49 protein-coding genes and 1 tRNA gene (1 of these 50 cut by a window edge) are annotated in these 56479 nt (G+C 72.1%); 18 read left to right on the forward strand and 32 right to left on the reverse strand.

Annotation, left to right across the window (positions count from 1 at the left end; genetic code table 11):
* The first annotated feature begins 99 nt into the window (after positions 1-99).
* Both ABT381_RS10875 and ABT381_RS10880 read left to right on the forward strand, forming a co-directional pair.
* The gene (locus tag ABT381_RS10875) at positions 100-468 is read left to right on the forward strand and encodes a hypothetical protein (RefSeq protein ID WP_030251770.1); all 369 of its coding nucleotides are present in this window, start codon (positions 100-102) and stop codon (positions 466-468) included.
* The gene (locus tag ABT381_RS10880) at positions 461-910 is read left to right on the forward strand and encodes a hypothetical protein (RefSeq protein ID WP_351590979.1); all 450 of its coding nucleotides are present in this window, start codon (positions 461-463) and stop codon (positions 908-910) included. Before ABT381_RS10875 ends, ABT381_RS10880 begins: the two co-directional genes overlap by 8 nt.
* 73 nt (positions 911-983) lie before the next feature.
* Here ABT381_RS10880 and ABT381_RS10885 read toward each other — a convergent pair whose 3' ends face one another.
* The 3 genes from ABT381_RS10885 to ABT381_RS10895 form a co-directional block, all read right to left on the reverse strand.
* Positions 984-1487, reverse strand: coding sequence for a GNAT family N-acetyltransferase (locus ABT381_RS10885; RefSeq protein WP_351590982.1), 504 nt, complete (start codon positions 1485-1487; stop codon positions 984-986).
* Positions 1488-1609: 122 nt separating this feature from the next.
* Positions 1610-2137, reverse strand: a complete 528-nt coding sequence (locus tag ABT381_RS10890) for a sigma-70 RNA polymerase sigma factor region 4 domain-containing protein (RefSeq protein ID WP_351590985.1) — start codon at positions 2135-2137, stop codon at positions 1610-1612.
* 147 nt (positions 2138-2284) lie between these two features.
* Positions 2285-3433: a glycerophosphodiester phosphodiesterase gene (locus ABT381_RS10895; protein WP_351590988.1), complete on the reverse strand. Its 1149-nt coding sequence runs from the start codon at positions 3431-3433 to the stop codon at positions 2285-2287.
* A gap of 438 nt (positions 3434-3871) precedes the next feature.
* On the opposite strand from ABT381_RS10895, the gene ABT381_RS10900 reads away from it, so the two are divergent.
* Positions 3872-4552 carry a lysophospholipid acyltransferase family protein gene (locus ABT381_RS10900; RefSeq protein ID WP_351590991.1) on the forward strand — a complete coding sequence of 227 codons (681 nt, stop codon included), beginning with the start codon at positions 3872-3874 and terminating at the stop codon, positions 4550-4552.
* Between the two features lie 112 nt (positions 4553-4664).
* On the opposite strand, the gene ABT381_RS10905 is transcribed toward ABT381_RS10900, so the two are convergent.
* From ABT381_RS10905 to ABT381_RS10930, 6 genes are all read right to left on the reverse strand, one after another.
* Positions 4665-5072: a nuclear transport factor 2 family protein gene (locus ABT381_RS10905; RefSeq protein ID WP_351590993.1), complete on the reverse strand. Its 408-nt coding sequence runs from the start codon at positions 5070-5072 to the stop codon at positions 4665-4667.
* A 114-nt stretch (positions 5073-5186) separates the two neighbouring features.
* A complete protein-coding gene (locus tag ABT381_RS10910; RefSeq protein ID WP_351590996.1) occupies positions 5187-6731 on the reverse strand; it encodes an MFS transporter in 1545 nt (514 codons plus the stop codon).
* Complete coding sequence (locus tag ABT381_RS10915) at positions 6728-7279, reverse strand: TetR/AcrR family transcriptional regulator (RefSeq protein WP_351590999.1); 552 nt, start codon at positions 7277-7279, stop codon at positions 6728-6730. Before ABT381_RS10915 ends, ABT381_RS10910 begins: the two co-directional genes overlap by 4 nt.
* A gap of 163 nt (positions 7280-7442) precedes the next feature.
* On the reverse strand, positions 7443-8882 hold the full coding sequence (argH, locus tag ABT381_RS10920; RefSeq protein WP_351591002.1) for an argininosuccinate lyase: 1440 nt from the start codon (positions 8880-8882) through the stop codon (positions 7443-7445).
* A gap of 43 nt (positions 8883-8925) precedes the next feature.
* Positions 8926-10119, reverse strand: a complete 1194-nt coding sequence (locus tag ABT381_RS10925) for an argininosuccinate synthase (RefSeq protein WP_351591005.1) — start codon at positions 10117-10119, stop codon at positions 8926-8928.
* A 92-nt stretch (positions 10120-10211) separates the two neighbouring features.
* Positions 10212-10580 (reverse strand): DUF488 domain-containing protein, encoded by a 369-nt coding sequence (locus ABT381_RS10930; protein WP_351591008.1) that lies wholly within the window; start codon positions 10578-10580, stop codon positions 10212-10214.
* A 144-nt stretch (positions 10581-10724) separates the two neighbouring features.
* On the opposite strand from ABT381_RS10930, the gene ABT381_RS10935 reads away from it, so the two are divergent.
* A tRNA-Pro gene (locus ABT381_RS10935) sits at positions 10725-10798 on the forward strand.
* 61 nt (positions 10799-10859) lie between these two features.
* Here ABT381_RS10935 and ABT381_RS10940 read toward each other — a convergent pair.
* The 4 genes from ABT381_RS10940 to ABT381_RS10955 all read right to left on the reverse strand — a co-directional run bounded on the left by ABT381_RS10940 (position 10860) and on the right by ABT381_RS10955 (position 18143).
* Positions 10860-13853, reverse strand: a complete 2994-nt coding sequence (locus ABT381_RS10940; RefSeq protein WP_351591011.1) for a SpoIIE family protein phosphatase — start codon at positions 13851-13853, stop codon at positions 10860-10862.
* A gap of 220 nt (positions 13854-14073) precedes the next feature.
* The gene (locus tag ABT381_RS10945) at positions 14074-15411 is read right to left on the reverse strand and encodes an ammonium transporter (RefSeq protein WP_351591014.1); all 1338 of its coding nucleotides are present in this window, start codon (positions 15409-15411) and stop codon (positions 14074-14076) included.
* Positions 15412-15525: 114 nt separating this feature from the next.
* Positions 15526-17190, reverse strand: a complete 1665-nt coding sequence (locus tag ABT381_RS10950; protein ID WP_351591017.1) for a class I adenylate-forming enzyme family protein — start codon at positions 17188-17190, stop codon at positions 15526-15528.
* Positions 17187-18143, reverse strand: a complete 957-nt coding sequence (locus ABT381_RS10955) for a cyclase family protein (RefSeq protein ID WP_351591020.1) — start codon at positions 18141-18143, stop codon at positions 17187-17189. Before ABT381_RS10955 ends, ABT381_RS10950 begins: the two co-directional genes overlap by 4 nt.
* A 259-nt stretch (positions 18144-18402) precedes the next feature.
* On the opposite strand from ABT381_RS10955, the gene ABT381_RS10960 reads away from it, so the two are divergent.
* A complete protein-coding gene (locus ABT381_RS10960; RefSeq protein ID WP_351591023.1) occupies positions 18403-19224 on the forward strand; it encodes a helix-turn-helix domain-containing protein in 822 nt (273 codons plus the stop codon).
* On the forward strand, positions 19221-19415 hold the full coding sequence (locus ABT381_RS10965) for a DUF397 domain-containing protein (protein WP_351591026.1): 195 nt from the start codon (positions 19221-19223) through the stop codon (positions 19413-19415). Before ABT381_RS10960 ends, ABT381_RS10965 begins: the two co-directional genes overlap by 4 nt.
* Here ABT381_RS10965 and ABT381_RS10970 read toward each other — a convergent pair.
* Both ABT381_RS10970 and xsc read right to left on the reverse strand, forming a co-directional pair.
* Positions 19384-20460 (reverse strand): phosphotransacetylase, encoded by a 1077-nt coding sequence (locus ABT381_RS10970; RefSeq protein WP_351591029.1) that lies wholly within the window; start codon positions 20458-20460, stop codon positions 19384-19386. The genes ABT381_RS10965 and ABT381_RS10970 overlap by 32 nt on opposite strands.
* A 345-nt stretch (positions 20461-20805) precedes the next feature.
* Entirely contained in the window at positions 20806-22614 is a 1809-nt protein-coding gene (xsc, locus tag ABT381_RS10975; protein ID WP_351591032.1) for a sulfoacetaldehyde acetyltransferase, read from the reverse strand.
* 175 nt (positions 22615-22789) lie between these two features.
* On the opposite strand from xsc, the gene ABT381_RS10980 reads away from it, so the two are divergent.
* From ABT381_RS10980 to ABT381_RS10990, 3 genes are all read left to right on the forward strand, one after another.
* The gene (locus ABT381_RS10980) at positions 22790-23686 is read left to right on the forward strand and encodes an IclR family transcriptional regulator (RefSeq protein ID WP_351591035.1); all 897 of its coding nucleotides are present in this window, start codon (positions 22790-22792) and stop codon (positions 23684-23686) included.
* Between the two features lie 75 nt (positions 23687-23761).
* A complete protein-coding gene (locus ABT381_RS10985) occupies positions 23762-24751 on the forward strand; it encodes an AAA family ATPase (protein ID WP_351591038.1) in 990 nt (329 codons plus the stop codon).
* Positions 24748-26475 carry a cobaltochelatase CobT-related protein gene (locus ABT381_RS10990; protein WP_351591041.1) on the forward strand — a complete coding sequence of 576 codons (1728 nt, stop codon included), beginning with the start codon at positions 24748-24750 and terminating at the stop codon, positions 26473-26475. The genes ABT381_RS10985 and ABT381_RS10990 overlap by 4 nt, the downstream gene beginning before the upstream one ends.
* A 4-nt stretch (positions 26476-26479) precedes the next feature.
* Here ABT381_RS10990 and pdxR read toward each other — a convergent pair whose 3' ends face one another.
* Positions 26480-27982 carry a MocR-like pyridoxine biosynthesis transcription factor PdxR gene (gene pdxR, locus ABT381_RS10995; RefSeq protein ID WP_351591044.1) on the reverse strand — a complete coding sequence of 501 codons (1503 nt, stop codon included), beginning with the start codon at positions 27980-27982 and terminating at the stop codon, positions 26480-26482.
* Between the two features lie 337 nt (positions 27983-28319).
* On the opposite strand from pdxR, the gene ald reads away from it, so the two are divergent.
* The 3 genes from ald to ABT381_RS11010 all read left to right on the forward strand — a co-directional run bounded on the left by ald (position 28320) and on the right by ABT381_RS11010 (position 32678).
* Positions 28320-29435, forward strand: coding sequence for an alanine dehydrogenase (ald, locus tag ABT381_RS11000; protein ID WP_351591047.1), 1116 nt, complete (start codon positions 28320-28322; stop codon positions 29433-29435).
* 83 nt (positions 29436-29518) lie between these two features.
* A complete protein-coding gene (locus tag ABT381_RS11005) occupies positions 29519-30889 on the forward strand; it encodes an aspartate aminotransferase family protein (protein WP_351591050.1) in 1371 nt (456 codons plus the stop codon).
* 283 nt (positions 30890-31172) lie between these two features.
* Complete coding sequence (locus tag ABT381_RS11010) at positions 31173-32678, forward strand: amino acid permease (protein ID WP_351591052.1); 1506 nt, start codon at positions 31173-31175, stop codon at positions 32676-32678.
* Between the two features lie 55 nt (positions 32679-32733).
* Here the strand turns inward: ABT381_RS11010 and secD are convergent, their stop codons facing one another.
* The 3 genes from secD to ABT381_RS11025 all read right to left on the reverse strand — a co-directional run bounded on the left by secD (position 32734) and on the right by ABT381_RS11025 (position 36171).
* A complete protein-coding gene (gene secD / locus ABT381_RS11015) occupies positions 32734-35094 on the reverse strand; it encodes a protein translocase subunit SecD (protein ID WP_351591055.1) in 2361 nt (786 codons plus the stop codon).
* A gap of 116 nt (positions 35095-35210) precedes the next feature.
* A complete protein-coding gene (locus ABT381_RS11020) occupies positions 35211-35630 on the reverse strand; it encodes a hypothetical protein (protein ID WP_351591058.1) in 420 nt (139 codons plus the stop codon).
* 118 nt (positions 35631-35748) lie between these two features.
* Positions 35749-36171, reverse strand: a complete 423-nt coding sequence (locus ABT381_RS11025) for a globin domain-containing protein (RefSeq protein ID WP_351591061.1) — start codon at positions 36169-36171, stop codon at positions 35749-35751.
* Positions 36172-36323: 152 nt separating this feature from the next.
* Here ABT381_RS11025 and ABT381_RS11030 point away from each other — a divergent pair, with 152 nt between their 5' ends.
* A complete protein-coding gene (locus tag ABT381_RS11030) occupies positions 36324-36908 on the forward strand; it encodes a pyridoxamine 5'-phosphate oxidase family protein (RefSeq protein ID WP_351591064.1) in 585 nt (194 codons plus the stop codon).
* 88 nt (positions 36909-36996) lie between these two features.
* Here ABT381_RS11030 and ABT381_RS11035 read toward each other — a convergent pair whose 3' ends face one another.
* Genes ABT381_RS11035 through argC form a run of 5 tightly spaced genes read right to left on the reverse strand, consistent with a single transcriptional unit; the run spans position 36997 to position 41855 of the window.
* A complete protein-coding gene (locus ABT381_RS11035; protein WP_351591067.1) occupies positions 36997-37536 on the reverse strand; it encodes an arginine repressor in 540 nt (179 codons plus the stop codon).
* A gap of 8 nt (positions 37537-37544) precedes the next feature.
* On the reverse strand, positions 37545-38765 hold the full coding sequence (locus ABT381_RS11040; RefSeq protein WP_351591070.1) for an acetylornithine transaminase: 1221 nt from the start codon (positions 38763-38765) through the stop codon (positions 37545-37547).
* Positions 38762-39682 carry an acetylglutamate kinase gene (argB, locus tag ABT381_RS11045; RefSeq protein WP_351591072.1) on the reverse strand — a complete coding sequence of 307 codons (921 nt, stop codon included), beginning with the start codon at positions 39680-39682 and terminating at the stop codon, positions 38762-38764. Before argB ends, ABT381_RS11040 begins: the two co-directional genes overlap by 4 nt.
* Positions 39679-40830, reverse strand: a complete 1152-nt coding sequence (argJ, locus tag ABT381_RS11050; RefSeq protein ID WP_351591074.1) for a bifunctional glutamate N-acetyltransferase/amino-acid acetyltransferase ArgJ — start codon at positions 40828-40830, stop codon at positions 39679-39681. Before argJ ends, argB begins: the two co-directional genes overlap by 4 nt.
* The gene (argC, locus tag ABT381_RS11055) at positions 40827-41855 is read right to left on the reverse strand and encodes an N-acetyl-gamma-glutamyl-phosphate reductase (RefSeq protein ID WP_351591077.1); all 1029 of its coding nucleotides are present in this window, start codon (positions 41853-41855) and stop codon (positions 40827-40829) included. Before argC ends, argJ begins: the two co-directional genes overlap by 4 nt.
* Positions 41856-42012: 157 nt before the next feature.
* Between argC and ABT381_RS11060 the strand changes: the two genes are divergently transcribed.
* Positions 42013-42936 carry a TIGR03564 family F420-dependent LLM class oxidoreductase gene (locus ABT381_RS11060; protein WP_351591080.1) on the forward strand — a complete coding sequence of 308 codons (924 nt, stop codon included), beginning with the start codon at positions 42013-42015 and terminating at the stop codon, positions 42934-42936.
* A gap of 71 nt (positions 42937-43007) precedes the next feature.
* On the opposite strand, the gene ABT381_RS11065 is transcribed toward ABT381_RS11060, so the two are convergent.
* Positions 43008-44231 (reverse strand): beta-ketoacyl-[acyl-carrier-protein] synthase family protein, encoded by a 1224-nt coding sequence (locus ABT381_RS11065; protein ID WP_351591082.1) that lies wholly within the window; start codon positions 44229-44231, stop codon positions 43008-43010.
* A gap of 228 nt (positions 44232-44459) precedes the next feature.
* On the opposite strand from ABT381_RS11065, the gene ABT381_RS11070 reads away from it, so the two are divergent.
* Complete coding sequence (locus ABT381_RS11070) at positions 44460-45419, forward strand: D-2-hydroxyacid dehydrogenase family protein (protein ID WP_351591085.1); 960 nt, start codon at positions 44460-44462, stop codon at positions 45417-45419.
* 81 nt (positions 45420-45500) lie between these two features.
* On the forward strand, positions 45501-48080 hold the full coding sequence (gene valS, locus ABT381_RS11075) for a valine--tRNA ligase (RefSeq protein WP_351591088.1): 2580 nt from the start codon (positions 45501-45503) through the stop codon (positions 48078-48080).
* Between the two features lie 3 nt (positions 48081-48083).
* Here the strand turns inward: valS and ABT381_RS11080 are convergent, their stop codons facing one another.
* The 3 genes from ABT381_RS11080 to ABT381_RS11090 all read right to left on the reverse strand — a co-directional run bounded on the left by ABT381_RS11080 (position 48084) and on the right by ABT381_RS11090 (position 50558).
* A complete protein-coding gene (locus ABT381_RS11080) occupies positions 48084-48653 on the reverse strand; it encodes a histidine phosphatase family protein (protein WP_351591091.1) in 570 nt (189 codons plus the stop codon).
* Positions 48654-48868: 215 nt separating this feature from the next.
* The gene (locus ABT381_RS11085; protein ID WP_351591094.1) at positions 48869-49066 is read right to left on the reverse strand and encodes a DUF1918 domain-containing protein; all 198 of its coding nucleotides are present in this window, start codon (positions 49064-49066) and stop codon (positions 48869-48871) included.
* Between the two features lie 190 nt (positions 49067-49256).
* Positions 49257-50558 carry a glycoside hydrolase family 10-like protein gene (locus ABT381_RS11090; RefSeq protein WP_467754499.1) on the reverse strand — a complete coding sequence of 434 codons (1302 nt, stop codon included), beginning with the start codon at positions 50556-50558 and terminating at the stop codon, positions 49257-49259.
* Between the two features lie 166 nt (positions 50559-50724).
* Here ABT381_RS11090 and ABT381_RS11095 point away from each other — a divergent pair, with 166 nt between their 5' ends.
* The gene (locus ABT381_RS11095) at positions 50725-51582 is read left to right on the forward strand and encodes a 3-hydroxybutyryl-CoA dehydrogenase (RefSeq protein WP_351591100.1); all 858 of its coding nucleotides are present in this window, start codon (positions 50725-50727) and stop codon (positions 51580-51582) included.
* A gap of 465 nt (positions 51583-52047) precedes the next feature.
* Positions 52048-52305, forward strand: a complete 258-nt coding sequence (locus tag ABT381_RS11100; RefSeq protein WP_351591103.1) for a hypothetical protein — start codon at positions 52048-52050, stop codon at positions 52303-52305.
* Positions 52306-52351: 46 nt separating this feature from the next.
* Here the strand turns inward: ABT381_RS11100 and ABT381_RS11105 are convergent, their stop codons facing one another.
* From ABT381_RS11105 to pheT, 4 genes are all read right to left on the reverse strand, one after another.
* Entirely contained in the window at positions 52352-52882 is a 531-nt protein-coding gene (locus tag ABT381_RS11105; protein ID WP_351591106.1) for an NUDIX hydrolase, read from the reverse strand.
* 50 nt (positions 52883-52932) lie between these two features.
* Positions 52933-54270, reverse strand: coding sequence for an NsdA family TPR-like regulatory protein (locus tag ABT381_RS11110; RefSeq protein WP_351591109.1), 1338 nt, complete (start codon positions 54268-54270; stop codon positions 52933-52935).
* A gap of 73 nt (positions 54271-54343) precedes the next feature.
* Complete coding sequence (locus tag ABT381_RS11115) at positions 54344-55573, reverse strand: PP2C family protein-serine/threonine phosphatase (protein ID WP_351591112.1); 1230 nt, start codon at positions 55571-55573, stop codon at positions 54344-54346.
* A 264-nt stretch (positions 55574-55837) separates the two neighbouring features.
* Positions 55838-56479, reverse strand: the end of a protein-coding gene (pheT, locus tag ABT381_RS11120) for a phenylalanine--tRNA ligase subunit beta (RefSeq protein ID WP_351591115.1). Its footprint extends 1884 nt past the window's final position; the window shows 642 of its 2526 coding nt (coding positions 1885-2526); its start codon lies beyond the right edge, outside the window — the gene reads right to left on this strand; the stop codon is at positions 55838-55840.

Below are 56479 nucleotides of genomic sequence, written 5' to 3' on the forward strand. Positions count from 1 at the left end.
GCCGGGGCCGCGCGCCGGCGGGCGGCGGGCGCCGATTAAAGTCGGGGGCATGCCCCACAGCCCCACTGCGCGCAGCCGCGCCGCCGCGCGGAGGTCCCGGTGATCGACGCGCTGACGGTCGCGGTCGGCGTGACCGCCCTCGTACTGGCCGCCTGGTGCGGCTTCGCCGCGTACCGCGACGAACCGACCAAGGACTGGCACTTCATCGGGATGGCCGTCGTCTCGCTGCTCGCGCTCGTGCAGCTGGTGACCGGCATCGTGAAGCTGGCGGGCGGCGAGAAGCCGGACGACGGTACGGCGATCTTCCTGGCGTATCTGATCGGTGCCGCCGCGTGCGTGCCCGCCGCCGGGTTCCTGTCGCTGTCGGAGCGGACCCGCTGGGGTTCGGTGACCGTCGCGGCGGGCGCCGTGGTGCTGGCCGTGCTGGAAGTACGGCTGTACGACATCTGGGGAGGCGGCCATGGCTGAGCCCGCGACGACCACCACTGAGAGCGCCGGGACGCCCGCCGAGGGGGGCCGCCGCTCGCTGGGCACGGGCCCCGGCCGGCTGCTGGTCTGGCTGTACGGCGTCTTCACCGTCGGCGCCGGCTCGCGGGCCGTGTACCAGCTGATCGCCCAGTACGACCGGGCGCCGCTGTCGTACGTCCTGTCGGCCGGCTCCGCCGTGGTGTACGCGGTCATCCTGTTCTCGCTGGTACGCGGCGGGGAGACGGCGCGCAGGGTGGGCCTGGCCTGCTGCTGCCTGGAGCTGCTGGGCGTGCTCGGCGTCGGCACCTGGACGCTGCTGGAGCCGTCCGCCTTCCCCGACACCACGGTCTGGTCGGGGTACGGCTACGGCTACCTCTTCATTCCGGTCTTCCTGCCGGTCACCGGGCTGCTCTGGCTGCGCCGCGGCCGCCGCGCCGGCTGACCACTCGCTCGTACCGCCGCGGGCCCGCACGTGCGACTGCACGTACGGGCCCGCGGCGTCGGTACGGGGAGGCTCAGGCGCTCGCCACGTAGGCCTGCGCCGACGCGTCCTTCTCCAGCGTGATCAGGCTGAGCCGGCGGCTGACCTCTTCGGTGCCGACCTGGGCGTAGCCCCGGCTGCGGTACAGCCGGAGGTTGCCCTCGCTGCGGTGGCCGGTCAGCAGCCGGAAGCGGGTGACCGCGTGCTCGGTGGCCAGCCGCTCCTCGACGGCGGCCAGCAGCCGGCTGCCGAGTCCGTGCCGCTGCATCCGCGGATGCACGATCAGCTTGTCGATGGCGCCCACGCCGTCGGCGTCGACCGCACCGCGCACCGATCCGACGACCTCGTCGCCGAGGCGGGCGACCACCACGCACCCGTCGCGCATCTCCGCACGCAACTCATCGAACGTCTGCGTGAGCGGCTCGATCGAGTAGTCGTCGTACAGCGCGGCTTCGGACTGGTAGCACAGGTACTGCAGCTTGAGGATCTGCTCGGCGTCCTTGTCGGTCGCCGCAGAGATGGTCACGCTCATGCCCATGCGTGCTGGCCTCCCCTTTTCGGTTCGGTGAGCCCGGGCGCCATGAGGGTGTGGTGCGGCGCCCGGACGGATCTGCCCTGACTTGATGGCACCACGGGATGCGCGGCGCCGCCATGGCGGGGTCAACGCTCCTTTCCCCGGAGTTCAGGAACCCCAACCTCCGCCGTCAGCATTCTGCGCAGACATGCCAGACAACGGGAACGGAGCGGCCCCATGCTCCCCTGTGACATTCCCAACTCAGATGAGATCTCACGGTAGGTCGGATCGCTGCCCGACAACAGGGCGCGTACCAACTCCGGGCAGCGGCCCGGCAGTTGTCCGGCGACGGCGAGCAGTGCGCGGCGTCGCTCGGCATCCAGGGCCAGCGGCTCGGCGACCGCGCCGACGCTCGGCTGGGCGCTGATCGGGTCGTACGGGATCTCGCGGCGGGCGCGCCGCCGGGCGCCGCGCGCCTCGGCCCGTACCGCCCGGCGCAGCCAGCGCGCGGGCTCGGCCGGCGGACCGGCCATTCGGGTGTACCGCAGCAGGCGCGCCCACACGTCCTGCTCGATGTCCTCGGCCTCGGCCCCGGCGCCCGGCGCCTCGGCCGCCACCTCCGCGGCGAGGAGCGGGCGCAGCGCGGCGATCAGTTCACGGTCGCGGTCCGTCATGTCCGGGCGGACAGCGCCGGACGGCCCCGCGGTTGCCCCGCGTCAACGCTGTCCCGTCACGCGTGGGAGTACTGCGCCGGCCGGGCGACGCGCGGGCCGGGGTCACCACCCCGCGCCCGCCGTCGCCACCACACGCGCGGTCGGCGGTCAGCCCTTGCGGAACTCCGCGGCCACCAGCAGCGCCGTGTCCGGGTTGTCGGAGAACAGCCCGTCGATGCCGGTCGCGAAGAGCGCCTTGAAGTAGGCGAGGGAGTTGCCGTAGGCGTTCGGGTCGCTGCCCTTGCGCAGGTCCACGGGCAGGAAGGTGTTCTCGTTGCGGACCGTGTACGGGTGCAGGACCAGGCCCGCGTCGTGCGCGTCCTTGACCACCGAGGAGGGCGTGCCGAGCTTGCCGTCGGCGGTGCGCGGGATGATCACGGTGAGGTCCGGGCCGATGCCCTGCGCGAAGGAGGCGATCCAGCGCAGCCCTTCCGGCTTGACCAGGTCGGCGACGGTGCGCTTGTCACCGGCCTGCTTGAGGTCCCACGGCTGGTCCTTGAGCGTGCCGAGCAGCACGACCTTGGGACAGTCGACCAGCTTGTCCAGCCGCTGGATGCTGGTGGGCTCGAAGGACTGCAGGAAGTTCGGGGAGTCCTTCTTGTGGCGGCCGTACTGGCGCAGCAGCTTGGCCACCCGCTCCTCCAGGCCGAGCCCGATCCCCCGGAAGTACGTGGGGTGCTTGGTCTCGATGTGCAGCCAGATGCGGCGGCCGCGCTTGCGGCCCTCGCGCTCGGCCCACTGCAGTACTTCCTCGAACTCCGGCACCTGCCAGCGGCCGTCGTAGAGGGTGTTGTGCTGCCGGGTCTGCGGGATGCGCTCCTTGGCGCGCAGCGTCTTCAGCTCGGCGAGCGTGAAGTCCTCGGTGAACCAGCCGGTGAGCTTCACCCCGTCCACCGTCTTCGTCGTCTTGCGGCCCGCGAACTCCGGGTGGTCGGCGACGTCGGTGGTGGCGGTGATGTCGTTCTCGTGCCGGCAGACCAGGCGGCCGTCCTTGGTGGGGACGAGGTCCTGCTCGATCACGTCGGCGCCCATGTCCAGGGCGAGCTGGTAGGAGCCGAAGGTGTGCTCGGGGCGGTAGCCGCTCGCGCCGCGGTGGCCGACGACCAGGGGGACGGGCAGTTCACCGCCGCCGTGAGCGCCGTGCCCGCGCCCGGCCGCGGCCGCCGTTCCGGCCCCGCCGCCCAGCACCGCCGCTCCGGCGCCGAGCGCCGCAACGCTCAGTACGGTCCGCCGCCCGGGTCGCTGCGCCTTGTCCATATGTCCCCGACTCCTTGTGGTTCTGTGATGTGCCGCACCTGCCGGTGCGGGGCCGATCGTAGGCCCGTACAGCTTTACGGTGGGAGACATCCGACCGAACACGCGGGTGAACCTGTGTGACGTATGGGGGATTTTGGGGTCGCCCGGACGGGGCACGGGCGCCCGTCGTGCTCTGTGCGGTGTGCGGCATTCCACAGGTCAGCGGCGATCTCTTCCGGCCACTTACGAACATTCGTACGCATCATCGGTCCCGCAGGCGGTGTAGCCGCGGCCCCTGCGTTCTTCGCATGACGGCCCGGTTAACCACCCGTGACGCAGCGAAAGGGCGTGTCAACTCTGCGTATCGGCCCCATGAACCCGATGTGCGATCGAGGTTGAGCCGCGAGTATCGTCCTCACCTGCAGACTCCTGCAATGACCAGCCAAACCGGAGGGCCCGTTGTCCCGCATTCTGCTGAAGGCGACTCTCGGATTCGTCATGCGTGTCCTGTTCCGCCCGAAGGTCGAGGGCGTGGAGGGCATCCCAGGCAGCGGACCGGTGATCCTCGCCGGTAACCACGTGACGTTCATCGACTCGCTGTTCCTGTCGCTGATCGTGGAGCGGCAGATCAAGCGCCAGGTGTACTTCATCGCCAAGGACGACTACGTCAAGGGCAAGGGCGTCAAGGGACGCCTGATGGCCTGGTTCTTCACCACCGCCGGCATGATCCCGGTCGACCGGGACGGCGGGCACGGCGGCGTCGCCGCGCTGATGACCGGCCGCCGCGTGCTGGAGGAGGGCAAGGTCTTCGGCATCTACCCGGAGGGCACCCGCTCCCCCGACGGCCGTCTGTACCGGGGCCGTACCGGCATCGCCCGACTGACGCTGATGACCGGCGCGCCGGTCGTCCCCTTCGCACTGGTCGGTACCGACAAGGTGCAGCCCGGCGGCAAGGGCATGCCCCGCGTCGCGCCGGTGACCTGCCGCTTCGGTGCGCCGCTGGACTTCAGCCGGTACGACGGCATGGACCGCGACCGCTACGTCCTGCGCGCGGTCACCGACGAGGTCATGAGCGACGTGATGCGGCTGTCCGGCCAGGAGTACGTCGACGTGTACGCCACGAAGGCCAAGGCCGCCTGACGCAGCGTCACTTTCCGGAGCCCCCTGTCGCCGTCGGCGGCAGGGGGCCCGTTGTTTCGTGCTTCGGTGTCAGCGGCCGCTTGTTCCGTTGCCAGCGGCCGCTGTTCCGGTGTCAGCGGCCGCCCAGCGGGGCGCGGCGCGCGAGGACCTTGCGGTGGCTGATGCGCCAGCCGTCGGCGGACCGTACGACGGTGTCCTCGTACGTGACCGTCCCGCACGTGCCGTCCGCGTTGACGCCGATGCCCTTGGAGCGGGCGAGCACCCCGCCGTCCGCCGGCAGCTCGGCGAGGACGATGTTCGTGACGTGGTGGCCCACCGGAATGGCCTCGCCCAGCGCGAGCGCCGCCTCGCGAATGGCCCGCACGCCCTTCAGCGGCGGCTGCCCGAAGTCGCTGACGTCGTAGACGACGTCGGCGGTGAACAGCTCGTCCAGCCGGTGCAGCTCGCCCTCGTCGAACAGGTGCCCGTGCAGCGCGAGCAGCTCGGCGATGGCGGTGCGGTCCTCGGCGGCCAGTGCCATGACGGTCCTCCTCCGGAAGCGCGAAGTCCTGGCACGGCGCAGGCTACCGGCGCGGACGCGCACCCGGCCGTGGGGCACGCGCCGCGCTCTTCCGCGGCATCCGGACGGACCGCGTCAGTCGCCGCCCTCCAGCGTCCGGCCGCGCAGCAGTACCCACGCGGCGGCCGCTGCGGCCAGCGAGATGACGCCGCCGGCCACCGCCGCGGCCTCCATGCCGTCGGTGAACGCCCGCTGCGCGGCGTGCAGCAGCGCCTCGCCCGTACGGTGCGGCAGGTCGCCCGCCGTCTCGAACGCGCCGCCCAGTGACTCGCGCGCCTCGGTCACCGCGCCGGCCGGCACCCCTTCCGGCGCCGTGAAGTTGCGGTAGACGCCGGTGACCACCGAGCCGAGCAGCGCGATGCCCAGCGCGGAGCCCAGTTCGTACGCCGTCTCCGAGACCGCCGAGGCGGCGCCCGCCTGCTCCTTGGGCACGCTGGAGAGGATCACGTCGGCGGTGACGGTGAAGGAGAAGCCCGCGCCGACACCGACCACGAAGAGGATCGCGCCCAGCACCGGCGTCGCGGTGTCGGCGCTCACCCCGGCGCACGCACCGAGTCCGAGCCCCACCAGCACCAGCCCGCCGGACACCACCATCCGCACCGACAGCCGGCGCGCGACGGGGCCGGCCGCCAGCCCCGCGCCCATCGCGCCGACGGCGGCGGGCAGTTCGACCAGCCCCGCGTTGAGCGGCGAGCGCCCCTGCACCATCTGCAGGAACTGGGAGAAGAAGAACAGCAGCCCGGCCAGGCCCAGGATGGTCAGCAGGTCGGCGAGCACGGCGCCGGAGAAGCCCCGGTTGCTGAAGAGCTTCATGTCCAGTAGCGGCGTGGGCAGCCGCAGTTGGCGGCGTACGAAGCCGACGAGCGCGAGCACACCGATGACGCCCGCGACGACGACCCCGATCCCGACGCCGTGCGCCGCGGCCTCCTTGATCGCGTAGACCACGCCGACCATGCCGATCAGCGACAGCGCGACGCTGGTCAGGTCCCACGGCCCCGGCTCCGGATTGCGGGACTCCGGCAGCACCTTGATGCCGACGGCGACCAGGATCACCATCACCGGCAGGTTGATCAGGAAGACCGAGCCCCACCAGAAGTGGCCCAGCAGGAAGCCGCCGAGCACCGGCCCTACCGCGGTGCCCGCGGAGGCCGCCGCGCCCCAGACGCCGACGGCCAGGCTGCGCTCGCGGGGGTCGTGGAAGAGGTTGCGGATCAGCGCGAGGGTGGACGGCATCAACGTCGCACCGGCCACGCCCTGCAGCGCCCGCGCCGCGATCATCATCTCCGGCGTCGTCGCGTACGCCGCCAGCGCCGACATCGCGCCGAACGCCACCGACCCGGTCAGCAGCAGCTTCTTGCGCCCGATCCGGTCGCCCAGGCTGCCCATCGAGACCAGCAGGCCGGCGATGACGAACGAGTACACATCGCCGATCCACAGCAGCTCGGTGCCCGACGGGCGCAGGTCCTCACTGAGGAACGGCGCGGCCAGGCCCAGCACCGTGGCGTCGACGCCGACCAGCAGCACCGCGAGCACCAGCACGGCGAGCGCGAGCCAGCGCCCCGGACGCGGCGCTTCCACTGTCGTCCCCCCTGCCGCTCCCGCGGCCACGGCCCCGCTCATCGTGTGCTTTCCCTTCGTACGCCGCCGAGCAGCAGCTCGGCGATGGAGTGGTTGCGGTCGGCGCGGGCCAGCCGGCCCTCGTGCACCGACCAGGCGCCCGCACAGATCAGTCCGTACAGCGCCTCGGTCAGCCAGGCCGGGGTCAGGTCGATGCGGAAGGTCCCCTCTTCCTGCCCCCGCCGGAAGAGCGCGTGTATCCGGGCGTCGAGCGCCAGCCAGCCTTCGTTGATCTCCTCGCCCTCGAAGAGCTGGTTCTCGGTGTACAGGAAGGCCAGTACCCCGGCGACCGGCTCGAGCTCGCCGATCAGCCGGCGCAGCGCGGCCTCCGCGCCGCCCTCCTCCAGCCGGGCGTCGTCCAGCGCCCGCGCGGACTCCTCGATGCCCAGCTCCTCCAGCGCCCGGATCAACGCGTCCCGCCCCGCAAAGTGCCGGTGCAGCGTCGCCCGGCTGATCCCGGCGGCCCGCGCGATGTCATCCATCGAGGCGGTACTCCTCCGGGTGAGCAGCGCTGCGGCGTCCTTCAGTACGCGTTCTCTGTCCACGGCCATGAGACAGATGGTACGCGAATGAGACATCAATGTCTCACGGAAATGAGACGTCACTGTCTCAGCGACCCCATACCCGTCTCATCACCACCCACCATAAGCACACGAAAGCGGCCGCCGCCCGGTCGAGGAGACCGGACGGCGGCCGCTGCCGCGTACCGCGTGTTTACTTCTGCTTGGCCGTGGCCCACGCCTGCTGCGCAGCCAGGTCGGCCTTGACCTCGGCGAGCTGGACGGCGACCGCCGAGGGGGCCGTGCCGCCGCGGCCGCTGCGCGAGGCGAGTGCGCCGGGGACGTTGAGGACGGTCCGCACCTCGGGCGTCAGGTGCTCGGAGATCTTCGCGAACTGCTCGTCGGTGAGCTGGTCCAGCTCGATGCCCTGCGCCTCGCACTCCTTCACGCACTCGCCCGCGACCTCGTGCGCGACGCGGAACGGCACGCCCTGCTTGACCAGCCACTCCGCGATGTCGGTGGCGAGCGAGAAGCCGGCCGGGGCCAGCTCCGCCATCCGCTCGCGGTTGACGGTCAGCGTGGCCATCATGCCGGTGAAGGCCGGGAGCAGGATCTCCAGCTGGTCGCAGGAGTCGAAGACCGGCTCCTTGTCCTCCTGCAGGTCGCGGTTGTACGCGAGCGGGAGGGCCTTGAGCGTGGCCATCAGGCCGGTCAGGTTGCCGATGAGGCGGCCGGACTTGCCGCGCGCCAGCTCCGCGATGTCCGGGTTCTTCTTCTGCGGCATGATCGAGGAGCCGGTGGAGAAGGCGTCGTGCAGGGTCACGAAGGAGAACTCCTTCGTGTTCCAGATGATGACCTCCTCGGCGATCCGCGACAGGTCCACGCCGATCATGGCCGTGATGAAGGCGAACTCGGCGACGAAGTCACGCGACGCCGTGCCGTCGATGGAGTTGCCCACGCTGCCGTGCTCGAAGCCCAGGTCCTTGGCGACCGCTTCCGGGTCCAGGCCGAGCGAGGAGCCGGCCAGCGCGCCGGAGCCGTACGGCGAGACGGCCGTGCGGTCGTCCCACTGACGCAGCCGCTCGGCGTTCCGGGACAGCGCCTGGACGTGCGCGAGCACGTGGTGCGCGAAGAGGACGGGCTGGGCGTGCTGGAGGTGGGTACGGCCGGGCATCGCGACGTCCGGGTGCGCCTCGGCCAGTCCGATCAGCGCCTCCTGGAGCTCGCCGAGCAGCCCGCCGAGGATCCGCGCGTGGTCCCGCAGATACATCCGGAAGAGGGTCGCGACCTGGTCGTTGCGGGACCGGCCGGCCCGCAGCTTGCCGCCGAGGTCCGGGCCGAGGCGCTCCAGCAGGCCGCGCTCCAGCGCGGTGTGCACGTCCTCGTCGGCGATGGTGCCGGTGAACGAGCCGTCGGCGACGTCCCCTTCGAGCTGGTCGAGGCCGGCGATCATCCGCTCCAGCTCGTCGGCCGTGAGCAGGCCCGCCTTGTGGAGCACGCGGGCGTGCGCACGGGACCCGGCGATGTCGTACGGGGCCAGCCGCCAGTCGAAGTGGACCGAAGCGGACAGCTTGGCCAGGGCCTCGGCCGGGCCGTCGGCGAAACGGCCGCCCCAGAGCCGGACGTCGCCGCTGCCGCTGTTCCCGTTGCTCACTGCTCTGCTCCTCGTGGGTGGTCGATCAAGAAGGAAGAGAAAATCACGCCAGGTCCCGCTTCGCGGCGATCTTGCTCGACATGCCGAAGAGCTCGATGAAGCCCTTCGAGAGCGACTGGTCGAACGTGTCGCCGGTGTCGTACGTCGCCAGGTTGAAGTCGTACAGCGACTGGTCGGACTTCCGGCCGGTCACGACGGCGCGGCCGCCGTGCAGGGTCATCCGGATGTCGCCGGAGACGGCCTGGTTCGCCTCGGCGATGAAGCCGTCCAGGGCGCGCTTGAGCGGCGAGAACCACAGGCCGTCGTAGACCAGCTCGCCCCAGCGCTGCTCGACCTGCCGCTTGTAGCGGGCCAGCTCGCGCTCGACGGTGACGTTCTCCAGCTCCTGGTGGGCGGTGATCAGGGCGATCGCGCCGGGGGCCTCGTAGACCTCGCGGCTCTTGATGCCGACCAGCCGGTCCTCGACCATGTCGATCCGGCCGATGCCCTGGGCGCCGGCCCGCTCGTTGAGCTGCTGGATCGCCTGGAGGACGGTGACGGGCCTGCCGTCGATCGCGACCGGCACGCCCTCCTTGAAGCTGATGACGACCTCGTCGGCCTCGCGCGGGGTGGCCGGGTTCGCGGTGTACTCGTACACGTCCTCGATCGGCGCGTTCCAGATGTCCTCCAGGAAGCCGGTCTCCACGGCCCGCCCGAAGACGTTCTGGTCGATCGAGTACGGCGACTTCTTGGTCGTCGCGATCGGGAGGTTCTTCTCCTCGCAGAAGGCGATCGCCTTGTCGCGGGTCATCGCGTAGTCGCGGACCGGGGCGATGCAGGTCAGGTCGGGGGCGAGGGAGGAGATGCCGGCCTCGAAGCGGACCTGGTCGTTGCCCTTGCCGGTGCAGCCGTGCGCGACGGTCGTGGCGCCGTGCTTCTTCGCGGCGGCGACCAGGTGCTTGACGATGGCCGGCCGGGAGAGCGCGGAGACCAGCGGGTACTTGTCCATGTACAGCGCATTGGCCTTGATCGCCGGGAGGCAGTACTCGTCGGCGAACTCGTCCTTGGCGTCGGCGACCTCGGCCTCGACCGCACCGCAGGCGAGCGCGCGCTTGCGGATGACGTCCAGGTCCTCGCCGCCCTGGCCGACGTCCACCGCGACGGCGATGACCTCGGCGCCCGTCTCCTCGGCGATCCAGCCGATGCAGACAGAGGTGTCAAGGCCGCCCGAGTAGGCGAGTACGACGCGCTCGGTCACGGGTTTCTCCTTACGGTGCATACGCTGATAGGTATAAGTATGCAGTACACCGTATGTTTCGTCAAACGTGCTGTTCAGAGGCGCGAGCCCCCTCAGGCGCCCTCGCGCAGCAGATTCAGCAGCACCGCCGCATGACTGAGCTCCAGCTCTTTGGTCGCCGTCAGCAGGGTGACCGGCCCGTCCGCCGCCAGCCCCCGCAGCCGCTCCAGCGCGCCGCGCCCCGGCTCCTCCGCCAGCTCGGCGCGGTACCGCTCGGCGAACTCCTCGTACGCCTCCGCGCGGTGTCCGTACCACTTGCGCAGCTCGCTCGACGGCGACACGTCCTTGCACCACTCGTCCAGCCGCGCCGCGTCCTTCGCGAGCCCGCGCGGCCAGAGCCGGTCGACGAGCACCCGCGCCCCGTCATCAGGGTCCACGGTGTCGTACACGCGCCGCATTCGTACCGTTACGTCCTTGCCCATGGCGGCATTGAAGCACCGCTCGCGGCGCCGCGCCCGCAGCTCGGACCGACCCTCGTCCGGGCCCCGTTTTGGATTCCGGGCCGCGGACAGGTATTTTTCTTCTGCACGCACCGACCGGGCCCGCCCGGGAACGGTGCAGAGCACCGGGACGTGGCGCAGCTTGGTAGCGCACTTGACTGGGGGTCAAGGGGTCGCAGGTTCAAATCCTGTCGTCCCGACGGTGTTTTTGCAGCTCAGGGGCCTTCTTCGGAAGGCCCCTGAGCTTTTTGGCGGCTGCCTTCAGTCCGCGTGCGCCCGCCGGGGCGGCGCGCGCAGGGTGAACCAGACGCTCTTGCCGTCCTCGGCGGGGCGGGTGCCCCAGGAATCCGCGAGCGCGTCCACGAGCGTGAGGCCGCGGCCGGACTCGTCGCCGGCCCCTGCGGTCCGCCGGCGCGGCAGGTGCGGGCTGCGGTCGGTCACCTCGACGGTGAGTCCCGACTCGGTGCGGCACAGCCGCAGCCGAACCGGGCCCCTGGCGTGCTGGACGGCGTTGGTGAGCAGCTCGGACGTCAGCAGCTGGGCGTCGTCGGTGAGAGCGGCCAGCTGCCAGGCGTCCAGGGTGGCGGCGAGGAACGCGCGGCCCGCGGGCACCGCGGCCGGTACGGCGTCCAGTTCGCGCCCCGTGGTCGGCAACGGGACGCTCGGCATGTGGGCGAGGAGCAGGGTGACGTCGTCGTCGCAGCCGTCGGGGTCGGGCAGCAGGCCGGCCAGTACTCCGTCGGCCGCCTCCTCCAGCCCGGGCGCCGTGGCGAACACGCCGCCCAGGGCCCGGGCGAGGACGTCGATCCGGGCCTCGATGTCGCAGCCGGGGGTCTCGACCAGGCCGTCGGTGTACAGCGCCAGCGTGGAGCCGGGCGGCAGCGGGACGGTGACCTGCTCGTGGCGGGTCATCCCTACCCCGAGCGGCATGTTCACCGGCACCGGCAGGGCGCTGACCTCGGTGTCGGGGGTGATCAGCAGGACGGGGAGGTGCCCGGCGGAGCAGATGTCCGCCTGCCCCGCTTCCGGGTCGATCTCCAGGTAGCAGCAGGTGACGAACTGGTCGGGCAGGTCGGCCACGACCGCCTCCAGGGTCTGCATCAGCTGCCGCGGCGCCATTCCGCTCTTGGCCAGCGCGTGCGCGGCGGCGCGCAGCTGTCCCATGACGGCGGCCGCCTCCAGCCCGCGGCCCATGACGTCGCCGATCAGGACGCCGACCCGGCCCGCGTCCTGCGGGACCAGGTCGAACCAGTCGCCGCCGACGCCCGCGCCCTGGGTGGCGGGCAGATAGCGGTGGGCGGTGTGCAGCCCTGCCACCTCGGGCGGGGTACCCATGAGGCTGCGCTGCAGGGTCAGCGCGACGTGCCGCTGCTGCTCGTACAGGGCGGTGAGTTCGGCCGTGGCCCGATTCTGCTCGGTCACGTCGCGGGCGATGGCGCAGGCGCCGGTGATCCTGCCGTCGAGGGAACGGGTCGGCCAGAGGGTGAGGTCCACGTCGATCCGCCGGCCCGCCCTGGTGACCCGCAGGGTCTCGAAGTGCTCGATCTTCTCGCCGCGGCGGAGCCGCCCGAGCAGCTCGTCGATCTCGCCGGCGCGGTCGAGCGGCGCGAGCATCGAGACGTGGGCGCCGATCGCCTCCTCGGGCGTGTAGCCGTACAGCCGCTGGGCCGCGGCGTTCCAGTACGTGATCCGGCCGTCCAGGGTCTTGGCGAGGATCGCGTCGTGCGAGGACTCGACCAGGTCGGCGAGGCTGACGATCCGCTCCTCTGCCGACTTGCGGTCGGTGACGTCCCGCACGGCGACGGACACCAGGGTGCCGTCGGCGGTCTCGATCGGGCTGAGGCTGATCTCGGCGGGGAATTCCGTGCCGTCCCTGCGCAGTCCGTACAGGTCCAGCCCGGCCCCCACCGGGCAGACCTGCCGGTTATGGGCGTAGCCGTGCCGGTGCAGGACGTGCAGGCTGTGGAAGCGCTCCGGTACCAGGATCTCCACCGGCCGGCCGAGGAGCTCCGCGCGCTGGTATCCGAACAGGATCTCGGCCTGGGCGTTGACCAGCTGGATGGCGCCGGTCACGTCGACGATCACCGTGGCGTCCGGCGCCGTTTTCAGCAGGGTACGGAACCAGCCGTCCCTGCCCTCGTGGGGTGCGGCGCCCGGGGGCGAGTTGGGCCGCGGCCGGGCCGCCGCGGATCCGTTCCCTCCAGCGGTGCCGGTGGGCTGGCACAGCATCAGGGACAGGCCGGCATCGGGCTGCTGTCCGGTGTGCAGGAGCAGGCGGGTGCACAGGGAGTCGAGGGCCTCCTCGGGGGACGGCACGCCCAGGGCGGCCGTCGCCTCGCTGAGCACGGGGAAGGGCGCGCCCCGCGGGTCGCGCGCCTCGGCCAGGCCGGCGCTGTAGAACAGCAGCCGCTCGCCGGTCCGCAGGCGGCAGCGGTACTGCCGGGGGTCCGGCTGCCGCCCCAAGGGGCGCGAGGCCACCGCGGGTTCCAGGGGATCGACGCCGTGCCCCGAGCGCAGCGGAGCCGGATGACCGCAGTTGACCAGCCGTACCTCGCCCGGCGCGAACTCGGCGAGCACCGCGGTGACGCAGCCCTCCGGGCCGAGCTGCGGGGAGAGCTGCGCGTCCAGCGCGGAGGCGAGTCCGGGCAGGTCCTTCGTGGTGTGGGCCAGCTCGCGGAAGCCGGCCCCCGCGGCCGCGGTCAGCCGCATCGCGTCCGGGCCGTCCCCATGGACATCGCCGACGATGATCCGCAGTCCGAACGGCGTCCGCGCGACATCGCACAGCCCGCCGCCGACTCGGGGCTGCTGTGCGAGGCAGCGGTAGCGGACGGCGCACACGTCCGTGCCGTCGAGGTGCAGCGAGACGGGGCGGAGCCCCCTCTCCCGGGCGACCCGGACGGCCTTGTGGGCCAGCGTTTTCAGTGCCCTCTCCGACGTGGTCCGGTACCAGGCCACGTACACGGTGAGGGCGCAGCCCGCCAGCAGGCCGCACCACCGGAGGACGAACGAGCCCGTCAGCAAAGCGCCGCCGGCCAGGCCCGCCGCCACGCCGAGCGGCAACGCCCAGCAGCAGACGAGCACGGTGTGCCGCACGCTGAGCCGCGTGCAGGCCAGCAGCGGGCCGATGACCAGCAGCGCGACGAGTCGCACGCCGATCACTGCGTCCAGTACGGCGATCAGCAGGCAGACGCCCGCCGATACCGGCAAGAGGGGAGGCGGTGGTTGCCGCCGCCCCGGCACACAGGTAGCCGTCATGCTCTGCTCCCCCCGAACGAGCGGTGCAGCGATCAGCCGTCCCGCCCTCGGTCGAGCGCAGGGGAACGGTCTGGTCCGATCCACCTTTGCCACGATCGAGCCGCTCGACAGCACCTTGACCGCAACACGGCGGAATCTGCCCGGATGTAATCGGAGCGATGCGGAATCTGCCACCGGGGGCCGGGCCGCGCAGGCGCCGCGGCCTTCCGGGGAGGGCGCCTCAGTCGCCCGGCTCCTCGTCCGTGCGGTGCCGGGGCGTGACGTGGGCCGCGCCCGGGATGCCGGCGGCTACGGGGTCGCGGCGGCCGACCGTGCCGTGGCCGAGTACGCCGTGGTCGTAGGCGGTTTCGGCGTGGACGGTGAGGTCGAGGCCGGCCCGTTCGTGGTCGGGGTCCGCGCGGAAGCCCATCAGCTTGTCGATGATCTTGCCGAGGGCGTAGCTGACGAGGAAGGCGTACGCGCCGGTGGCGAGGACCGCGACGAGCTGCTTGAGGAGCTGGCCCGCGCCGCCGCCGGAGAGCAGGCCGGCCGGGCCGTCCGTCATGGCCGAGGTCGCGAAGAAGCCGATGAGCAGGGTGCCGATGACGCCGGCCACGAGGTGGACGCCCACCACGTCCAGGGAGTCGTCGTAGCCGAAGCGGAACTTCCAGTTGACGGCGTAGGAGCAGACCACGCCGGCGACCAGGCCGATGGCCAGCGCGCCCCAGATGCCGACCGAACCGCAGGACGGGGTGATCGCGACCAGCCCTGCGACCGCGCCGGAGGCCGCGCCGAGCGTGGTGGCGTGCGCGTCCCGGCGCTTCTCCACCAGCAGCCAGCCGAGCAGGCCGGTGCAGCCCGCCGCCTGGGTGTTGATCAGCACCATGGCGGCGGTGCCGTCGGCGGCGACCGCGGACCCGGCGTTGAAGCCGAACCAGCCGAACCAGAGGAGACCGGCGCCGAGGATCACCAGCGGCAGGCTGTGCGGCCGCATGGCCTCCTTGCCGAAGCCGAGCCGCGGCCCCAGTACGAGCGCGAGGGCCAGCCCCGACGCGCCGCAGTTGACCTCGACGACGGTGCCACCCGCGAAGTCCAGCGCGCCCAGCTGGTCCAGGATCCAGCCGCCGGGCGCGAAGACCCAGTGCGCGATCGGTACGTAGACCAGGAGCGTCCAGGCGGCGGTGAAGGCCACCCATGCGCCGAAGCGGGCGCGGTCCGCGATGGCGCCGCTGATCAGCGAGACGGTGAGGATCGCGAAGGTGAGCTGGAAGGCGGCGAAGAGGGCGGTCGGGATGTGCCCGGTGACGCTCTTCGGGCCGATGCCGTGCATTCCGAGGTGGTCCAGGCCGCCGATCAGGCCGAGGCCGGTGTCCGGGGCGAAGACCAGGCTGTATCCGATCGCGAGCCAGACAACGGTGACGACGGCGATCGCCACGAAGCTCATCATGAGCATGTTCAGCACGCTCTTGGAACGCACCATGCCGCCGTAGAAGAGCGCCAGGCCCGGCGTCATCAGCAGGACCAGGGCGGTGGCGGCCAGCAGCCAGGCGGTGTCCCCGGAGTCGATTCCGGCAGGCATGTGTGTCAACCTTCCCGCCCGGCGGGGGTGACAGGGGGCGACGCCGGGCCAGGGAAGAGAGTGACCCGTCGCAATTTCCGGTGTCGAACATCGACGTTTCGGCGACGTTTCGCGTTACCCCGGCGTTTCCCGCAGTTCCCGGCGCAGGATCTTCCCCGTGGCCGTTTTCGGCAGATCATCCAGGAAGGATATGGAACGCGGGTATTTGTAGGCCGCCATCTGCTCCTTGCAGTACCCGATCAGCTCCTCCTCCGTGACGGACGCACCCCGTTTGACGGACACGAACGCCTTCACCGTCTCGCCCCGGTACGCGTCCGGCACGCCGACCACCGCCGCCTCGCGCACCGCCGGATGGCCGTACAGCACGTCCTCCACCTCGCGCGGCCACACCTTGTACCCGGCCGCGTTGATCATGTCCTTCTTACGGTCCACCAGGTAGAACCAGCCCTCGGCGTCCATGAAGCCGACGTCGCCGGTGCGCAGCTCACCGCCAGGCAGCGCCGCGGCGCTGGCCTCGGGCTTGTTCCAGTACCCGGGCACGACCTGCGGCCCCGACGTGGCGATCTCGCCGGTCTCCCCGACCGGCACCTCCGCCCCGTCCTCGTCGAGGATGCGCACGACCGTGTTGAACACCGGCACGCCCACGGACAGCGCGCCGGAGACCGGGTCGACGGGCGCCTGCGCGCCGAGCGGAACGGCGTGCGAGGGCGAGTTCGTCTCCGTCAGCCCGTAGATGTTGTGGATGTACCGCCCGGTCGCCTTCTCGAACCGCTCGTTGACGGCCGGGGCGATGGGCGCGCCGCCGGAGTAGACGACGCGCAGCGAGGAGAAGTCGTCCCGGCTCGCCTCCGGGGCGCCGGCCAGGCTGATGAAGACGGTGATGGCGCCGACCGTGAAGGTCGGCCGGTGCTCGCGCAGCGCGTCCAGGACGACGCCCGGGTGGAAGCGGTGCGCGAGGACCAGCGGGCAGGGCAGCAGCAGGGCGAGCGCGAGATGTCCGATGAGCCCGGTGATGTGAAAGAGCGGCGCGACGCCGAGAATGCTGTCCGCGTCCGTCAGCCGCATCCAGTCCCGATACGTACAGGCGTTGAACAGCATCGTGCCGTGCGTGTTCAGCGCGCCCTTGGGCTCTCCGGTGGTGCCGGAGGTGTAAGTGAGGACGGCGATGTCGGCCGGGGCGGGCGACGCGGGGGCCGGGGTGCGGCCCGCGTAACGGTCGACGAGGGTACGGAGGTCGAGCGTGCCCCGGGGGCGGGCCCGCCGCGCACCGTCGAACAACCGCGGGTCGTCCCGGGTCTGCCAGTCCAGCGGCGAACAGGTGACGACGGTGGCGACCTGCGTGGCACCGCCGCCGATGACGTCCCTGGCCACGCCCTCGTACAGCTCGTCCAGGCACAGCAGCGCGCTCGCGCCGGAGTCGACGAGCAGGTACCGCAGCTCGCGCGTCTTGTTCATCGGGTTGACGGCGACCGCGGCGCCGCCGGCCTTCCAGGCGGCGAGCAGCCCGATGACGAAGGCCGGGCCGTTCTGGAGGTACAGCGCGAGCCGGTCGCCGGGCGCGAAACCGTGCTCGGCCAGGGCGACGGCGAGCGCGTCGGAGGCGGCGTCGAGGTCCGCGAGAGTGAGCACGCCGTCGAAGTACCGGATCGCCTCGGCACCGGGGGCACGGGCGACGGAGGCCCGGAAGGCGTGCAGGAGGGTGGGGTGTTCGGGAGTGATGTCGGCCGGGGTCCCCTCGGCGTACCGCGCCAGCCACGGGCGCTCCCTGTACCCACTCACTTGATCACCACGGGGTTGACGGGGGCGCCGGTGGCACGGTGCACCTTCAGCGGCGCCGCGGTGTAGAGGAAGGTGTACCGGCCGTCCTCCGCACAGCTCGCGGCGAGTTTCTCCAGGTCGCAGATCTCGGTGAGGGTGATACCGAGGTTGCGCATCAGGGCGCAGTGCAGGGGCAGCGCGAAGCCGGTCTCGGGCTCGACGGTCCGCTCGTTCGCGATGGTGTCCGTGACGAGGTTGGGGATTTCCTTCTCCTGGAACCACCGCACCAGCTCGGGGCTGTACGTCAGCCCCGGCTCGCAGAAGTCCTCGTAGAACGCATCCCCCTGCTCATGGAACAGCTCCAGGAAGTTCGTACGGATCAGGAGGATGTCGCGCGGCTCGATGGCGGCGCCTTGCGCCTCGGCGCAGGCTTCCAGGTCCTCATGGGTGAAGGACTCGCCCTTCTCCAGGTTCTTCTTGCCGCGGAAGCGCGCCATGTCCAGGAGGATGCCGCGACCGGCCACACCGCGCTCGGCGATCGGCTCGACGCTGGCCTTGTCCAACCCGCCGACCGTCGTCCGGGCGTCGTAGCCGTTCCAGATCTGGCCGCCGTACCAGACATGACCGAGCGCGTCGTACTGCGTGGACCCCTGCAGAAAGGCGTCGATCTTGTCGTCGGCGTAGTGCAGGCCGCCGGGGGCGGCGGGGGCGTCGGCGCCGTCCCAGCTCGACTCGTCCATGATCATGGTGCGCTCGGCGGGCGACCGGCCCGGCCACACGGGGTCGCCCTTCGGGTCCCCGATCAGCCGCTGCAGGGTGAAGACCTGCCCGGAGCGGATGTGCGCCGCACCGCGCAGCACCTCGGCCGCGTCGAGGTAGTTCAGCGCGCCCACTTCGTCGTCCGGGCCCCACTTGCCCCAGTTGGTGGGGGCGTCGCGGAGGAGTTCTTCCATGGTCGTGATGTCGGTCGTCATCGCTCACGCCTTCCTCAGGCACACAGGTACCGACCAACCGCCCGGTTTGACAGTGTGCTGGATACTGTGGATCAGCTTTCAACTACCCGTCAACGGGTCCTGACTATACGAAAACCGATCAAGGTGAGCGGCGACATGTTCGACTCCGAACTTGCCAGTGACAATTGACGACTTCGGAGAGTAAGCGTCACGCTGCGTGTCTAGCCTGGTCAGGTCGGCGCACTTCCGTGTTGCGCCAGTCCACCGGGGGTGCGTGGGAATGGGAAATGACAACGGCGAGCGGCCCGCCATCTGGGTCGGCTACGGAAAGTTGCTGAAGCTCTTCCGCGAGCGGGCCTGTCTGACTCAGCAGCAACTCGCCGAAGCGGTGGACTACTCGCACGAGCACGTGGCATCCGTGGAGCAGGGCAGACGTCCGGCGAAAGCCGTATTCACGGAGGCGTTGGAGGGCGTGCTGGACGCGGGCGGAACGCTGTGGGCGTTGCAGGAGCAGGTGGAGCTGGCGAAATTCCCCGCGTTCTTCCAGAACTTCGCCCGGCTGGAGGCGGAGGCGGTGAGCCGGTTCTCGTACGACCCGATCGTTGTGCCCGGCCTGCTCCAGACCGAGGCGTACGCACAGAGCCTGCTCTACGCGCAGTATCCGCCGCTGGACGACGAGACTGTGGAGCAGCGCGCTTCCGCCCGCCTCGCCCGGCAGTCCCTGCTCACGCGCAAGAAGCCGCCGCTGGCGCTGTCGTTCATCATCGAGGAGGCCGTGCTGCGCCGCACGGTGGGAGGCGCGGCGGTCATGAAAGCCCAGCTCGAAAAGTTGCTGGAGTGCGGGCAGCTTCGCAACGTCGACATCCAGATCCTGCTGACGTCCGTCACCGAGCACAGCGGGCTCAACGGAGGGCCCATGGTCCTCGTCGAGACCTCGGACCACAGGCAGGCCGTCTACCTGGAATCCCATGGCGTCAGCACGACGGTTTTCGACCGCGCGCGGGTCAGTGAACTGTGGATGAGCTATGGCATGCTGCGCTCGCAGGCTCTGGATCCTGAAAAGTCTGCGCGACTCATCGAACGCGTGGCAGGGGAACTATGAACACCAACCTCGTTTGGTTCAAGAGCAGTTACAGCGGCCCCAACGGGGGCGACTGCGTCGAGGTCGCGGGGGCGCCCGGCACGGATATCGTTCACGTACGCGACTCGAAGGCTATACCGGGGCCCGAGCTGCGCGTTACGCACGCGTCGTGGGCCGCGTTCATCGCGTACGCGAAGGAAGCTTCCGGCTGACGGTCGCCTGGACGCCCGTGGCCAGGGCGAGCGCGGCGATGTCCGGGCCCGTGCAGCCGCGTGAGAGGTCGTGCAGGGGGGCCGCCAGGCCCTGGAGGAGCGGGCCGATGGCGGTCGCGCCGCCGAGCCGTTGGGCGATCTTGTACCCGATGTTGCCGGCGGCCAGCCCCGGGAAGATGAAGGTGTTGGCCTGCCCCGCGACCGGTGAGGCGGGGGCCTTGGCGCGGCCGATCGCGGGCACGGCGGCGGCGTCGTACTGCAGGTCGCCGTCCACCTCCAGCTCCGGATCGGCGGTGCGGAGCTGGAGTACCGCCTCGCGTACCCGGTCGACCTGCGGGTGCTGGGCGCTGCCCTTAGTACTGAAGGAGAGCAGCGCCAACCGCGGCCGGTCGCCGGTCAGTTCCTGGTACGTGGTGGCCGTGGCCCGGGCGATGTCGGCGAGCTCTCTGGCGGTGGGATCCACCACGACGGCGCAGTCGCCGTACCCGAGGGTGCGGCCGTCGGGCAGCACCATCAGGAAGCTGCTGGAGAGGGTGCGGATGCCGGGGGCGAGGCCGACGACGTAGAGGCCGGCGCGCAGCACATCGGCGGTGGGCCGGTCGCTGCCCGCCACGCAGCCGTCCACGTCGCCGAGGCGGAGCGCGGTGGCGGCGAGGAAGAGGGGGTCGGCGGCCAGTTCGCGGCGGTCGCGCGAGGAGAGGCGGCGGCGTGCGTTCAGCGCCTCGGCGAGCGCGTCGGCGCAGCGGGGGTCGGCGGCGAGTCGGGCCGGGTCGAGGATGTCGAGCCGGTCGGGGTCCTCGGGGAGCTTGAGGTCGAGGTCGGCGGCGAGTTCGCGGATGCGGGCGGGGTCGCCGGTGAGGACCGGGGTGACGGCTCGTTGTTCCGCGAGGCGGGCGGCGGCCCAGAGGACGCGGGGGTCGGTGGCTTCGGGGAGGGCGATGCGAGGTTTGTTGGTCGCGGCCGTGCGGAGGCGGTCGGCCCAGGAGTCGATCAGTGCCTGGGCGGGGCCGCGCTCCTCCGCTGGGGCGAGGGGGTCGATGAGCATGTGCGGCTCCTTCGGTGGCTGGGGGGAGGTAGAGGCGGGGCTGCCCACGGCGGGCCAGGGGCGCGGGGAACTGCGCGAACGGCCACGACGGTGGCGCACCCGCCAACGGCGAACCCGGGGCACCCCGGACGGCGATCGCCGGAACCCCCGGGCCGCAGGCCCACCCGGCGCCGCGCGCGTTGAGGGTCACGCGCGGCACCGGAGCGATAGAGGTACGGCCACCGCCGCCCGATCAGGGCAGCCGGGCGGCGGCAGCCGCACCCGGTGGACGCCGTCCGCACGGCGTCCACCAGCACGTACCGGCGGAGGCGGGCCGTCGCAAACCCGGCCCCTCACCGGCCCCCGTCAGACGTAGTCCTGGTACTTCTCCAGGTACCGGACCGGCTTCTGCAGCGCGTCGCGGCGGAACGGGTCGCCGAGTTCACGCGTGCACATGATCTCGATGACCGTGGTCTTACCCTCGTTCATCTGCGCGTCGATGGCCTGCTTCAGGGCCGGGCCGACGTCGTCCAGCTTCTCCACGACGATGCCCTCGGCGCCCATCGCCTGCGCGATGCCGGCGAAGGACTCGCTCTCCAGCTCGCCCGCGACGAACCGGCGGTTGTAGAAGTCGACCTGGTTCTTCTTCTCGGCGCCCCACTGGCGGTTGTGGAAGACCACCGCGGTGACCGGGATGTCATGGCGTACGGCGGTCATGATCTCGACCATGCTCATGCCCCAGGCGCCGTCACCCGCGTACGCGATGGCGGGCCGGTCCATCGCGGCGGCCTTGGCGCCGATGATGGTGGGCAGCGCGTAACCGCAGTTGCCGAAGGACATCGGCGCGAAGAAGGAGCGCGGCTCCTCGAAGCGCAGGTAGCTGTGGGCGACGGAGTTGATGTTGCCGATGTCGGTGGAGACCATCACCCGCGGCGGCATGGCCTTCTCCAGCTCGCGCAGGACCTGGCGCGGGTGCAGCCACTCGCCGTCCTCCTGCTCCTGCTCGGCGATCATGTCGAGGCTGTACTGGTCGGTCTCGTGGGTCCAGTCGGAGAGCTCCTGCTCCCACTCGTCCTTCTCCGCCTTGGTCTTCGCGGCACGCTCCTCGCGGGTGGCGTCGCAGGCGAGGGTGCGGTCCGCCAGCCGGTCGGTCAGCGCCGCGGCAGCGGCCTTCGCGTCGCCGCAGATGCCGACGGTGATCTTCTTGACCAGGCCGAGCATCTTGTGGTCGGCGTCGATCTGGATGATCTTCGCGTTCTTGGGCCAGTAGTCCATGCCGTGCTGCGGCAGGGTGCCGAAGGGGCCGAGGCGGGTGCCGAGCGCGACCACCACGTCCGCCTGCGAGATCAGCTTCATCGCGGCCTTGGAGCCCTGGTAACCGAGCGGGCCGCACCACTGCGGGTGGCTCGCGGGGAAGCTGTCGTTGTGCTGGTAGCTGTTGACGACCGGCGCGCCGAGCCGCTCGGCGAGCGCCTTGCACTCCTCCACGCCGTCGGCCATGACCACGCCGCCGCCGGAGATGATCACCGGGAATTCGGCGGTGGCGAGCAGCTCGGCGGCCTCGGCCAGGCTCTTCTCGCCGCCGGGGCCGCGGTCCAGCTTCTGCGGTTCGGGGATCTCGGTCTCGATCTCGCCGTAGAAGTGGTCGCGCGGGATGTTCAGCTGGGTCGGGCCGATCTCGGAGTGGGCCCGGTCGAAGGCGCGCGCGGTGTACTCCGCCATCCGCTTGGGGTTGTTCACGTGCGCCTGGTACTTGGTGAACTCCTGGAACATCGGGAGCTGGTTGGCTTCCTGGAAGCCGCCCAGGCCGGTGCCCATGGTCCCCGCCTCGGGGGTGATCATCACGACCGGGCTGTGCGCCCAGTACGCGGCGGCGATCGCGGTGACGCAGTTGCTGATGCCGGGGCCGTTCTGGCCGATGACGACGCCGTGCCGGCCGCTGACCCGGGCGTAGCCGTCGGCCATGTGGGCCGCGCCCTGCTCGTGGACCACCGGGACCAGGCGGATGCCGGCCGGCGCGAAGATGTCCATGGCGTCCATGAAGGCCGAGCCCATGATGCCGAAGATGTCGGTCACCCCGTTGGACACGAGGGTCTCGACGAAAGCCTCCGAGGGCGTCATCTTCTGCTGCCCGCTGACGACGGTACGGCCGTCACCCGTCTGCTTCTCGCTCATCGTTCCACTCCTTCGACACGCCGGGAGGCAGGGGAGGCGCGACGTGCAACCCCGCATGGGGCCACCTGCGCCAATAATCGGTACGTGGCGTTCCTGAAATCAGGATCTGGCTGGACCATAAGCGGGCTCGTCGCGGCCGTCAACGATCCGTTCAGGAAAACGAGACGGTGGTAGCTTGTTTCTGGAATCCGACCCGGATTACGACTGGTACACGTACAGCCCTGGAGGTACCGTGGTCCCGCCACGCGAGTCCGATCCCGGCGCGGTGAACGGCGACACGCCGACCATGCGCCTCTTCTCCCTGCTCGAACTGATCGCCGCCAAGGACCAGTTGGTCTCGTTGCAGGGGCTGGTCGAGGAGACCGGGCTGCCCAAGCCCACGCTGCACCGGATGCTCCAGCAGCTGGAGAGCGCGGGCCTGCTGATCCGGCAGAGCGACGGGCGGCACTACGGCACCGGCCACCGGCTGCGCCGGCTCGCCGAGAACCTCCTCCTCAACGCCACCCACCACGGCGCGCGCCACACCGTCCTGCGCCGCCTGGTCGAGGAGCTGGGCGAGAGCTGCAACATCACCACGCTCTCCGGCAACGAGGTGGTCTACCTCGACCGCGTGGAGACCCCGGAGCCGCTCCGCTTCTACCTCCGGCCCGGCTCCCGGGTGCCCACGCACTGCTCGGCCAGCGGCAAGATGATCATGTCCCAGATGAGCCCGGCACAGCGCCGCAAGCTGCTCGCACACGCCCCGCTCAAGCCGTACACGGCGAAGACGATCACCGACCTGGACGCCATGGAGGAGGAGTTCAAGCGCATCCGGCGGGACGGCTTCGCGCTGGACGACGAGGAGTTCCTGCCGGGTCTGGTGTGTGTGGCGGTGCTGGTACCGGCGGTGGGCGGCGGGCGCTCCAACATGTGCGTCGCGGTCCAGGCGCCGGTCATGCGGCTGACCGCCGACAAGGCGCTGTCACTGCTGCCCGCGCTGCAGCGCGCCGCGGACGCGATCGGCCGCATCGAGGCGGAGGGCACACCGGAGGACGCCGCCGAGGACTTCTCCGAGGGGAGTGCCGCCTCCTGACACCGGCCGCTGACACCGGCCGCCTCCTGAAAGGGGGCTCACCGCCCCACCCGTCACGCAAAGGAGCCCCCGCACATGACGACCGGTCCTGGTACTCCCCCGGCCCCGGACGGGCCCGACACCACCGTCGCCGTCAAGGACGTCTTCGGCATCGACTCCCCGCTCACCGTCCCCGCGTACCGCGAGCCCACCGCGTACGTGCCCGAGGTGGACACCGCGTACCGCTTCCAGCCCGATGTCACCCTGGCGCTGCTCGCCGGGTTCGCACGCAACCGCCGCGTGCTGGTCCAGGGCCTGCACGGGACCGGTAAGTCCAGCCACATCGAGCAGGTGGCCGCGCGGCTCAACTGGCCCTGCGTACGCGTCAACCTCGACGGCCACCTCAGCCGCCCGGACCTGATCGGCAGGGACGCGGTGGTGCTGCGCGACGGGCAGCAGGTGACGGAGTTCCAGGAGGGCATCGTGCCCTGGGCGCTGCAGCGGCCGATGGCGCTGATCCTGGACGAGTACGACGCGGGGCGCCCGGACGTGATGTTCGTTCTGCAGCGGATGCTGGAGAGCGACGGGAAGCTGACCCTGCTGGACCGGAACAGCGTCCTCGCGCCGCACCCCGCCTTCCGGCTCTTCGCCACCGCCAACACGGTCGGCCTCGGCAACCTCAACGGCCTCTACCACGGCGCCCAGCGGCTGAACCACGCGCAGATCGACCGCTGGCACGTCGTCGCCGCGCTCGACCACCTCCCCGCCGAGGAGGAGGCCGCGATCGTCCGCTCCCGCGTCCCCTCCCTCGCCGACGAGAACGGCCGCGCGCTGGTCGCGGCCATGGTGGCCGTCGCGGGCCTGACCCGCCATGGCTTCCGGGCCGGCGACCTGTCCACGCTGATGTCCCCCCGTACGGTCATCACCTGGGCCGAGAACACCGAGATATTCGGCGACCCGGCGCCCGCCTTCCGGCTGTCCTTCCTCAACAAGTGCGACGAGGCCGAACGCCCGCTGGTGGCCGAGTACTTCCAGCGCTGCTTCGACCGCGAGCTGCCCGAGTCCTACGCGTTGGCGGCGACATGACGGGGACGGGACCGCAGGCCGCGGTGCGCCGCCGGCAGCAGGCGGAGGAGCTGTGCGCGGCAGCCGTACGGGCGCTGAGCGCGGACCCCGAGGTGCACTACCGCGGCGGGCGGCCCTACCGCGGCCTGCGCCCGGTCCCGGTCCACGCGCCACACGCCCGGCCCTCCCCCGACGACCCCGACTTCGCCTCCCGGCGCGGCGCCGCCGACGGCCTGGCGCTGCGGCTGCGCGGCTCCGACCCCCGCCTGCACGCCGAACTGTGCCCGGCGGACCCGGCCGCGCGCCTGGTCTTCGAGCTGCTGGAACAGTTCCGTACGGAGTCGATGGCGCCGCCCCCGCTGTCCGGCGTACGCACCAACCTCCGCCACCGCTTCACCCGCTGGTCCCGCGCGTGCGAGGAGTCCGGCCTCACCGAGACCGCCCGCGGCCTGCTGCTCTTCACGGTCGCGCACGTCGCGCGCTCCCGGATCACCGGCGAGCCGGTCCCGGCGCACGCGGAGGACCCCATCGAGGCCACCCGCGCCGCGCTCGCCCCGCTGACCGGCCACGACCTGGCCGCGCTGCGCCGGTACCGCGCCGACCAGCCCGCCTTCGCACCGCACGCGCTGTCCCTGGCCCGCACGATCGCCGACCTGCTGGCGACAACCGACGGCCCGGGCCCCAAGGACGACGCGGAGGACGCTCCCGAGGAGGAGGACGACCTCTCCCCCTTCACCGCCCTCCTCGACCTCGACTCCGACGCCGAATCCGGCGAGGAGACCGCCACCGCCGCGTCAGGACGCAGCCGGGTCCTGGCCGACGACCCCGGCGGCTACCGCGTCTTCACCACCGCCTACGACCGCGAGGCACCCGCCGCCACGCTCGTCCGCCCCGAACTGCTGCGCGAGTACCGGGACCGCCTGGACCGCCGCATCGCCGCTCAGGGCGTCAACGTCCCCCGCCTCGCCCGCGCGCTGCAACTGCTGCTCGCCACCCGCGCGCCGGACGGCTGGGACGGCGGCCAGGAGTCCGGCCACATCGACGGCGGCCGCCTCACTCAGCTGATCACTTCCCCCACCGAGCGCCGGCTCTTCCGTACCGAACGCACGGCCCCGGTGGCCGACGCGCTGGTCACCTTCCTCATCGACTGCTCGGGCTCGATGAAGGAGCACGCCGAGTCCGTGGCGATGCTGGTGGACGTGTTCGCCCGGGCCCTGGACCAGGCCGGCGCGGCCTGCGAGATCCTCGGCTTCACGACCGGCGCCTGGAACGGCGGCCGGGCCCGCCGCGACTGGCTGCGGGCCGGCCGCCCGCCCCACCCCGGCCGCCTCAACGAACGCTCCCACCTGGTCTTCAAGGACGCCGCCACCCCCTGGCGCCGCGCCCGCCGCGACATCGCGGCCCTCCTCAAGCCCGACCTCTTCCGCGAGGGCATCGACGGCGAGGCGGTCGCCTGGGCCTGCGACCGCGCCCTGGCCGCCCGCCCCGACAGCCGCCGCCTGCTCCTCGTCCTCTCCGACGGCAGCCCCATGGACACCGCCACGAACCTCGCCAACGACCGTCACTACCTCGACCATCACCTCCGCGACACCGTGGCCGCCCTGGACCACTCCGCCGCCGCGGAAATCGCCGGCATAGGCGTCGGCCTCGACCTCAGCCCGTACTACCGCCACTCCCGCGTCCTCGACCTCGCCACGGACACGGGCAACGGCGCCTTCCACGAGGTCCTGAGCCTGATCGGCTGAGCCGTCAGCTCCCCATCGCCCGGTCCACCAACTCCCCCAATATCCGAATCCCCGGGTCGATGGCGCTCAGCTGAGGGGCCGCGAAGCCGATGCGGAAGTGGTGGAGGGGTGGGGTGTCGGAGAGGAAGTAGATGTCGCCCGGTTCGATGAGGACGCCGTGGCGTTGGGCGAGGTCGACCAGGCGGCGGCAGTCGAGGTGTTCGGGGCCGGTCATCCAGAGGCTGACGCCGCCCTGGGAGGGGGTGGTGTGCCAGGGCAGGTGGGTGTTGACGGCCGTGCAGGCGGCTTCCCACTTGCGCATGAGCTGGCCGCGGTAGCGGCGGACCGCGCGGTGGTACTCGCCGGACTGGATCAGGAGGGCCAGCGCACGCTGGGTGTGGCCCGAGGGGTGGCGGACCGAGTAGCGGCGCAGGTCGCGGAGTTCGCGGACGAGTTCCTTGGCGCCGACGAGGTAGCCCATGCGCAGGCCCGGGGCCAGAAACTTGGAGAAGGTGCCCAGGTAGACGACCTGGTCGGTGGTGTCCAGGCCCTTCAGGGCCGGCGTCGGGCTGCCCTGGTAGCGGAACTCGCTGTCGTAGTCGTCCTCGACGATGACCGTGCCGCTCTCGCGGACGAGGGAGAGCAGGTCGCGCCGGCGGCCGATGCCGAGCGTGACGTTGGTGGGGTGATGGTGACTGGGCGTGACGTGCAGCAGGTCGACGCCGGCGAGGGTGGGCGGCGGGGTGAGCCCGGCGGCGGTCACGGGGAGCGGCATCAGGCGGGCGCCGGCGCGCACGAAGATGTGGCGCGCGTCGAGGTATCCGGGGTCCTCGACGGCGACGACGGAGCCGGTGCCGAGGAGGGCGCGGGTGAGGAGGTCCAGGCCCTGCTGGGAGCCGACGGTGACGAGGACCTCCTCGGGGGTGGCCTCGACGCCGCGGGCCGGGAGCAGGCGGCTGCAGACCATCTCGACCAGCAGCGGGTCGTCGAAGGCGATGCTGTCCTGGAGGCTGTAGCGGGCGTGCGGGTGGTAGAGCGCTTCGTTGAGCGCGCGGGACCAGTCGCGGGCGGGGAAGGCCCGCAGGTCGACCTGGCCTGCGAGGAAGGGGTACGGATACTCCGCCCAGTCGGCGCGCTTCTCGATGTGCGGGAGGGTGTCCTCGGGGTGGCCGCGCAGCCGTGCGCGCCAGTCGAAGGGCTCGTGCACGGGGCGCTGCTCGGCGGCGCAGTACGGCCGCATGTCGCGGTTGACGAAGATGCCCTGCCGCACCCGGCTCTCGACGAAGCCCTCGGCGACCAGCTCCTGGTAGGCGGCGTTCACGGTGTTCCGGGAAAGGCCCAGCTCACGGGCCAGTTCGCGGGACGAGGGCAGCCGGTTGCTGGCGTCGATGGTGCCGACGGCGATGCCGTGCTCGATGGCCTTGCGGATCTGGCGGTACAGCGGCTCGGCGGAGTCCCGGTCGATCTCGATCAGTGTGCGTGGAATGCCTGCCTCCTGCGATGGCGGATGGCGGGGGACGTGCTGCACCGGCGCGTGCGGGCGGGCGGGGAGGACCGGCGTGCGGAGGCGGCACTGCCCCCATCGGATTGACCGGATTCGCCTTGTCGTGGGGTGCCAGCTGACGGGATCGTAACCGCGTCCGGGCCACCGCCCAAGGGGGCGGACGGGAGAAATTGCCCGGCCCGGCCGGTATCGGGGTTCCCGGCCCTGGACCCATCAGAAGCCGGAGAACTGGCGCTTACGCCCGGACCAGTTGGCCCCCCACGCTAGCGCCAACGGAGCGCCGCGCCACGAACGTCGCATGCCGAACGCCGAATGCCGCCGGGTGCCCTTCCGCGCCCGCACTACCCGATGGGAGTTCTTCGTGAAGATCGGAATCCCGCGCGAGATCAAGAACCACGAGTACCGGGTGGCCATCACCCCCTCGGGCGTCCACGAGCTGGTCCGCCACGGCCACTCCGTGTACATCGAGGAGGGTGCCGGCACCGGCTCCTCGATCCCGGACGCCGAGTACGCCGCCGCCGGTGCCACCCTCCTGCGGGACGCCGACCAGGTCTGGGCCACCGCCGACATGATCCTGAAGGTCAAGGAGCCCATCGCCGAGGAGTACCACCGGATGCGCGAGGGGCAGCTGCTCTTCACGTACCTGCACCTCGCGGCCTCCAAGGAGTGCACGCAGGCGATGCTGGAGTCCGGGATCACCGGCGTCGCGTACGAGACCGTGCAGCCCGCCGACGGCTCGCTGCCGCTGCTCTTCCCGATGTCGGAGGTGGCCGGGCGGCTCGCGCCGCAGGTCGGCGCGTACCACCTGATGCGCGCGGCGGGCGGCCGCGGCGTCCTGATGGGCGGGGTGTCCGGCACCTCCCCCGCCAAGGTCGTGGTCGTCGGCGCCGGCGTCTCCGGCATGAACGCCGTGGCCGTGGCCACCGGCATGTGGGCCGACGTCACGCTGCTCGACCTGAACATCGAGAAGCTGCGCGCCGCCGACCGGATGTACCAGGGCCGGATCAGGACCGTCGCGTCCAACGCCTTCGAGCTGGAGCGCGCCGTCCTGGAGGCCGACCTGGTGATCGGCGCGGTGCTGGTGCCCGGCGCCAAGGCCCCCAAGCTGATCAGCAACGACCTGGTCTCCCGGATGAAGGAGGGCTCGGTACTGGTCGACATCGCCATCGACCAGGGCGGCTGCTTCGAGGACTCCCACCCGACCACGCACGCCGACCCGACGTACCAGGTCCACGACTCGGTCTTCTACTGCGTCGCGAACATGCCGGGCGCGGTGCCGAACACCTCCACGTACGCGCTGACCAACGTGACCCTGCCGTACGTCCTGGCGATCGCCGACAACGGCCTGGCCGCCGCGGCCGACGCCGACCCCGCGGTCAAGCGCGGCATCAACGTGGTGGGCGGCCAGCTCACCTACCGGCCGGTGGCCGAGGCGCACGACCTGAAGTACGTCGACGTCGACGAGGTCCTCGTCTGAGGCACGCGCCGGGCCCGTCCGCCCGCGGCGCGGGCCCGGACCGTACCGCCACCCCACCCGCTCCCCTTTCCGGAAGGATCACCGTGAGCACCGACTCCTCCCTCCGCGCCAAGGCGCAGGCCCACCTCGGCCAGCACTTCACCCGTAACGACGTCTGGCAGGACGAGGGCCTGCCGGTCTTCGTCCGCAGCGAGGGCTGCTACCTCTACGACGAGCAGGGCCGCCGCTTCCTGGACGGCCTGGCCGGGCTCTTCTGCGTCAACATGGGCCACGGCCGCGGCGACATCGTGGCCGCCGCTTCCAAGCAGATGGAGACGCTGCCGTACTCCACGAACTGGGGCGCGGCGCACCCGCCGGCCGTCGAGGCGGCGAGCCTGATAGCCGACCTGGCGCCCGGCGACCTCAGCGTCACCTGGTTCGTCAACTCCGGTTCGGAGGCCGTGGAGACGGCGATCAAGTTCGCCCGGCAGTACCACCGGAGCCAGGGCGCGCCGGAACGTACGAAGATCATCAGCCGCAGCATGGCGTACCACGGCGTGACGCTCGGCGCCCTGTCGGTGACCGGGCTGCCCAAGATCCGCGACCCCTTCGGGCCGCTGCTGCCGGGCATCCGGCACGTCCCCCACACCCTCGGCTTCACCGGTGACTGCGGCCCGGCGGACCAGCTGGACTGCGTACGGGCCATCGAGCAGGCGATCGTGGAGGAGGGCCCGGAGACGGTCGCGGCGGTCTTCGCCGAGCCGGTGCAGAACGGGCGGGGTGCGCTGGTGCCGCCGGACGGTTACTGGCGCGAGCTGCGCCGGATCTGCGACAAGTACGGCGTGCTGCTGGTCGCCGACGAGGTGATCTGCTCGTTCGGGCGGCTGGGCGAGTGGTTCGGCAGCGGGTACTTCGGCGTCGTGCCCGACATGATCACCTTCGCCAAGGGGTCCACGTCCGGGTACGCGCCGCTGGGCGGCATGATCGCCCGGGAGCCGCTGGTGCGCGGCCTGTTCGAGTCGCCGAAGGGCGGCACGTTCACGCACGGCGCGACCTGGGGTGGCCACCCGGTCTCCACCGCGGTCGCGGTCGCCAACATCACCGCCATGCGGGACGAGAACGTCCTCGGCAACGTCCGCACCCTCGGCCCCGGGCTGCGCGCCGGGCTGGAGGCCCTCAAGGACCGCTACCGCGTCGTGAAGGACGTGCGCGGCATGGGCTTCTTCTACGCGGTGGAGCTGATGGCCGACAGCGAGACCGGCCGCGAGCTGACCGAGGAGGAGTCGACGAAGGTGCTGCGCGAGGTGCTGCCGAGCGCCTTCAAGCGCACCGGCGTCATCCTGCGCCCCGACGACCGGGGCGCGACGATGCTGATGATCTCGCCGCCGCTGGTGGCCGACCGCGAGGTGCTGGGCGAGCTGCTCTCCGGCGTGGACGTGATGATCGCGGACGTGCAGCGGAGCGTGCTGGGCTGAGCCGGCGGGCCGTGCGGCCCCTCCTTTGTACCGGTGCAGGCAGGCGGCGACGTCTGCCTGCACCGGCGCACCCGTTTGCGCCGCATAACGCGTCCGATATACGGCGCCGCAATCCTGGGAAATGCCGCCGCAACACGGCCGCAACAGATTGCGCAGTCATTTTCCCCTGGTACCCAGAAACGGCTACGCTCTGGCGCTTTCCCTGGCGTTCACCGGGCAGCCATGATCCCGGACACTGCTGAATTTTCCGAAGGCTGGGCTTTCCGAGAGGAATGGGGTCCCTGTGCAAGAGAGAAATACGGCCGACCACGAAGGCGGCGACGGCGCCACGGAGACCGAGGGCGCCGGACTGCGGGGCGAACTCAAACAGCGCCATATGCGGCTCATCGCCCTCGGCGGGGTCATCGGCGCGGGGCTCTTCGTCGGCAGCGGCGTGGTCATCGAGGACGCCGGACCGGCCGCCATCATCTCGTTCCTGCTGGCCGGCGGGCTGGTCATCCTGGTGATGCGGATGCTGGGCGAAATGGCGGTGGCCCGCCCCTCGGTGGGCTCCTTCTACGCGTACGCACGCCTCGCCCTGGGCAATTGGGGCGGATTCACCATCGGCTGGCTCTACTGGTATTTCTGGGTGAATGTCGTGGCACTGGAGGCGGTGGCCGGCGCGAGCCAGCTGCACGTCTGGCTGCCCGGTATTCCGCTGTGGGTCATCAGCCTCTGCCTGATGGTCATCCTCACCGCGGTCAACATGTTCTCGGTGAAGTCCTTCGGGGAGTTCGAGTACTGGTTCTCCTCCATCAAGGTCGCCGCCATCACCGTATTTCTCGTCCTCGGCCTGGTATTCGTCCTCGGGCTGTGGCCGGGGGCCCACCACGCGGACGTCTCGAACCTGACCGCGCACCACGGTTTCGCGCCGCACGGCATCGGCCCGGTGCTCGCCGCCGTCATTCCGGCCGTCGGCTTCTTCACCGGCGCCGAGATCGCCGCGCTGGCCGCCTCGGAGTCCAGCGAGCCGCGCCGCAACGTCGCCAAGGCCACCAACTCCGTCGTGCTGCGCGTGCTGCTCTTCTACGTCGGCTCGATCTTCCTGGTCATCGCGATCGTGCCGTGGAACAAGCCGGACGTGGCGGACGGCCCGTACGTCGCCGCGCTCCAGCAGATCGGCATCCCCGCCGCCGGCACCCTGATGCGGCTCCTGGTCCTGGTCGCCGTGCTCTCCTCGCTCAACGCCGGGCTCTACAGCGCCTCCCGCATCGTCTTCGCGCTGACCAGGCACGGCGACGCGCCGCGCGGCCTGACCAAGCTCAGCAAGCGGGGTGTGCCGCGCCGCGCGATCCTCCTCGCGACCACCCTCGGCTATGTCTCGGTGATCATCGCGTATGTCTCGCCGGACGCGGTCTTCTCCTTCATCGTGCACTCCTACGGCGCGGTGGCCCTCTTCGTGTACCTGCTCGTCGCCCTCTCCCAGTTGCGGCTGCGCCGCCGCCTGGAGCGTGAGGACCCGGGCTCCCTCCAGCTGAAGATGTGGTGGTACCCGTACCTGAGCTGGTTCACGGTGGCCGCGATGGGGGTCGTGATCGTCACGATGGCCGTACTGCCCTCCACCCGCAAGGACTTCGCGGCCAGCGCGGTCACGCTCGTGGTGGTGCTCGCGGCGTACGGCGTGCGCGCCTACCGGAAGCGGGGGCCGGGCGGGGCCGCCGCCGAGGCGCCGCAAGAGGCGCCCGTCGGCCTGCCGAGTACGGGAGCAACGGCGGTGTCGGCTTCGGAGGCGAAGGCTCCACGCGCCTGACCGGGGTGCGTGCGGGCCGTACCGGATACGGCCCGCACCCCCAGGTGTCCGTCCGTCAGACCACAGCCCCCGAGTCGTCGGCGCGCCGTGCGCCCGCGCGGCGGCGGGCTCCGGTCGTCGACGGTGCGGACTTGGCCCGTCCGGCCGGCCGGGGCGGCGGCGCCGTACTGCGTGCCTCCAGCGAGATCGCCAGCGGCATCGCCGTGAACAGCGACGAGTACGTGCCGACGCCGATGCCGATCAGCAGCGCCACCGCGAAGTCGGTGAGCGTGTCACCGCCCAGGAACGCCAGCGCGGCCAGGATCAGGACGGCGCCGATGCCGGTGTTCACCGTGCGCGGCAGGGTCTGCAGGATCGCGGAGTTGGCGATCCGGTCGAACGGCGCCTTGCGGTTCGCGCCCCACAGCTCGCGCACCCGGTCGAAGACGACGACGGAGTCGTTGACGGAGTACCCGATGACGGTGAGCAGCGCCGCCAGGAACACCCCGTCCACCGGCTTGCCCAGCCAGGCGAAGACGCCGACCAGGATCAGCACGTCGTGCGCCATCGCGGCGACCGCCGAGGCCCCGAAGGTCCAGCGGAAGCGGGCCGCCAGGTACGCGAGCTGGGCGAGCAGCGCCACGCCGAGGGCGATCAGCGCGTTGCGGCGCAGCTCGTCCCCCAAGCTCGGCCCGATCAGCTCGTCCCGTACCTTCTCCGTCTTCCCGCCCAGCCCGGCGACGGTCCTGCGGACCTCGCTCTCCTGGGCGGCGGTCAGCTTCTCGGTGCGTACGGTGAGGTCGCCGTCGCCGGAGGCGTTCACCACGGCGCGCGGGAACCCGGCGTCGGCGAGCGCCTTCCGGGCCGCGCCGGGGTCCACCTCGGTGGCGGTGGCGTACTCGACCATCCGCCCGCCGGTGAACTCCACGCCGAAGTCCAGGCCGCGCAGCCCGATCCCGCCGACGGCCAGCACCAGCGCGAGCGCGGAGGCGGCGAGCCAGCGGCGCCGGTGGCGCATCAGATCGGGGCCGCGGCGGGCCAGCCAGGTGCGGACCCGGCCCTCGTCGGCCAGCCCGGTGAGGCGCGGCGCCGCCCGTACGAGGTCCCGCCCGAGGGCGAATTCGGCGAGCACCCGGGTGACGACCAGGGCACTGATCATCGAGGCGAGGACGCCGATGGAGAGGGTGACGCCGAAGCCGCGTACCGGCCCGGAGGCGAAGAAGAACAGCAGTCCGGCGGCGAGCAGGGTGGTGATGTTGGAGTCCGCGACGGCGCTGAAGGCGTTGCGGAAGCCGGCGGTCAGGGCAGTGCGGATGTCCGTGCGCGCGCCGTTGTCCGCGCCGCCGCGCCGCTTCTTCCTCCGCCCCGCCGCGTACTCCTCCCTGGCGCGTTCAAACACCAGGACGTTGGCGTCCACCGCCATCCCGATGGCCAGCACGAAGCCGGCCAGGCCCGGGAGGGTGAGGGTGGCGCCGAGCGCGAGCAGCGCGGCGTAGGAGATCAGCGCGTAACAGGCCAGGGCCAGCGCGGCGAGGACGCCGAGCAGCCGGTAGACGACGGTGATGAAGAGCGCGGTGAGCCCGATGCCGATGACCGCGGCTCCGGCGCTGGCCTCGATGGCGTCGGCGCCCAGCGTCGGCCCGACGGTCCGCTGCTCGACCAGCTCGACCGGTACGGGCAGCGCGCCGCCCTTGATGAGCAGCGCGAGGTCCTGGGCCTCCTGCTGGGTGAAGCTGCCGGTGATCTGGGTGGAGCCGCCGGTGATGCCGGTGCCGCAGGCCACCGACTCGTTGACCTGCGGGGAGGAGATGACCTTGTCGTCGAGGACGATGGCGGCCCGGCGGGCCGGGTCGCCGACGGGCTTGCAGGCGGCCTCGCCGGTGAGCTTCGCCCACTGCTTCTCGCCGCTGCCGCGCAGGTCGACGGCGACGTACCAGCCGCTGCCGCGCTCGGCGTCGAAGCCGGCCTCGGCGCCGTCGACCTGCTCGCCGGTGAGCGCGGCCGGGCCGACGCGCAGCGGCTGCCCGGACTCGTCGCGCAGGGTGCGCTCGTTCCCGGGCCCGGGCCGGCCGTCGCCGGACGGGCCGGTGCCGTGTACGGGGTGGAAGGTGAGCTGGGCGGTGCGGCCGAGGACCTCGGCGGCCTCGCGGGGGTCCTGGACGCCGGGGAGTTCGACGACGATGCGGTGCTCGCCGGAGCGGGCGAGGGTCGGTTCGGAGACGCCGAGGCCGTCGACGCGGCGGCGCAGCACCTCCAGCGTGCGTTCGGTGGCAGCGCGGTCGGCCTTGGCGGTGGGCGAGTCCCGGGTCTCCAGGACGAGTTGCGTACCGCCGCGCAGGTCGAGCCCGAGGCGGGGGGACTGGGTGAGGGAGAGGTAGAGCGAGAGGGCGAGGACGGCGAGCGCGAGCAGCGCGCGCAGCCTCGAAGCGCGGTTCATGGGCAGGGGCCTCCAACAGGCGGTGCCGCGCGGCCGGTTGCGTACGGGCGCGGCGGAGAACCGGCGGACGCCCCCGGTGACCTGGTCCGGTCAGGGGGTGCCGCCGTCTGGCTCGATCACCTGTGGGAGAGGGGTGGGGCGCGGGCCGCCCAAAGGCCCGCGGCGCACTGCGGCCGGCCGTCGGCCTCCCGGCGCACGGACGGCCAGGGCAGTGCGCGCAGCCGGGGTGCGTAGTGGCTTGCGGGGTCCAGGCCCGGGGCCGGGTGCGCGGCGTGCTGTTCGGCCGGCGTCGCGCGGCCGGTGCGCGGGAGGGCGTGCAGACAGCCGGGCTGGGTGGGCCCGGAGTGCGCGTGCGGCGGGGACGTCTGGCCCGCGGAGGCGTACTGGGACGTCTGGCCCGCGGAGGCGTACGGCGCGCCGCCCTCGTACGAGGTCGTGGCAGCGGCCGCCGCCGTGGGGCTCAGCCCGCCGAGGACGAGCGCGAAGACCGCGAGCAGCGCCCGCAGGGCGGCCGTGGGCCGCATCCGCCGGTCCATGCCGCCTCCTCGTCCGGGCTCGCCGTCCGGATGCCGGCCTGATCGCCGCACCCGGACGGATGTCCGCACACTCTGCCACGGACGGGAGGTTTCCGGAGGGCCCCGGCCAGGACGCCTGCTAGGACGCCTTCGCCTCCGGCGCGGTCATGGCGTCCGTCATCACCGCGGTGACGGTCTCGTACAACGCCGCCCAGGACGCCTCGATCTCAGGGGTCCAGGCGTCCCCCGCGAAGTGCCGCAGCGCGGCGATCAGGCTGCCGCCGACGGCCGGGAAATGCTCGGGGAGGGCGCCGTACCCGGCGTGCCGGGCGCCGAGCCCCTGGAGGATGCGGACGACGGTGTCGGTGTCCTCCAGGTTGGCCACCAGCCCGCCGATCGCGTTCCAGAGGCGGTCCTCCTGCTCTTCGAGGTGCTGGGCGAACAGCGGCCGCACCCCGGGGTGATGGGCGAAGAGATGGGCGTAGAAGTACTTCGTCACGGCGGTGCCGTGGGGCTCGACGGCGGCGTAACTGCTTTTGACGAGCGCGGGGTTGAAGGTCATGACGGGACAGTAGGCAGCGCGCGTTTCCGTGGGCCGGTGCCGCCGTGACCGTACGGGAAGCGCTCCCTCAGCGAGGGCCGGGTGCCGTTGTGAGACGGGGGCAAATCCGGGCACCCGCCCAGCTCCGTTGCCACGGGCGGATACTGGGCCGCATGGGAAAGGTTCACGCACGTATAGACGGCAGGCTGCGCACGTTCATCGAGGCGCAGAAGATCTTCTTCACCGCGACCGCGCCGCTCTCGGGGGACGGCACCGTCAACCTCTCGCCCAAGGGCCTGTCCGGGTCGTTCGCGGTCCTCGACGAGCACACCGTGGCATACCTCGACTTCGCCGGCAGCAACGCCGAGACCGTCGCGCACCTGCGGGAGAACGGCCGCATCACGCTGATGTGGTGCGCCTTCGAGGGCCCGCCCAACATCGTCCGCGTGCACGGCCGCGGCGAGCCGGTCTTCCGCGACGACCCGCGGTGGGACGGCCTGCTCGCGCACTTCCCCGGCATCGACGGCGCCGCGCACGGCCTGCGCGCGGTCATCGTCGTCACCGCCGAGCTGATCCGCGACACCTGCGGCTACGGCGTGCCGTTCATGACGTACGACGAGGACCGCCCGCTGCACCGCTCGCGCTTCGAGCGGGAGACGGACGAAAGCCTGGACGCGTACTTCCAGAAGAAGGAGTGGATCGCGCAGAGCATCGACGGGCTGCCGGGGCTGCCCCTGCCGCTGCCGCCGCTGCCGTAGAAGCGCGCGGGCCCCGCAGAAGCGGACGGGCCCCGCCTCCCTCAGGGGAAGCGGGGCCCATGCGCGCCCGTGCGGAGTCAGCTGCTCGTCAGCCGTTCCGCTGCGCCAGCCGCAGCAGGTGATCGGCGAGCGCCTGGCCGCCGTCCGGGTCGCGGCTGATCAGCAGCAGCGTGTCGTCGCCGGCGATGGTGCCGAGGATGACGTGCAGCTCGGCCTGGTCGATGGCCGAGGCCAGGAACTGCGCCGCACCCGGCGGCGTACGCAGCACCACCAGGTTCGCCGACGCCTCGGCCGAGATCAGCAGCTCGCTGGAGAGGCGGCGCATCCGCTCCTCCTTGGCGGACTCGCCGAGCGGCGCCTTGGGCGTGCGGAAGCCGCCCTCGCTCGGCACCGCGTAGATCAGCTCTCCGTTGGTGTTGCGGATCTTCACCGCGCCCAGCTCGTCCAGGTCCCGGGAGAGCGTCGCCTGGGTGACGCTCAGCCCGTCGTCGGCCAGCAGCTTGGCCAGCTGGCTCTGGGACCTGACCGGCTCGCGGTTGAGAATGTCCACGATCCGGCGGTGCCGGGCGGTCCGTGTCTGCGGTACGGCGTGGCCGTGCAGCGAATCGTTGTCCTGCGCCTCGGTCATCGTTCTGCTCAGTCTCCGGATCGTCGTTCCCCGTCGGCCGCCTCCTGGGCCGCGTCGAGGACGCCGGGCAGCTTCTGGAGGAACACCTCCACCTCTGCGTCCGAGACGATCAGCGGCGGCGCGAGCCGGACCACGTCCGGCACGCAGGCGTTCACCAGGAGACCAGCGTCCTGAGCGGCCTGCTGCACCTTCGGCGCGTGCGGCCCCGTCAAGACGATACCCAGCAGCAGGCCCGCACCGCGGACCGAGCCGACCAGCGGGTGTCCGAGAGCCTCGATCCCGCCGCGCAGCCGCTCCCCGGCCCGCTTCACGTGATCGAGCAGCCCGTCCGCCTCGATGGTGTCCAGGACGGCCAGCGCGGCGGCGCAGACGACGGGGTTTCCGCTGAAGGTGGAGCCGTGCGCGCCGGGCGTGAGCAGCTCGGCGGCCTTCCCGTACGCGAGGGTCGCGCCGATCGGCAGCCCGCCGCCCAGCCCCTTGGCGAGCGTGACGACGTCCGCCTCGACGCCCTGGGCCTGCGCCTCCAGCCAGTTCCCGGTCCGGCCGATGCCGGTCTGGATCTCGTCCAGGACGAGCAGGGTGCCGGTGGCGGCGGTGATCTCGCGGGCGGCCCGGAGGTACCCGGCCGGGGGCACGATGACGCCGTTCTCGCCCTGCACCGGCTCCAGAATCACGAAGGCGGTGTCGGTGGTGACGGCCTCCCGCAGCGCCTCGGTGTCGCCGTACGGTACGTACGTCACGTCACCGGGCAGCGGGCGGAACGGGTCCTGCTTGGCGGGCTGGCCCGTCAGCGCGAGGGAGCCCATGGTCCGGCCGTGGAAGCCGCCGACGGTGGAGACGATGTGGGTCCGCCCGGTCAGCCGGCCGATCTTGAAGGCGGCCTCGTTGGCCTCGGCGCCCGAGTTGGAGAAGTACACCCGCCCTGGACGGCCGCCGGCGATCTGCAGCAGCCGCTCGGCGAGCGCGACGGTCGGCTCGGTGATGAAGAAGTTCGAGACGTGCCCGAGGGTGGCGACCTGGTCGGAGACGGCGCGGACGACGGCCGGGTGCGCGTGGCCGAGCGCGTTGACCGCGATGCCGCCGAGGAAGTCGAGGTACTCGGCCCCGTCGGCGTCCCAGACCTTGGCGCCCTCGCCGCGCACCAGTGGGATCCGGGGCGTGCCGAAGTTGTCCATCATGGCGCCCTGCCAGCGCCGGGTGAGCCCCGTGTTGCTCAGTCCGTTCGTCATGCCGCCCCCTCGTCCTCGTGTGCGTCGGGCACGACCATCGTGCCGATGCCCTCGTCGGTGAAGATCTCCAGCAGGATCGAGTGCTGGACCCGCCCGTCGATCACCCGGGCGGTGTGCACGCCGTTGCGTACCGCGTGCAGGCAGCCGCGCATCTTGGGCACCATGCCGCTGGCCAGGTCCGGCAGCAGCTTCTCCAGCTCGGTCGCGGTGAGCCGGGAGATGACCTCGTCGCTGTTCGGCCAGTCCTCGTACAGGCCCTCGACGTCGGTGAGGACCATCAGCGTCTCGGCGTTCAGCGCGGCGGCGAGCGCCGCGGCCGCCGTGTCGGCGTTCACGTTGTACACGTGGCCGTCGTCCGCGCTCCGGGCGATGGACGAGATCACCGGGATCCGGCCGTCGTCCAGCAGCGCCTCGACCGCACCCGCGTCGATGGCGGAGATCTCGCCGACCCGGCCGATGTCCACCCGCTCGCCGTCGATGTCCGCGTAGTGCTTGGTCGCGGACATCAGGTGGGCGTCCTCGCCGGTCATGCCGACGGCGAGCGGCCCGTGCTGGTTGAGCAGCCCGACCAGCTCCCGCTGGACCTGCCCGGCCAGCACCATCCGTACGACGTCCATGGCCTCGGGCGTGGTGACCCGCAGCCCGGCCTTGAACTCCGACTCGATGCCCAGCGTGGCCAGCTGCTTGCTGATCTGCGGGCCGCCGCCGTGCACGACGACCGGGCGGAGCCCGGCGTGCCGCAGGAACACCACGTCCTGCGCGAAGGCGGCCTTCAGCTCCTCGTCGATCATGGCGTTGCCGCCGAACTTGATGACGACGGTCTTGCCGTGGTGGCGGGTGAGCCAGGGCAGCGCCTCGATGAGGATGCGGGCCTTGGGCAGCGCCGTGTGTTTGCGTGCGGTGGTCGGCTCGCTCATGAGGAATACGCGCTGTTCTCGTGGACGTAATCGGCGGTGAGGTCGTTGGCCCAGATGATCGCGGACTCGGCACCGGCGGCGAGGTCGGCGGTGATCCGGACCTCCCGGTACCGCATGTCGACCAGGTCGCGGTCCTCCCCCACCGAGCCGTTCTTGCAGACCCACACGCCGTTGATCGCGACGTTCAGCTGGTCGGGCTCGAAGGCGGCGGAGGTGGTGCCGATGGCGGACAGCACCCGTCCCCAGTTCGGGTCCTCACCATGGATGGCGCACTTGAGCAGGTTGTTCCGCGCGATGGACCGCCCGACCTCCACGGCGTCGTCCTCGCTCGCCGCGTTGATCACCTCGATGCGGATGTCCTTGCTGGCGCCCTCGGCGTCGCCGATGAGCTGCCGCGCGAGGTCGTCGCAGACCTCGGTTACGGCGGCCGCGAATTCCGCGGCCTCCGGGGTCACGCCGGACGCGCCCGAGGCGAGCAGCAGCACGGTGTCGTTGGTCGACATGCAGCCGTCGGAGTCGACCCGGTCGAAGGTCGTACGGGTCGCGCCGCGCAGCGCCGTGTCCAGCTGCTCCGCCGGCACATCGGCATCCGTCGTCAGCACGACGAGCATGGTGGCCAGCCCCGGCGCGAGCATCCCCGCGCCCTTGGCCATGCCGCCGACGACCCAGCCGTCGCGCTCCGCGAATGCCGTCTTGTGCACGCTGTCGGTGGTCTTGATCGCGATGGCGGCCTTCTCGCCGCCGTGCGCGCTCAGCTCACCGGCCGCCTTCTCGATGCCCGGCAGCACCTTGTCCATCGGCAGCAGCTCGCCGATCAGCCCGGTCGAGCAGACCGCGACCTCCCCGGCGTTCTGGCCCAGCACCTCGGCGACCTTCTCGGCGGTCGCGTGGGTGTCCTGGAACCCCTTCGGCCCGGTGCAGGCATTCGCCCCGCCGGAGTTCAGTACGACGGCACTGACCTGCCCGGCCTTGAGCACCTGCTGGGACCAGAGGACCGGCGCCGCCTTGACGCGGTTGGCGGTGAAGACGCCGGCGGCGGCCAGTCGCGGACCGGTGTTCACCACGAGGGCGAGGTCCGCGTTCCCGTTCTCCTTGATCCCGGCGGCGATGCCCGCCGCCGTGAATCCCTTGGCTGCCGTAACCGTCACGGCGCGACTCCGATCGTGGAAAGTCCCGTGTCCTCGGGGAGCCCGAGGGCGATGTTCATGCTCTGTACGGCGCCACCGGCCGTACCCTTCGCGAGGTTGTCGATCGCGCAGATCACGATGATCCGCCCGGCGGCCGCGTCGTACGCGACCTGGAGCTGCGCCGCGTTCGACCCGTACACGGCCGCGGTGGCCGGCCACTGCCCCTCAGGCAGCAGCTGTACGAAGGGCTCGTCGCCGAACGCCTTCTCGTACGCGGCCCGCAGGTCCTCCCCCGTCAGCCCCGGCTTCGCCTTGGCCGTGCAGGTCGCGAGGATGCCGCGCGGCATGGGCGCGAGCGTCGGCGTGAAGGACACACTGACCGGCTCGCCCGCGGCAGCACTCAGGTTCTGGATCATCTCGGGGGTGTGCCGGTGCACGCCCCCCACGCCGTACGGGCTCATCGACCCCATGACCTCGGAGCCGAGCAGGTGCGGCTTGGCCGCCTTGCCCGCGCCCGACGTGCCGGACGCGGCGACGATCACGGCCTCCGGCTCGGCCAGCCCCGCCGCGTATGCGGGGAACAGCGCGAGCGAGACGGCGGTCGGGTAACACCCCGGGACGGCGATGCGCTTGGACCCCTCCAGCGCGGCGCGCGCCCCGGGAAGCTCGGGGAGCCCGTACGGCCAGGTACCGGCGTGCGGGGACCCGTAGTACTTCTCCCAGTCCCCCGCGTCCTTCAGCCGGAAGTCCGCGCCGCAGTCCACGACCAGCACGTCCGGCCCGAGCTCCTCGGCCACGGCGGCGGACTGCCCGTGCGGCAGCGCGAGAAAGACGACGTCGTGCCCGGCCAGCACCTCGGTGGTGGTCGGCTCCAGCACCCGGTCCGCCAGCGGCAGCAGGTGCGGCTGGAGCGCGCCGAGTCGCTGCCCCGCGTTGGAGTTCCCGGTCAGCGCCCCGATCTCCACCTCGGGGTGCGCCAGCAGCAGCCGCAGGACTTCCCCGCCCGCATACCCACTGGCCCCGGCCACCGCCGCTCGTACAGTCATCGAACCCTCCTCGTCGATGGCATGACTATACGGACTACGACACTTTTATGCAACGCCGCATAGCGCCCCTTGATCAAAGCGGCCGAGTTCACGCGACCGACAAGAAGCTGTCACGTACGGACGGAATGAGGGGGCGGCGGTGGGGGGTTTCAGGGGCATGACAGTGGGAGTAGCACTCAACGCGACCGGTGACGTCAATCAGATCGACGCCTCTGTGCGGCTGGCCGAGGAGGCCGCGGCGGCGGGGCTGCGGTCCGCCTGGTTCGGGCAGACCTTCGGCGCCGACTCGCCGCAGCTCGCGGCGATCGTCGGGCGTGCGGTACCGGGCCTGCAGGTGGGCACGTCCGCGATCCCCGTCTTCGGACGCCATCCGCTGGCCGTCGCCGGCCAGGCCCTGACCGCGCAGGCCGCCACGCACGGCCGCTACCACCTCGGCCTCGCGCTCGGCACCCAGCTCCTGACCGAGACGGGCTTCGGCATCCCCTTCGCACGGCCCATCGCCCGCCTGCGGGAATTCCTCACCGCGTTGCGGCAGTTGACCGAGACCGGCACCGCCGACTTCCACGGCGAGCTGCTCACCGCGACCACGCCGGTCCCCGCGCGCGTACCGGGCGCCGACGACGGCGTACCGCTGCTCGTCGCCGCGATGGGCCCGCAGGCGCTGCGGGCCAGCGGGGAGCTGGCGGACGGCATCCTGCCGAACCTCGCCGGCCCCCGCGCCCTGGCCGAGCACATCGTCCCGGCCGTCACCGCGGCGGCGGAGGCCGCCGGGCGTGCCGCGCCCCGCATCGTGGCGTTCGTGCACGGCGTGGTCACCGACGACGTCGACGCCGTGCGCGAGACGGTCACCGGACAGCTCGCGTTCTACGAGCAGATCCCGTCCTACGCCCGGGCCATCGAGCTCTCCGGCGGCAAGCGGGCCGTCGATGTGGCGGTGATCGGCGACGAGCGGACGGTCGCCGCCGAGGTGCGGCGCTACCGCGACGCCGGGGCGACGGAGGTGGTCTTCGTGGGGACGGAGGCCGCCGGGGACGCCGACCGCCGCCGCACCTGGGACCTCCTGGGAGAGCTGGCGGGCTGACCGAGGCGCCCCGCGGCCGGGGGTCCGCCCGCCACAGCGCGCCTCGGCGCCGGTGCGCGGGCGGCGTTCCGTCAGGGCGCCGGCGTGAAGACCAGCGACGCATTGTGGCCGCCGAAGCCGAAGGAGTTGGTGAGGGCGGCCGGGAGGGCGATCCGGCGCGGGGCGCCGGTGACGACGTCGAGCTTCACCTCCGGGTCGAGCGTCTCGACGTTCAGGGTGGCGGGCACGACGCCGTCGCGTACCGCGAGGATCGTCGCGAGCGCGCCGAGGGAGCCCGCCGCGCCGAAGAGGTGGCCGGTCATCGACTTGGTCGCGGTGACGGCCGGGTGGGTGCCGATCGCCTCGGTGACCGACTGCGCCTCGGCGAGGTCACCCTTGGGCGTGGAGGTCGCGTGGGCGTGCACCAGCCCGATGTCCTGCGGCGTGAGCCCGGCGGCGGCCAGCGCCCGGCGCATGGCCCGGACCTGGCCCTCCGGGTGCGCGGCCGTGATGTGGAAGGCGTCCGAGGTGACGCCGGCGCCCGCGAGGGTGGCGTGGGCACGGGCCGCCCGGGCGGCGGCGAACCCTGCGCTTTCCAGTACGACCACGGCCGCGCCCTCGCCGATGACGAAGCCGTCCCGGTCCACGTCGAAGGGGCGGGACGCCCGCTGCGGCTCGTCGTTGCGCGTCGAGTGGGCCTTGGCCTGCGCGAAGCCCGCCATCGTCAGCGCGCAGACGCACGCCTCGGCGCCGCCCGCCACGACCACGTCGGCGCGGCCGAGCCGGATCAGGTCCAGGCCCATGGCGATCGCCTCGGCCCCGGACGCGCAGGCGCTGACGGGGGTGTGGGCGCCGCCGCGGGCGCCGAGTTCGATGCTGACCCAGGCGGCCGGGCCGTTCGCCATCAGCATGGGGACGGTGTGCGGCGACACCCGGCGCACGCCGGACGCCTCCAGCACGTCGTCCTGGCCCAGCATGGTGAGCGCGCCGCCGGTGCCCGTGCCGATCACCACGGCCAGCCGCTCCGGGTCGACCTCGGGCGCGCCCGCGTCGGCCCATGCCTCGCGCGCCGCGACGAGCGCGACCTGCTCGCAGCGGTCCATGCGGCGGGCCTGTACCCGGTCCAGTACCTCGGTCGGTTCGACCGCGAGCCGGCCCGCGATCCGGCCGGGCAGTGCGGCCGCCCACTCCTCGTCGAGCGGGCCGATGCCGGACTGTCCGGCCAGCATCGCGCTCCAGGTCGACGCGGCGTCCCCGCCGAGCGGCGTGGTGGCGCCCAGGCCGGTGACCACGACGTTGTCGGTGTTCATGCTCATGAGCGAGCTCCGTTTGTAGTAGAGATACAACGCCCCGCGTGGCCGAGGGACCCATTCACGGGGCGAGTCGTCGACTCACCGGCCACTCTGCCAAGGAGATTGGGGAGAGGCAGGTAGCGTGATCAACGGAGTCCGGCCTTGGGATATTGTGGAGTCTCCACACAACCAGGAGCAAGATCGACAACGGTACGACCGGCCGGGGCCGGGTCCGGACAGGAGGGGCTGAGAATGAAGCTGCGGTGTGCGGTGCTCGACGACTACCAGGGCGTCGCGCTGTCCATGGCGGACTGGAGCGCGGTGGCCGGGGACGTCGACGTGCGCGTCGTACGGGAGTACATCGGGGACCGGGAGCGGCTGGTCGAAGCGGTCGGGGACTGCGAGATCCTCGTCGTGATGCGCGAACGGACGCCGTTCCCCGCGGAGTTGTTCGCCCGGCTCCCCCGGCTGCGACTGCTGATCACCTCCGGTATGCGCAACGCCGCGATCGACCTGGAAGCGGCGGCCCGGCACGGCGTGACCGTGTGCGGTACGGCCAGCAATACGGAGCCGCCGGTCGAGCTGACCTGGGCGCTGCTGCTGGGCCTGGCCCGCGGCCTCGTCCGGGAGAACACCGCGCTGCGGGAGGGTGGGCCGTGGCAGAGCACGGTGGGCGCCGACCTGCACGGGCGGCGGCTCGGGCTGCTGGGGCTGGGGAAGATCGGTACGAGGGTGGCAGCCGTCGGCCAGGCGTTCGGGATGGACGTCGTGGCGTGGAGCCGTAACCTCACGGACGAGCGGGCCGCGGCGGCAGGCGTCCGGCGGCTGCACACGAAGGAGGAGCTGCTGGAGAGCAGCGACTTCGTCTCCGTGCACCTGGTGCTCGGGGAGCGGACGCGGGGGCTGCTCGGCGCGGCGGAGCTGAAGCGGATGCGGCCGACGGCGTATCTCGTCAACACCTCGCGGGCCGCGATCATCGACCAGGACGCGCTCGCGGAGGCGCTGCGCGGCGGGTGGATCGCGGGCGCGGGGGTCGACGTGTTCGACGAGGAGCCGCTGTCCGCGGGGCATCCGTACAGGTCGCTGCCGAATCTGCTGGCCACGCCGCACCTGGGCTATGTGACGCGGCGCAATTACGAGGGGTACTTCCAGCAGGCGGTGGAGGACATCGCGGCGTTCGTGGCGGGGGCGCCGGTGCGGCAGCTGGGCTGAGGACCGCGGAAAGGCGGCCGGGTGGCGACGCGCGGAAAACGGGAGGCCGCGGGCGCGGGGGCGTGACTAGCATGGCCCCGCATGACGTCCCCTCAGCGCCCGCGCGGCGTTCCCGAGCGGCCCGTTCTCGACGGGCTGGAAGAGAAGTGGTCCCGGCAGTGGGAAGAGTCGGGCGTCCATGTATTCGACCGGTCCGCCGAGCGCGGCCGGGTCTTCTCGATCGACACCCCGCCGCCCACGGTCAGCGGCTCCCTCCACATCGGCCACGTCTTCTCGTACACGCACACCGACGCGGTCGCCCGCTACCAGCGGATGCGCGGCCGGGAGGTCTTCTACCCGATGGGGTGGGACGACAACGGGCTGCCGACCGAGCGGCGCGTCCAGCACCACTTCGGGGTGCGCTGCGACCCGTCGCTGCCGTACGACCCGGACTTCCGCCCGCCGGAGCGGCCAGGAAAGCGTCAACTGCCCGTCTCCCGGCGGAATTTCATCGAGCTGTGCGAGCGGCTGACCGCCGTCGACGAGGAGGCGTTCGAGGAGCTGTGGCGGCGCCTCGGCCTGTCGGTCGACTGGACGCTGACGTACCGCACGATCGGGGACACGGCCCGGACGGTCTCCCAGTACGCCTTCCTGCGGAACCTCGCGCGCGGCGAGGCGTACTCGGCCGAGGCGCCCACGCTGTGGGACGTCACGTTCCGTACGGCGGTCGCCCAGGCCGAGCTGGAGGACCGGGACCGCCCCGCCGCGTACCACCGGCTGGCGTTCGCGCGGACGGACGCCGCCTCCGGCCCCTCGCCCGTCCCGCCGCTCCTCGTCGAGACGACGCGTCCCGAGCTGCTGCCCGCGTGCGTCGCGGTCGTCGCGCATCCGGACGACGCGCGCTATCAGGAACTGTTCGGGAAGACCGTGCGCACCCCGCTCTTCGGGGTCGAGGTGCCCGTCCTCGCGCACCGGCTCGCCGACCCGGAGAAGGGCACCGGCGCCGCCATGATCTGCACCTTCGGCGACACGACGGACGTGACGTGGTGGCGTGAGCTGGCGCTGCCGACCCGCCCGGTCATCGGCTGGGACGGCCGCTTCGCCGCCGGGCCGCCCGCCTGGCTGGAGAGCGAGCGGGCCCGGGCGGCGTACGGAGAGCTGGCCGGGGCCACCGCGTTCACCGCCCGCGAGCGCGTCGTCGCCATGCTGCGGGAGAGCGGCGAGCTGACCGGCGAGCCCCGCCCCGTCACCCACCCGGTGAAGTTCTACGAGAAGGGCGACAAGCCGCTGGAGATCGTCACCACCCGCCAGTGGTACCTCCGCAACGGCGGCCGGGACCGGCCGCTGCGGGACGAACTGCTGCGGCGTGGCGCCGAGTTGCACTGGCACCCGGACCGGATGCGCGTCCGGTACGAGAACTGGGTCGGCGGCCTGAACGGTGACTGGCTGATCAGCCGGCAGCGGTTCTTCGGCGTGCCGATCCCCGTCTGGTACCCGCTGGACGCCACGGGCGCCCCCGATTACGGCACGCCGATCGTCCCGGACACGGCGGCGCTGCCCGTCGACCCGAGCGCCGAGGCACCGCCCGGGTACACGGAGGCGCAGCGCGGTGCCCCGGACGGCTTCATCGGGGATCCGGACGTCATGGACACCTGGGCGACCTCCTCCCTCACCCCGCAGATCGCGGCCGGCTGGCCGGCCGACCCCGACCTCTTCGAGCGGGTCTTCCCGATGGACGTCCGGCCGCAGGCTCACGAGATCATCCGTACCTGGCTGTTCTCCACGGTCGTCCGCGCGCACGCCGAGCACGGCACACTGCCGTGGCGGCACGCCACGATCTCCGGCTGGATCCTCGACCCGGACCGCAAGAAGATGTCGAAGTCGAAGGGGAACACCGTCACGCCGCTGGACCTGCTGGCGCACCACGGGTCCGACGCGGTGCGGTACTGGGCGGCGAGCGGGCGCCCCGGCACGGACACCGCGTTCGACACCGGCCAGATGAAGATCGGCCGCCGGCTGGCCACGAAGATCCTCAACGCGAGCCGGTTCGTCCTCGGCTTCGCGCCGGTCGCGGACGGCACACCGGTCACCGAACCACTCGACCGTTCCCTCCTCTCCGTCCTGGCCGCAACGGTCGAGGAAGCCACCGCCGCCTTCGAGGACTTCGACTACGCCCGCGCCCTGGACCACACCGAACGGTTCTTCTGGCGCTTCTGCGACGACTACCTGGAACTGGTCAAGGACCGGGCGTACGGAACGGCGGAGACCGACGCCGCCGGGGCGGCCTCGGCGCGGGCCACCCTCACGACCGTGCTGAGCACGCTGCTGCGCCTCTTCGCGCCGGTGCTGCCGTTCGTCACGGAGGAGGTCTGGTCGTGGTGGGCGCCCGGCTCGGTGCACCGCGCCCCCTGGCCGGAAGCGGACCCGCTGCGCGCGCTCGCGGACGGCACGGACCCCGCGCTGCTCGACACGGCGGCGGAGGTCCTCACCGCGGTCCGCCGGGCGAAGTCCGCGGCCAAGGTGTCCATGCGGACGACGGTGACGGGGGCGGTGATCACCGGACCGTCCACGGCACTGGAGGCGTTCACCCTGGTCGCCGCCGACGTCCGCGCGGCGGGGCGGATCGCCCGCACCGAAGAACGCCCCGGGCCGGCACCGCTCACGGTCGACGTCACGCTCTGAAATTCAGGACGACAGTACGAGGGTCCAGGAGCCCTGGTGGCCGTGGAGGGCGGTCACCGAGAGGGGGAGGACGTCGAGGTGCCAGTAGGCGTGCGGCGGGACCTTGAGGGCGTAGATGAGGGCGGCGCGGATCACGCCGGGTTCGGCGACGGCGAGGGCGCTGCCGCCGTCGCCGACCGGGCGGGTGTCGAGCCAGTTGCCGACCCGGATGATGAACGCGAGCAGGGACTCGCCGCCGTGCGGTGCCGTGCGCGGGTCCGCGAGCCAGGCGTCCACGGCCTGCGGCTCGGCGGCCGCCACGTCGCGCAGCGTGCGCCCGCGCCACCGGCCCATGTCGCAGTCGCGCAGCGCGGGCTGCACCAGGGGGGTGAGGCCGAGGAGCTCGCCGGTCTCGCGGCTGCGGGCCGAGGGTGAGCAGTAACGGAGCTCGGCGGCGGCCAGCGGGCTCAGGGCGGGCGCTGCCCGCTCGACCTCGTGCCACCCCATCACGTCCAGCGGCCGGTCGTCGTCGAAGCGCGCTTCGAGCAACGAGGAGCTGCGCCCGGCAGCGACCAGCGTGAGGCGAACAGTCATTCGGTGATGGTAAGAGCGCTTCCGCCGCCGAGAGCCCCGCTGTCACAGATGAAGTCACATATTTGCGGGGCATGTTCGGCATTGACGGCCGGAGTGTGATGTTCCGCCACCCCCGCCATGATCGACACCGGGCGCATGTGCACGGCAAGGGCCCGGCGGTCTCCCGCCGGGCCCTCGTCCTGTCGGTATCGCCGTCGGCCGTCTCGGTATGGCTGTCAGCCGTCCGTCGACTTCTCGTGCCGTACGACGGTGTCGGGGCCGGGCGACATGATCGCTTCATGGCCGTCCTCGAAGCGGACGCGGTACGGCGGGGTCCCGTTCATTCCGAGTACTTCGACGACCTCGGCTTCCCGGTCGTGCTGGCCGACGATCCTGCCGTGCACCAGCAACCGGTCGCCTTTGTGGGCCTCCATCAGAGCTGACCTCCATCCGGATGGTCGGGGATGCGCCCGGACCTGCCGGCACGCAGTCGTCGCGGGCGCTGAGCCGTGCCGCTGGGGAACCGCGCGCCCTCACGGTCAGTTTAGGCCCGGCGGCCGTTCCGGGCGCCGCTCGCGATCGGCCATCGGCGTGACGGGGCGGTGCCGGCCGGGTCCCGCCCGGTCAGCGCGGCGGCCGCACCCGTGACGGATAGTGGTCGGCCACCACCCGCGCCATCGCCCCCGTACGGTCCGTGGCCACCTCCTTCGCGGAGAAGTAGACGTTGCCGCGCACCTGCCGGTAGCCGCCGTCGAAGGTGAGGTGGCGGGAGAGTTCGAGCGGGTTCTGCCAGGGTGCGGGCTGGGCCGGGTCGCCGGCCTTGTAGAGGGCCTCGCCGATGTAGAGGTGCACGCGGGTGCCGTCCACGGTCCGGGCCCACCAGGGCACGAGCTTGGCGTAGTCGGCGGCGGCGAAGCCGATGTTCCAGTAGACCTGCGGGACGACGTAGTCGAGCCACTCCTCGCGGACCCACTTCCGCGTGTCGGCGTACAGATCGTCGTACGTCTGCACGCCCGCCCGGGTGTCGGAGCCCGTCGGGTCGGTGGCCTGGTTGCGCCAGACCCCGAACGGGCTGACGCCGAAGCGGGCCGTGCGCCGGGTCGTACGGACCCGTTCCCCCAGCTCGCGCACCAGCTGGTCGATGTTGTCGCGGCGCCAGCTCGCCCGGTCCGGGAAGGCGTCACCGTACTCCGCGTAGGCCGCGTCGTCGTCGAAGACCTGGCCCGCGACCGGATAGGGGTAGAAGTAGTCGTCGAAGTGGACGCCGTCCACGGGGTAGCGGCGCACCGCGTCCATGATCGCGTCGAGGACGAAGGCGCGGACCTCCGGCAGGCCGGGGTTGTAGTAGAGCTTGCCGCCGTAGGGCAGCACCCATTCCGGGTGCAGCCGGGCGGGGTGGGTGGGGACGAGTTTCGTGGGGTCGGTGTGGTTGGCGACGCGGTACGGGTTGAACCACGCGTGCAGCTCCAGATCGCGCGCGTGCGCCTCGCGGACGGCGAAGTCCAGCGGGTCCCAGCCGGGGTCGCGGCCCTGGACGCCGGTGAGGTACTGCGACCACGGCTCGTACGGGGAGGGCCACAGCGCGTCGGCGGTGGGGCGCACCTGGAAGATCACCGCGTTCAGCCGGGCGGCGGCCGCCTTGTCGAGGTACGCGACCAGTTCGGCCTGCTGCTGCGCGGCGGTCAGGCCCGGCTTGGAGGGCCAGTCGCGGTTGGCCACGGTCGCCAGCCACATCCCCCGGAACTCCGACCGACGGCTGACCTCGTCGTCCCGCCCCCGCCCGTGACCTGCGCCTTCGACGGGGTTCCCGGCCCCGCCCGGCGTGCTCGCCGCCGCACCCGGCGTCCAGAGCATCGAGGACGCCGCCCCGAGCGCCGCCACCGTGAAACCTCTGCGAGTGAAACTGTTCCGGGCGATTCTCCCTATTCGTCGCATACCGCCACCCCTTCCGTCCGGTACGTCCGGCTCTCCACGCTCAGAATGCCCGCCCCGCCCGCCCCTGCGCACCAGCGCGCGGAGTAACGTCGGGGCCGAGGCGGGCGTCGGACCCTTACGGCCCCCGCCGGTCCCGAAGATCAGCGAAAGGCACGATGTGACCGACATCGAACGCGTCGGAGTGGTCGGCTGCGGCCAGATGGGCGCCGGCATCGCCGAGGTATGTGCGCGGGCCGGCCTGGAGGTCATGGTCGCCGAGACCACCGGCGAGGCCCTGGAGCTCGGCCGCACCCGCCTGACCAATTCCCTCGGCAAGGCGGCCGAGCGCGGCAAGATCACCACCGCGGAGCGCGACGCGACGCTCGCCCGGCTCAGCTTCACCACCGACCTCGGCGAATTCTCCGACCGCGACCTCGTCATCGAGGCGGTCGTGGAGAACGAGCAGGTCAAGACCGAGATCTTCCAGGTGCTCGACCAGGTCGTCACGCGCCCCGACGCGATCCTGGCCTCCAACACCTCCTCCATCCCGCTGGTGAAGCTCGCCGTCGCGACCTCCCGCCCGGAGCAGGTCATCGGCATCCACTTCTTCAACCCCGCCCCGGTGCAGAAGCTGGTCGAGATCATCCCGGCGCTCACCACCGGCGAGGACACCATCAAGCGCGCCGAGGCGATGGTCCGCGACCACCTGGGCAAGCACGCCATCCGCGCCCAGGACCGCTCCGGCTTCGTCGTCAACGCGCTGCTGATCCCCTACCTGCTCTCCGCGATCCGGATGTTCGAGCAGGGCACCGCCAGCCGCGAGGACATCGACAACGGCATGGAGCTGGGCTGCGCCCACCCGATGGGCCCGCTGAAGCTGGCCGACCTGATCGGCCTGGACACCGTGGCCTCGGTCGCCGACTCGATGTACGAGGAGTTCAAGGAGCCGCTGTACGCCGCTCCCCCGCTGCTGCAGCGGATGGTCGACGCGGGCCGCCTGGGCCGCAAGACCAGCTCGGGCTTCTACGCGTACTGAGCCCGCTCGGCCGTTACGGAACGTAGCGGTCCGCACCTACGCGTCCGGCCCGTGCCGCTCCCTTCCTTCCGGAGCGGCACGGGCCGTCGTCGTCCCACGGGGGCGCCGGACGGCATCCGAAGGCGTGGGCCGTCCGGCCGTCCGCCGCCGCTCGGGGGAAAGACGGCGGTCGGACACCGCCGGCGGGCGCCCGTCCGCCGGCTGCTGCCCCCGTGGCCCTGTTGAGTCAACTCCTCGGCCACCATGGTCGGGACCGTGTGAAAGGGCCCGGTTGGGGTGCGCGATTCGCACCCCGTGTGAAGTCCGCGCACCCCTGCCGGGACGTCGGCGACGCCTGATTCACACGGGGTGTGCGCACTTGACTCGCATATTCCTGCCGCACACTCTCCCGCCCTGCCCCACAAAGCTGTTCACTGTCTGTAGTACGAAAAACACCGAGTATCCGAGAGGAATGAGGAGCGGACAGTGACCGCCCACCCTGAATCCGACCCAGTGGCCACCGACGTGGCGGAGCTGAGGCGCTGCTGCGATGTGCGTACCGCACGCGTCGACGGCCAGCTCGCCCTGCTGGCGCAGCGGTCCGAGCAGTACGAGCGCGAAGCGGACGAGCTGCACAGCCGGCTCACGCGCATCGAACACGGACGGTGGCCACTGCCGTCCATCGTCGCGCTCACGGGGATCGCGGCCCTGGCGGTCGCCGTGTGGCAGGTCCTGACGAACTGACCGGCGCGGGGCGCCGGTCAGCCCAGGGCCGTGGCGGACCCGCTGCTCAGCCGAGCCGGAGGTGATGCAGCATCAGCAGCGCCGCCGCCATGTTGGCGGCCGGCACCTCACCCCGCGCCACCATGTCCGGCACGAGCTTGAGCGGTACCCACTCCCGCCGGTCGGACTCGAAGTCGTCCTCGGGAGGGCCGACGTACTCCGCCCGGTCGGACCAGTAGATGTGGTGCCGGGCGTCCGTGAGGCCGTTGGACGGCTCCACGGACAGCAGATGGGTCAGGGGGCCGGGCCGCCAGCCGGTCTCCTCCTCCATCTCACGGGCGGCCGCGACGGCGACGTCCTCGCCGTCCTCGACCACCCCGGCGGCCAGCTCCCAGCCCCAGGTGTCGGTGATGAAGCGGTGCCGCCACAGCAGCAGCACCTCGTTCGCCTCGTTGACCACCGTGGCCACCGCTACGGCCCGCATACGGATCAGGTAGTGGTCCAGATGCCGCCCGTCCGGGAGTTCCACATCAGCGAGGTTGACCCGGAACCAGCGGTTCTCGTACACGGTCTGCTCCTTGAGGTTTTTCCATCGCACGTGCCTGCCACCTTCCGCCGAAGAGATGGCACGTGGACACGAGCCATCCGTCAGAGCGGAACGCGCAACGCCTCATCGATCAAGTCGGCCGCGGCGTCGGTGGCGCTGCTTCCGGTTCCGGCAAGGAGTTCGCGTACCGCCCGCAGGCGGTCACGTAACCGCTGCGACTCCATGCCCCGTGCCTGTTCCGCCATCTGCGTCGCGCTGGCAACGGCCTTTTCGGTCTCTCCCTGTCTCAGCTCGATGTGCGCGAGCATGGCGAGCCGGTGCACCCGGCCGCGGTCGTGCGCGGGGGTGTCGACGGCGGCGGTGGCCTGTTCCTGTGCGGCCCGCAGGTCGCCCAGGCTGAGCAGTGCCTCCGCCACCTGTACGTTGACCAGGCCCGGCTGGACGTAGCCGGTCTCGTCCGGCTCCAGACCCGGCCGGATGCGCTCCGCCGCGGCCTCGGCACGGCGGATGCAGGACAGCGCGCCGGCCCCGTCGCCCAGCCGCGCGTACGCCTTCGCCTGCATCGCGTACAGGTCGGCGGCCAGCGCAGCGGTGATGTGCGGGCCCGCGGCACGCAGCGCCGCCTCGGCGAAGGCGACCGCCTGGCGGTACTCGCGGGTGAACAGCGACTGGTTGACCAGCAGCGCGATGATGTACGCGCCGAGCCCGCGGTCGCCGCTCGCCTTGGCCAGCCGCAGCGCCTGGTGGAAGTAGCGCTGCGCGAGCCCGAAGGCGTCCGAGTCGTACGCACAGATGCCGGCCACGGCGACCAGCCCGCCCGTGGCGCGGTGCAGCTGACGGCCGGTGGCGTCGGTGTAGCTGCCGCGCAGCAGCGGCGCCGCCTCGGTGTTGAGGAAGCCGACGATGCGCGCCCTGGTCGCGACGCCGCCGGCCTTGCGGTACATCTGCTCGTAGTGCGTGCGCGCCGAGCGCAGCATCTCGATGTCGGCCATGCTCACCCGGGTCAGGCCGCTGCGCGAGACGTCGGAGTCCTCCGGTGGGTTCTCCCACTCCCATACGGGCATGACCGCCGAGGTCCCGGTCAGCGCGGGCGCGCTGAGGACGTGCGGGCGCTGCTGCTCGTCGGAGCGCCACAGGGCGGTGGCCCGTTCGACGAAGCCGGAGAGCGGGTGGTCGGCGGCGCGGCGGGCGCCGGGCCGGCTCAGCCCGATGTCGTCCAGGCCCACCGGGCGGTGCAGCCGGTCGCTGAGGATCTCGCAGATCAGGTCGGGGACCTGGCCGCGCGGCCGCTGGCCCTTCAACCAGCGGGCCACGGCGGTGTGTTCGTACCGCAGGGACAGGCCGCGCCGGCGGCCGAGCTGGTTGATGTGCACGGCCAGCCCGGCGTGCGAGATGCCCGCCTCGTCCAGGATCGCGTCGAGCAGGGTATTGGGCTCCATGGCCCCCTCCTGGTCCGCGCCCTCGCTCGTCGCGGGCGCGCTTCGCCTCACCACCAGCGTAATCAGGGGAAGTTCACACGGGGTGTGAACGCTGTGGGCCGGCGAGCGCGAGCAGGGCGACGTCGTCGGTGAGCCGGCCGCCCGCGTGCCGGACGATCCGGTCGCGCACGGCGGCGACGAGGGCGCGGGGGGCGAGCGGGCACGTGTCCGCCCCGGACAGGCACGCGAGCAGTTCCGTGTGCAGCGGGAAGAACGCACCGTGCGCGTCGCGGGCGTCCTCGGCGCCGTCCGTGTACAGCAACAGCCCCTCGCGGCCGGCCAGCCGCCCGGAGAACGGGCGGAGCCGGTCCGGGAGCGGGAACAGGCCGAGCGGGGGCAGCGGTTCGTCCTCGGCGACCGGCTCGGCCGTGCCGCCGCCGAACCGATACGGCCAGGGGTGACCGCAGTTCAGTGCGGTGTACTCGCCGCCGTGCGCGATCTGGAGCAGCAGGACGGTGACGAACTCCTCCGCCGCGCCCGGGTCCTCGGCTTCCGCCGCCAGGGGGCAGCCCGGCTCCGTCGTCCGGCTCCGCTCGGCCAGGTGCCGGGCCAGCGCGCGGTCCAGACGGCGTAACACCCCGGACAGCTCCGGCTCGTCGTGCGCGGCCTCGCGGAAGCAGCCGAGCATGGCCGAGACCGTGCCGATGGCCGTCAGGCCGTGGCCGCGCACGTCGCCGATGACGACCCGCAGGCCGTACCGCGTCGGCACCGCGTCGTACAGGTCCCCGCCGATGAGCGCGCCCTCGCCCGCCGACAGGTGCCCGGCGGCGATCCGTATGCCGTCGATCCGCTCCGGCAGCGGGCGCAGCACGAGCCGCTGCGCCGCCTCCGCGACGTCCCGGGTGCGCGCGAGCTCGCGGAGCAGGCGGGCCCGCCGCCCCGCCGTCAGATAGCTGGCGGCGACCACGACGAGGATCGCGGCGCAGGTGCCCAGCCGGGTCGCCGACGGGGTGTACTGGTCGGCCGCGCCGAACGGCACCAGCGCGATGAGCGCGCACAGGCCGCCGAGCACGACACACTCCCGGCGGCCGGTGCCGGCGCAGGCGATGGCCGGGGCGGCGGCGAGCAGTTGGAGTGGCTGGCCGTGGCCGGAACCGGTGAGCTCCCAGGCGAGGACTCCGGCCACCCAGACCCCGGGGAGGACGAGGACGAACAGCCGGCGGACGAAGCTCCCGAACGTTTCTCCCGCCACGGGCGGCAGCGGCCGCCACGCCCGGACGCGGAAGCAGGCCGTGCCGGGCCACCGCCTCCAGGTGCGGTTCATCCGGATGCTCCCCCTCGACCGTGCCGTCGCGTGGTCGCGTGCCGTCGCGCGCCGCCCGCCTGCCCTGGTGCCGCCGCATAAATGCTCCGCGGCGTGATCGATTCTGGCGACGCGAAGCGTCGGGCCCCCCGTCCACCGCCGCCTTCTCACCCCATCGAGTGACACGGGGAGTTGACGTTCCCCCGGCATACCGGCCGGCGGTCCGCACGCACGAGGGCGGGGGCTCGACCCTCGTCGAACCCCCGCCCTCGCAGTGCTGCTTCGTTACGCCCGGAGGGACGCGCCCGTACGCTCCACCGCCGTCGCCACCGCCGCGTCACGGGCCGCGGTGGCCTCGTCCGCGGTCAGCGTGCGGTCGGCCGCGCGGAAGCGCAGCGCGTACGCCAGGGACTTCTTGCCCTCGCCGACCTGCTCGCCGGTGAAGACGTCGAACAGCCGCAGGTCCTCCAGCAGTTCACCGGCCCCGGACCGCAGCGCGGACTCGACGTCGGCGGCCGGGACCGCGGAGTCGACGATCAGCGCGACGTCCTGGGTGGCGACCGGGAAGGTGGAGATCCGCGGCGCGGGCACCACACCCGCACCGGCCCGCTCCAGGAGGTCCAGGTCGATCTCCATCGCGCAGGTCCGCTCCGGCAGGCCCAGCGCCTTGATGACGCGCGGGTGCAGCTCACCGGCGTGGCCGACGAGCACCTCCGCGCCGTCCACGACCGCGCGCAGCGCGGCGCAGCGGCCCGGGTGCCAGGGCGCCTGCTGGTCCTGGCGGACGATCAGGTCCACGCCCGCCTCACGGGCCACCAGGCGGCCCGCCTCGACGGCGTCGGCCCAGGTCGCCGGGTAGCCCTTGCCCCACCAGCCGGCCTGCTCGCGGGCGCCCGCGAGGACCACGGCGGCGCGGCGCGGCTGCTC

The sequence above is a fragment of the Streptomyces sp. NPDC000151 genome (genome assembly GCF_040301705.1).
In the GTDB taxonomy this organism is placed as follows: domain Bacteria; phylum Actinomycetota; class Actinomycetes; order Streptomycetales; family Streptomycetaceae; genus Streptomyces.

Excerpts from the sequence above, each read along its gene's own strand:
- xsc (WP_351591032.1), bottom strand. The coding sequence starts at position 22,614 with ATGAGCGAGAAGCAGACGGGTGACGGCCGTACCGTCGTCAGCGGGCAG.
- valS (WP_351591088.1), top strand. The coding sequence starts at position 45,501 with ATGACGTCCCCTCAGCGCCCGCGCGGCGTTCCCGAGCGGCCCGTTCTC.
- ABT381_RS10965 (WP_351591026.1), top strand. The coding sequence starts at position 19,221 with ATGAACACCAACCTCGTTTGGTTCAAGAGCAGTTACAGCGGCCCCAAC.
- ABT381_RS10885 (WP_351590982.1), bottom strand. The coding sequence starts at position 1,487 with ATGGGCATGAGCGTGACCATCTCTGCGGCGACCGACAAGGACGCCGAG.
- ABT381_RS10990 (WP_351591041.1), top strand. The coding sequence starts at position 24,748 with ATGACGGGGACGGGACCGCAGGCCGCGGTGCGCCGCCGGCAGCAGGCG.
- ABT381_RS11025 (WP_351591061.1), bottom strand. The coding sequence starts at position 36,171 with ATGACCTTCAACCCCGCGCTCGTCAAAAGCAGTTACGCCGCCGTCGAG.
- ABT381_RS11020 (WP_351591058.1), bottom strand. The coding sequence starts at position 35,630 with ATGGACCGGCGGATGCGGCCCACGGCCGCCCTGCGGGCGCTGCTCGCG.
- ABT381_RS11085 (WP_351591094.1), bottom strand. The coding sequence starts at position 49,066 with ATGGAGGCCCACAAAGGCGACCGGTTGCTGGTGCACGGCAGGATCGTC.
- ABT381_RS10930 (WP_351591008.1), bottom strand. The coding sequence starts at position 10,580 with ATGGGCAAGGACGTAACGGTACGAATGCGGCGCGTGTACGACACCGTG.
- ABT381_RS11110 (WP_351591109.1), bottom strand. The coding sequence starts at position 54,270 with ATGGAGCCCAATACCCTGCTCGACGCGATCCTGGACGAGGCGGGCATC.
- ABT381_RS10945 (WP_351591014.1), bottom strand. The coding sequence starts at position 15,411 with ATGCCTGCCGGAATCGACTCCGGGGACACCGCCTGGCTGCTGGCCGCC.
- ABT381_RS10880 (WP_351590979.1), top strand. The coding sequence starts at position 461 with ATGGCTGAGCCCGCGACGACCACCACTGAGAGCGCCGGGACGCCCGCC.
- ABT381_RS11115 (WP_351591112.1), bottom strand. The coding sequence starts at position 55,573 with ATGAACCGCACCTGGAGGCGGTGGCCCGGCACGGCCTGCTTCCGCGTC.
- argB (WP_351591072.1), bottom strand. The coding sequence starts at position 39,682 with ATGAGCGAGCCGACCACCGCACGCAAACACACGGCGCTGCCCAAGGCC.
- ABT381_RS10940 (WP_351591011.1), bottom strand. The coding sequence starts at position 13,853 with ATGACGGCTACCTGTGTGCCGGGGCGGCGGCAACCACCGCCTCCCCTC.
- argC (WP_351591077.1), bottom strand. The coding sequence starts at position 41,855 with ATGACTGTACGAGCGGCGGTGGCCGGGGCCAGTGGGTATGCGGGCGGG.
- ABT381_RS10915 (WP_351590999.1), bottom strand. The coding sequence starts at position 7,279 with ATGGCCGTGGACAGAGAACGCGTACTGAAGGACGCCGCAGCGCTGCTC.
- ABT381_RS10895 (WP_351590988.1), bottom strand. The coding sequence starts at position 3,433 with ATGGACAAGGCGCAGCGACCCGGGCGGCGGACCGTACTGAGCGTTGCG.
- ABT381_RS10905 (WP_351590993.1), bottom strand. The coding sequence starts at position 5,072 with ATGGCACTGGCCGCCGAGGACCGCACCGCCATCGCCGAGCTGCTCGCG.
- secD (WP_351591055.1), bottom strand. The coding sequence starts at position 35,094 with ATGAACCGCGCTTCGAGGCTGCGCGCGCTGCTCGCGCTCGCCGTCCTC.
- ABT381_RS11080 (WP_351591091.1), bottom strand. The coding sequence starts at position 48,653 with ATGACTGTTCGCCTCACGCTGGTCGCTGCCGGGCGCAGCTCCTCGTTG.
- ABT381_RS10955 (WP_351591020.1), bottom strand. The coding sequence starts at position 18,143 with ATGACGACCGACATCACGACCATGGAAGAACTCCTCCGCGACGCCCCC.
- ABT381_RS11040 (WP_351591070.1), bottom strand. The coding sequence starts at position 38,765 with ATGACGAACGGACTGAGCAACACGGGGCTCACCCGGCGCTGGCAGGGC.
- ABT381_RS10910 (WP_351590996.1), bottom strand. The coding sequence starts at position 6,731 with ATGAGCGGGGCCGTGGCCGCGGGAGCGGCAGGGGGGACGACAGTGGAA.
- ABT381_RS11070 (WP_351591085.1), top strand. The coding sequence starts at position 44,460 with ATGAAGCTGCGGTGTGCGGTGCTCGACGACTACCAGGGCGTCGCGCTG.
- ABT381_RS11030 (WP_351591064.1), top strand. The coding sequence starts at position 36,324 with ATGGGAAAGGTTCACGCACGTATAGACGGCAGGCTGCGCACGTTCATC.
- ABT381_RS11035 (WP_351591067.1), bottom strand. The coding sequence starts at position 37,536 with ATGACCGAGGCGCAGGACAACGATTCGCTGCACGGCCACGCCGTACCG.
- ABT381_RS11060 (WP_351591080.1), top strand. The coding sequence starts at position 42,013 with ATGACAGTGGGAGTAGCACTCAACGCGACCGGTGACGTCAATCAGATC.
- ABT381_RS10985 (WP_351591038.1), top strand. The coding sequence starts at position 23,762 with ATGACGACCGGTCCTGGTACTCCCCCGGCCCCGGACGGGCCCGACACC.
- ABT381_RS10890 (WP_351590985.1), bottom strand. The coding sequence starts at position 2,137 with ATGACGGACCGCGACCGTGAACTGATCGCCGCGCTGCGCCCGCTCCTC.
- ABT381_RS10960 (WP_351591023.1), top strand. The coding sequence starts at position 18,403 with ATGGGAAATGACAACGGCGAGCGGCCCGCCATCTGGGTCGGCTACGGA.
- ABT381_RS10970 (WP_351591029.1), bottom strand. The coding sequence starts at position 20,460 with ATGCTCATCGACCCCCTCGCCCCAGCGGAGGAGCGCGGCCCCGCCCAG.
- ABT381_RS11065 (WP_351591082.1), bottom strand. The coding sequence starts at position 44,231 with ATGAGCATGAACACCGACAACGTCGTGGTCACCGGCCTGGGCGCCACC.